This window comes from Vagococcus proximus (assembly GCF_029143285.1).
GTDB classification, from domain to species: Bacteria; Bacillota; Bacilli; order Lactobacillales; family Vagococcaceae; genus Vagococcus_D; species Vagococcus_D proximus.
The window spans coordinates 173015-230685 of record NZ_JAPDSH010000003.1 but is presented as its reverse complement, the minus strand read 5'-3'; the positions used below and the strand labels follow the sequence as shown (position 1 = coordinate 230685).

Sequence of the window (57671 nt, the reverse complement as noted above, 5' to 3'; positions counted from 1 at the left end):
GAAATGTTAGAAGTGCCTGCTTCAAAAATTAAATTTGATATCGCTGAAATCTTGAAACGTGAAGGTTTCATTCGCGACGTAGAAAAAATTGAAGATGATAAACAAGGCATCATTCGCGTATTCTTGAAATACGGTAAAAATGAAGAGCGTGTTATCACAAACTTAAAACGTATCTCTAAACCAGGTTTACGTGCTTATGTTAAAGCTGATGAAGTACCTAAAGTTTTAAATGGTTTAGGTATCGCTATCATCTCAACTTCTGAAGGTGTTATTACTGACAAAGAAGCAAGAGAACGTAATATTGGTGGAGAAGTTATCGCATACGTGTGGTAATTGAAACAAATTAGAAGGAGGTGTCTTGAGTGAGCCGTATTGGTAATAAAGTAGTCATTATTCCTGCAGGTGTTACAGTAACACAAAATGGAAATGACGTAACAGTTAAAGGGCCTAAAGGTGAATTAACTCGTACTTTTGTAAGTAACATTACTATGAACATCGAAGGTAACGAAGTGACATTTGCTCGTCCGAACGACAATAAAGAAAACCGTGCATTACACGGAACAATGCGTGCCAACTTCAACAACATGGTTGTTGGTGTAAGTGAAGGGTTTGAAAAAGCTTTAGAACTTATCGGGGTTGGTTACCGTGCACAATTACAAGGTTCAAAACTTGTACTTAACGTTGGATTTTCACATCCAGTTGAGTTTGTTGCTCCAGAAGGCGTAACAATTGAAGTTCCTGCAAACACTAAAGTTATTGTTAAAGGTGCTAACAAAGAACACGTTGGCGAATTAGCAGCTAACATTCGTGGAGTACGTCCTCCTGAGCCGTATAAAGGTAAAGGAATTCGCTACGAAGGTGAATTTGTAAGACGTAAAGAAGGTAAAACAGGTAAATAATAGATGATAGAGGTTAATCATACTTCGTTTAAAACAAGTAAGATTCCTCATCAACTTTATTTATACATTATATTAAGAGGTGACAATTGTGATTTCAAAACCAGATAAAAATAAAGTACGCTTAAAAAGACATGGTCGCGTACGTGCGAAAATCTCTGGTACTGCTGAGTGCCCACGCTTGAACGTTTTTCGTTCTAACAAAAACATCTACGCGCAATTAATTGATGACGTAGCGGGTGTGACGCTAGCAAGTGCCTCTACCTTAGATAAAGATATTTCAGGTGGAAACAAAACGGAATTAGCTTCAGCTGTTGGCGGTTCAATCGCTAAAAAAGCAACTGAAAAAGGAATTAAAGAAGTAGTTTTCGACCGTGGTGGATACTTATATCACGGACGTGTTGCAGCATTAGCAGAAGCAGCGCGTGAAAACGGACTTGAATTTTAGTAGAAGGAGGAACACCATTCATGGTTTATATTGATCCAAAAGGTTTGGAATTAGAAGACCGCGTTGTTGCGATCAACCGTGTAACAAAAGTTGTTAAAGGTGGACGTCGTCTACGTTTTGCTGCTTTAGTTGTGGTTGGTGACAGAAACGGTCACGTAGGATTTGGTACTGGTAAAGCTCAAGAAGTTCCAGAAGCAATCCGCAAAGCTATTGAAGATGCTAAGAAAAACTTAATTGAAGTACCAATGGTTGGTTCAACAATCCCTCATGAAGTAATCGGAAGTTATAGCGGTGGACGTATCATGATGAAACCTGCTGTTCCCGGTGCTGGGGTTGCCGCTGGTGGTCCAGTTCGTTCTGTATTAGAATTAGCTGGTGTAGCTGACGTAACTAGTAAATCATTAGGTTCTAACACACCTATCAATGTGATTCGTGCAACTGTAGAAGGTTTGGCTCGTTTAAAACGTGCTGAAGAAGTTGCTGAATTACGTGGTAAAACTGTAGAAGAAATTTTAGGATAAGGGGGACATAATAATGGCTGATTTAAAAATTACTTTAAAACGTAGCGTTATCGGACGTCCTCAAAACCAAAAAGATACAGTTAAAGCTTTAGGTTTGAAAAAAACTAACAGCTCAGTGGTTAAGCCTGATAATGTTGCAATTAAAGGTATGATCAATACTGTTTCACATTTAGTGGACGTTGAAGAAGTTTAATTTTTTTGAATTACTAAAAGAGGAGGTGCCAAATAAATGAAACTTCATGAGTTAAAACCTTCAGAAGGTTCAAGACACGTACGTAATCGCGTAGGTCGCGGAACTTCATCTGGTAATGGTAAAACAGCAGGACGTGGACAAAAAGGTCAAAAATCTCGTTCAGGTGGTGGCGTACGTTTAGGATTTGAGGGTGGTCAAACACCGTTATTCCAACGTTTACCAAAACGCGGCTTTACAAACATTAACCGTAAAGAATTTGCAATTGTCAACTTAGACACATTAAACAAATTCGAAGATGGAACAGAAGTAACACCAGCATTACTTGTTGAATCTGGAATTATCAAAGATGAAAAAGCAGGTATTAAAGTATTAGCTAAAGGTGAATTGACTAAGAAATTAACAGTGAAAGCTGCTAAATGCTCTAAGTCTGCACAAGCTGCTATTGAAGCTGCCGGTGGTTCAATCGAGGTGATCTAATGTTAGGACTATTGAAAGATGGTTTTAAGGTTAAAGATATTCGAAAGAAGATTTTTTTCACATTATTCATCTTACTTGCTTTTAGAGTAGGTGCCCATATCACCGTTCCAGGTGTAGATGCACGTGCTTTAGCAAAATTAAGTGAGAATCCGTTGTTCACGATGATGAATACGGTAAGTGGTAGTGCTATGGAAAATTTCTCGTTGTTCGCAATGGGTGTTTCTCCATATATTACAGCTTCTATTGTCATTCAGCTGTTACAAATGGACATTGTACCGAGATTTGTAGAGTGGTCTAAACAAGGTGAGGTCGGTCGTCGTAAATTGAATCAAGCTACACGTTATTTAACATTAGTTCTTGGATTTATCCAATCTATTGCTATAACTGCTGGTTTCAATCAGTTTAGTGCGTCAGGTTTTAATTTTGTTGAAAAGCCAAATGCTATGACTTTCATTACAATTGGTATTATTTTAACAGCAGGAACAATGTTTGTTACTTGGATGGGTGAACAAATAACTGATAAGGGTATTGGTAATGGAGTATCAATGATTATCTTTGCAGGTATCATTTCTAGATTACCATCTGGTATTAAAGGTATTTATGAAGATTATTTTGTAAATGTCGATAAATCAGATATTTGGAAATCTGTATTGTTTATTATTGCATTACTTGTATCAATTCTTTTGATAGTTACATTTGTTACTTATGTTCAACAAGCTGAACGTAAAATATCTATTCAATATACAAAGCGTGTTGCAGGTGCACCTCAAAGTAGCTATTTACCGTTAAAAGTAAATGCAGCTGGAGTTATTCCAGTAATCTTTGCTAGTTCACTTATCTCAACACCAAGTGCTATTATGCAATTATTTGCAAGCACTAAAGGAGATCAACAATGGTTTAAAGTGTTGTCTCAATTATTTAATTATTCAACCATTCCTGGTGGAATATTCTATACTGTACTAATCGTTGCATTTACTTTCTTTTATGCGTTTGTACAAGTTAACCCTGAAAAAGTGGCAGAAAACTTACAAAAACAAGGAAGTTACATTCCAAGTGTTAGACCTGGTAAAGGGACGGAAGAATATATTTCTTCTCTATTATTACGTCTTAGCACAGTAGGATCTATTTTCCTTGCTGCTGTAGCGATTCTTCCAATTGTTGCTCAAAATGTTTGGGATTTACCTAAATCAATAGGTTTAGGTGGGACTAGTCTTTTGATTGCAATAGGTGTTGCACTTGAAACAACTAAACAATTAGAAGGTTTACTAATGAAACGTCAGTATACTGGATTTATCGTCAAGTAAGAGATTTGTGTTGAGGTTTTTCCTCAGCACTGACTCGAACTTATAGGAGGAAATCATATGAATTTGATTATTATGGGGCTACCAGGTGCTGGTAAAGGAACTCAAGCTGAACGCATTATCGATGCTTATGGCATTCCACATATCTCTACTGGAGATATGTTTAGAGACGCGATGAAGAATGAGACAGCCTTGGGTCTAGAAGCTAAATCCTATATAGATAAAGGGGCATTAGTTCCGGACGAAGTAACAAATGGTATTGTAAGAGATCGTTTAGCGGAATCTGATACTAATTCAGGTTTCTTATTAGATGGTTTCCCACGTACTATCGAACAAACAAATGCTTTGGAAGAAATTCTGAAAAGTTTAGACAAAAAAATTGATGCTGTTATCAACATTCATGTTGAGCCGGAAGTTCTGATTGAACGTTTGGCAGGTCGCTTTATTTGCTGCGATTGTGGTGCTACTTATCATAAAGTGAATAATGCACCTAAAGTTGAAGGAACATGTGACCGTTGTGGTGGACATAACTTCTACCAACGCGAAGATGATAAGCCTGAAACAGTCAAAAATCGTTTATCTGTTAATATAACAGGTAGTCAACCAATTTTAGACTTCTATAATGACAGTAATCTATTGCACACAATCGATGGAAATCGCGAAATTAGTGCTGTCTTTGGAGATGTAAAATCAATCATTGATGGTATCTAATATTCTAAGCTTAGAGAGTATCTATTATTCTTGTGACATAATTGTTTGCTCTAGTCTTAAGATTAGATCTAAAATCTCTCAGCTAACTTTTAAACAGCTGAAACTTATGCTATAATAATTAGGTTGAGGTGTTTTAGGTGTGAATGATGAATTCCACCGATTCTATCGTGTGAAAATGCGAAACAAGTATAAGGAGGTACTATGTATGGCGAAAGAAGATGTGATTGAAATTGAAGGTACAGTCGTCGAAACTTTGCCGAATGCAATGTTTAAAGTAGAACTTGAGAATGGACATGAGATTTTAGCGCACGTTTCTGGGAAAATCAGAATGCACTATATCCGTATCCTTCCAGGAGATAAAGTGACTGTTGAATTATCACCGTATGATTTAACTCGCGGTCGCATTACTTATCGCTTTAAATAATTGTACTCCGTAAAATTCAAGGAGGTATAATCATGAAAGTAAGACCATCAGTAAAACCAATTTGCGAAAAATGTAAAGTAATTCGTCGTAAGGGACGCGTTATGGTTATTTGCGAAAATCCAAAACATAAACAACGTCAAGGATAATTAGGAGGTGTAGCATAAATGGCTCGTATTGCAGGAGTAGATATCCCTCGTGACAAACGCATCGTTATTTCATTAACATATATCTATGGTATTGGAAAAACAACTGCGCAAAAAGTCTTAGAGACTGCTGGAGTATCTGAAGATATTCGTGTTCGTGAATTAACGAATGATCAATTAGATAAAATCCGTGCAGAAGTGGATACATTAAAAGTTGAAGGTGACTTACGTCGCGAAACAAACTTGAATATCAAACGTTTGATGGAAATCGGTTCATACCGTGGTATCCGTCACCGTCGTGGTTTACCAACACGTGGACAAAACACGAAAAACAATGCAAGAACTCGTAAAGGCCCAGCTCGTTCTATCGCTGGTAAGAAAAAATAATTTAAAAGTGAAGGAGGTTAGATCTTCATGGTAGCAAAAAAAGTTAGCAGAAAACGCCGTGTGAAAAAGAATATTGAATCTGGAATTGCACATATCCATTCTACTTTCAATAATACAATTGTTATGATTACAGATGTGCATGGAAATGCTATTTCTTGGTCATCAGCTGGAGCCTTAGGTTTCAGAGGTAGTAAAAAATCAACTCCTTTTGCAGCTCAAATGGCAGCAGAAGCAGCAACTAAAGTTGCAATGGAACATGGTTTAAAAACTGTTGATGTAACAGTTAAAGGACCTGGTTCAGGACGTGAAGCAGCTATTCGTTCATTACAAGCAACAGGATTAGAAGTGACAGCAATTCGTGACGTCACTCCAGTTCCGCATAATGGATGCCGCCCTCCAAAACGCCGTCGTGTTTAATGAGAGTCTTTCATTTTGAGTGTGAACTTAAGAACGTCATTGAACAAGACACTTTTCGTTTTGAAAGGGGTATAGATAAGAATGATTGAATTTGAAAAACCAAGAATTACAAAAATTGATGAAAATCGTGATTATGGTAAATTTGTTATCGAACCGCTTGAACGTGGTTATGGTACAACTTTAGGTAACTCACTTCGTCGTATATTATTATCTTCTTTACCAGGTGCAGCAATTACTACCTTACAAATTGAAGGTGTATTACATGAATTCTCTACCATCGATGGTGTTAGAGAAGATGTAACTCAAATCATCTTAAATATTAAAGGTTTAGCATTAAAACTGTATGCTGAAGAAGAAAAATCACTTGAAATTGATATTACAGGTCCAGCAAATGTAACAGCAGGCGATATCTTAACGGATAGCGATGTTGAAATCTTGAATAAAGATTTACATATTTGTAGTGTTGCTGAAGGTGCCACTTTCCGTGCGCGTCTAACAGTTAAGCCAGGTCGTGGATATGTTCAAGCTGATGAAAATAAAAAGGAAGATATGCCTATTGGTGTACTCCCTGTTGATTCTATCTACACTCCAATCCGTCGTGTTAACTACCAAGTAGAAAACACTCGTGTAGGACGTAGAGACGATTTTGACAAATTAACATTAGACGTTTGGACAGATGGTTCTATTATGCCTCAAGAGGCTATTAGTCTAGCAGCTAAAATTCTAACTGAGCATTTGGATATTTTCGTTAACTTAACTGATGAAGCTAAACATGCTGAAATCATGGTAGAAAAAGAAGAAACTCAAAAAGAAAAAATGTTAGAAATGACTATCGAAGAGTTAGACTTGTCTGTACGTTCATACAACTGTTTGAAACGTGCCGGTATTAATACCGTTCAAGAATTAACTGATAAATCTGAACCAGAAATGATCAAAGTTCGTAATTTAGGTCGTAAATCACTTGAAGAAGTTAAAAATAAGCTTCATGATTTAGGATTGGGATTACGTTTGGACGATTAATACTTTCTTAAAAGGAGGGAAACTAACGTGAGTTATCGTAAATTAGGACGCACTAGCAGCCAACGTAAAGCTATGTTGCGTGATTTAACGACTGATTTAATCATCAACGAAAGAATCGTAACGACTGAAGCTCGTGCTAAAGAAGTTCGTTCTACTGCTGAAAAAATGATTACATTAGGTAAACGTGGCGATCTACATGCTCGTCGTCAAGCCGCTGCTTTCGTAAGAAACGAAGTTGCTGATGTTCGTGAAGAGAATGAAGGTATTGTAGTTGAAACTGCATTACAAAAATTATTTAGTGATATCGCACCTCGTTATGCAGAACGTAATGGTGGTTATACTCGTATTTTAAAAACAGAACCACGTCGCGGCGATGCAGCACAAATGGTTGTTTTAGAACTAGTTTAAATTCAATAGCTATACCATCACTTTATAGATGATTCACTTAGAGTGTTATGATGTTGGAAGTTTACTTCCGAGTCTAGCTCGTGGCATCTCCCTAGTTGTATTACTAGGGAGTATGCACTCATCATAAAGTGTTTTTTTCTACTTACGACTTGTCGTAAGTAGAAAAAAATACTTTATTTTAAATGAAATGAAGTTAAGGGAATCATTTGAATCTGTATATATAAATAAAATAAGGCTTGATTCCTTGAATCAAGGTACATTATTTGTTACTGTTATACGTGTTAAAGTATGGTGTGCAGTATATAAAAAGCTAACCATATATTGTTAGCTTTATTTTTTTATTTATTTTTTAGAAATCTGGTTAAGAGAGGTAACGAGATGAAACCAATCATAGAATTGAAAAATGTTTGTTTTAGCTATCAAGAAGAGGATGAGAGTCTTGCTTTAGATAATGTTTCTTTTGATATTTATGAAGGAGAATGGATAGCTATTATTGGTCATAATGGTTCTGGAAAATCAACTTTAGCAAAGACAATTAATGGTCTAATATTACCTAGTAGTGGTGAAGTCACTGTAGGAGAGGTCCCTTTATCGGAAGAAGCTGTTTGGGATATTAGAAAACGTGTTGGGATGGTTTTTCAAAATCCTGATAATCAATTTGTAGGTTCAACTGTTGAAGATGATGTTGCATTTGGTTTGGAAAATCAAGGAGTACCTCGTGAAGATATGTTGGTTAGAGTTTCTGATGCTTTAGATAGGGTGAGGATGACTGAATTTAAAACAAAAGAACCCGCACGATTATCTGGTGGGCAAAAGCAACGTGTAGCAATTGCAGGTGTTGTTGCTTTAAGACCAGATGTTATTATACTAGATGAAGCTACCAGTATGTTAGATCCTAAGGGCAGGTTAGAGGTTATTTCGACTATCAAACAATTAAAAGAAGAAAAGAATCTGACGGTTATTTCTATTACACATGATATTGATGAGGCTGCCCATGCTAATAGAGTATTAGTCATGAAAAAAGGTGAAATGATACAAGAAGGCACTCCAGAAGAAATATTTGCAGCGGGTGATAAATTAGTGAGCATGGGCTTAGATGTTCCATTTCCAGAAAAATTGAAGAAGGAACTTAAAGGATTTGGTTTAGAGGTTCCGAAGAACTATATGACTGACGAAAGGATGGTGGATTGGTTATGGACATCAAGTTTGAAAAAGTAGCTTATACCTATCAGCCGCATACCCCTTTTGAATATAAAGCATTATATGATATTAATTTAGATATTATAGAAGGCAGTTATACTGCTATTGTCGGTCATACAGGAAGTGGTAAGTCTACTTTATTACAGCATTTGAATGCTTTAGTTAAACCAACGGACGGGCAAGTTACTATTGGTGACAGAGTTATAACAAATGAAACTAATAATAAAAATCTAAAGCCAATTCGTAAAGAGGTAGGGATTGTTTTTCAGTTTCCTGAAGCACAGTTGTTTGAAGAAACAGTTGCTAAGGATATTTCATTTGGCCCTAAAAACTTTGGTGTAAGTGAAGAGGCATGTGAGAAGGTTGTAGACGAGGTTTTAGAGCTTGTGGGTCTGGATGAGACATATAAGGACAAGTCTCCCTTTGAATTGTCTGGTGGACAAATGAGGCGTGTAGCAATCGCAGGTGTTTTAGCGATGGAACCTTCTGTATTAGTCTTAGATGAACCTACTGCAGGATTAGATCCTCAAGGTAGGCTTGAGATGCTTGAAATGTTTGATCGTTTACATAAGGAAAAAGGAATTACCGTTGTATTAGTGACACATGTTATGGATGACGTTGTCAATTATGCTAATTATGTTGTTGTTTTGGAAAAAGGAACTGTTGTCAAAAAGGGTGAACCTAAGTCTGTCTTCTCTGATGTAGATTGGTTACGTGAAAAACAATTGGGCGTTCCAACCGCAACAGAATTTTCTTTAAAATTAAAAGAAAAAGGGTTTAAGTTTGAAACGTTACCTTTGACTACAAAGGAATTGGCTGTTGTGTTAACGAAACAGCTGTCAGAAAGTCAGAAAGTAGGTGACAGCTAATGCTTGAAAAATTAATATTTGGTCGTTATATTCCTGGTGAATCGATTATTCATCGTCTTGATCCAAGGGCAAAGCTATTAGCCAGTTTTTATTTCATAGGCATAATTTTTCTATGTAATAATTTTCAAAGCTATGCCTTTATGTTGGTTTTTACTTTAGGAATGATTTTATTGTCTAAAGTGAGTATAAAGTTTTTTATCAGAGGGGTTAAGCCTTTGATTTGGTTGATTTTATTTACTGTGATTCTCCAGGTTCTGTTTACAAAGGGTGGGACAGTTTACTTTGAATTTGGTATTATATCTCTGACGGAGTTAGGCTTAAGAAATGGAGCCTTTATTTTTAGTCGTTTTGTACTGATTATTTTTATGTCAACATTATTGACGTTAACAACAGCGCCGTTGGCCTTGTCTGATGCTATTGAATACTTATTGAGACCACTTAAAGTAGTTAAGTTCCCTGCACATGAAGTTTCCTTGATGCTGTCAATTGCCTTAAGATTTGTTCCAACATTAATGGATGAGACGGAGAAGATTATGAATGCACAAAGAGCTCGTGGTGTTGATTTTGGAGAAGGTAATTTAGCACAAAAAATGAAAGCTATTGTGCCGCTGTTGATTCCTTTATTTGTAAGTAGTTTTAATCGAGCGGAAGATCTAGCTATTGCAATGGAGGCGCGAGGATATCAAGGTGGAGAAGGTAGGAGTAAGTATAGACAGTTAAAGTGGTATATGAAAGATACGATGGTAGTTATTGTTTTTGCACTGGTTACCGTTGCACTAGTCTATTTACGCTACTAATTAGATTATCTTAGCAGCTCTCTTTTCAATAGAGAGCTGCTTTTTTAGAGGAGGAAATGATATGCCGAGATATAAAGCGGTGATTGCTTATGATGGGACAGATTATTGTGGATTTCAGACACAAGATAATGGCAAAACTGTTCAACAGGAGTTAGAAAAAACGTTAACTAAGTTTAATAATGGTGTTCATGTCCCGATACATGGGTCGGGACGGACTGATTCAGGTGTGCATGCTGAAGGACAAGTGATTCATTTTGACATGCCTCAGGAGCGAGATGAAGAGAAATTACGACATGCATTTGATACGCAGTCACCTGAAGATATTGCGGTTAAGTCGGTAGAATTAGTTGATGATGAGTTTCATGCAAGGTATCTTGCAAAAGGGAAAACTTATCATTTTTATGTTGATATAGGACGCCCTCGTAGTCCGTTTTCAAGGCGTTATGCAGCTTTTTTTCCGTACGATTTAGATATTGAAAAAATGCAAGAAGCGGCAGAATTATTATTAGGTAAACATGATTTTTCAGGTTTTTGTGCAACTGGAACAGAGATTGAAGATAAAGTTAGAACAGTTTACGAGGCGAAAGTAGAGCAAGTTAGCGAGACCCAACTACGTTTTGTGTTTTCTGGCAATGGCTTTTTATATAAAATGGTGCGTATTATGGTAGGCACTTTGCTTAAAATTGGTAATAATCGTATGCCAGTAGAGCAAATAACAACAATTATTGAAAATAGAGATCGCAACCTTGCAGGCCCAACTGCACATCCAGAGGGGTTATATTTGATGGAAGTAAGGTATAAATAACAGAAATATTTTCAGTTTATTTTCTTAACTTATTGACAATTAACTAATTAAGCTATATCATGATAGATGGTATTGTTTGCCCCACGATGAGCCCCGGAAACTTATTGTGTCAAACAAAAACAGAACTATAAATTGGAGGAAACAAACGTGCGTACAACATATATGGCCAAAGCTGGCGAAGTAGAACGTAAATGGTACGTAGTGGACGCTACTGATATCCCAATGGGACGCTTATCAGCAGTAGTAGCATCTATTCTACGTGGAAAAAACAAACCAACATTCACACCTCATGTGGATACTGGTGATTTCGTAATCGTAATCAATGCAGACAAAATTAAATTAACAGGGAACAAAGCTTCAGACAAAATGTATTACCGTCACAGCATGTACCCAGGTGGTTTAAAATCAGTTTCAGCTGGTGAATTACGTGACAAAAACTCACGTCGTTTAATCGAAACATCTGTTAAAGGAATGCTACCTAAAAATACTTTAGGTCGTAAACAATTATCTAAATTACATGTGTATGGTGGTTCAGAACATGAACATCAAGCACAACAACCAGAAGTTTTAGATATTACTAACTTAATTTAAGGAGGAAAATTCATTGGCTAAAGTACAATATATCGGCACAGGCCGTCGTAAAAACTCTGTAGCTCGCGTACGTCTAGTACCAGGTACAGGAAAAATCATTATGAATGATAAAGCAATCGAAGAATATATCCCACATGCTGACTTACGCGCTGTCATTAACCAACCTTTCGCTGCAACTGCAACTGAAGGCGCTTATGACGTATTCGTAAATGTTCACGGTGGTGGATATGCAGGACAATCAGGTGCTACTCGTCATGGTATCGCTCGTGCGTTATTAAACGTTGATCCAGATTTCCGTGCTCCATTGAAATCAGCTGGTCTTCTTACTCGTGACTCACGTATGGTTGAACGTAAAAAACCAGGTCTTAAGAAAGCCCGTAAAGCTTCTCAATTCTCAAAACGTTAAGAAACTTTATACAACAAACTTTCGGACGTTTCGCACTATGTTGCGAAGCGTCTTTTTTTATGGATATTGCCAAGTGAGAAAAGAGGAATAAATGATGAGTTCAAAAGAAAAGATGTTAGAAATAATAAAGAATAAGCAATCAGGTGGACGTTCTGAAAAAATGGAGACGCCTAAAAATGATCGTAAGAATATGCGTAAAGGCCCAAAAATTTATAATAAATAAAAAAAGTTATCCACTGTGGATAACTTTTTTTATTTTTAAAATTATTAACAAGAATTTAGGTGGCAATATAAAGTTGTAGTTTTTTCAAATCGATTCTTTATTGAAAGGATTGTGAGGCGCTGTAACAATTGTTTTAAAAACGATTGTTATTATTTATTAATAATGTTTATAAAGTGAGTTGTTAGTTTTTGAAAATGATTTTAAGTATAATTAATTTGAAAATAGGAGATGGGGACTTATTTGAAGTCATGATTTTTATTTGTCAAATAGAGAGGATTTGAGGTTTGAATGAAGGTTAAACATGAACTAATCACGTATGATACTATTGAAGTTCCGATTAAGTGGATACATCACAGTGCTAATCATAGTACTAGGTCGATAGTACCTCATTGGCACAGTTCTTTAGAGCTGTTTTATATGCGTTCAGGAACTAATCATGAAATTAAGATTGAAGGAATGACTTATGAGACATATCCTGGTATGGTACTAGTTGTTAACTCTGCTGAAGTTCATAGTATTGTACCTAAGTATGATAAGGAACTGGATGCAATGACGTTTGTTATTTCATATGAGCTTTTGACATCACTTATTCCTAATTTATACTTACAAACGTTTTATCACAGAACCCTCAGCTTTATTTAGTAAGGATTGCGAGAAAAGTGAGGTTTTATCTGATTGTTTGGAAAAGCTTTATTTTTCAGTGATGAGTGAAGAAAATGATTTTAAAAAGTTACAGGTTTTAAAATATACTTATAAATTAATTTTCTTACTTGTTAAGGATTGGATGCTAGAAGCAGACACACCGCATTTTGGCTATCAAATTCCTGGAAAAGGAGTAAGATTGCATGAGATAGTATCTTACATTGAAAGGCATTCTCATGAGGAACTGACAACATCAGGTTTAGCTGAGACGTTTAATGTTTCGATTAGTTTTTTACAAAAGCTATTTAAAGAAAATTTAGATATTAGTTTGATGGCATTTGTTAACTCTGTGCGTGTACAGAAAGCGCATCATCTTTTGATTCATACGGACATGCCAATTAGTTTGATTTCTTCTCGAACGGGTTTTCCAAGTGAGAAAGCTTTTAGAACAAGTTTTAAATATAGGTTTAATGAAACGCCTCAACGATACCGTTCAAAAAACACAAAATAAACACATGATTGTTAAAAGTTTAATAAAGTTGATAAAAAAGCCTTTTTTAATACACAAAAAGGCTTTTTTTGTGTTTTTAAAATGGTAATCTTAGATTATAAAGCTTATAAATAAGGATTCATTCATTGATTTATAAGATATTTGTTAGATAGCAATTATCTAACTATTGCTTTAACACGTTAAAGGGGAGGGAGTCTGGAAGCTGTAAAATTAATTTTTTTAGGAGGTGCGGTTAGTGAAGAAAATTTGGTCAATGTTAGTTGTTTTTATGGTGCTACTATCAAATATTACCCCTCTATTTAGTTTGAATGAGGTGTTTGCCGAGGAAATAAATTCGGAGTTGTTTGTAGTAAGCGAAATAGAAATAGCAGGATCAAAAAGTAAAATACTAGAAATCAAGACTACGGCTAAAGATGAGTTGAATTCAACAAAGATCACTCTTGATAAGGGGAAATTTAAAAATGTCTATCGTGATAGACAATTAAGTGTTCCAATTGTTGAGGGTGTAACTTTAAAAGATAGAGAAATAAATATTACCCCTGAAGGTAAAGATAAATGGGAAGTACTTTATGTTGAATTAGAACAATCTGAGAGTCAAGCGGCGACTGTGAAAATAGAAGGATCGCTGGAAAATGAGACAGTTGGAACAGTTAGTCATCAAATGTTACCAATTGTCAGCCAAGAAACAGAAACAAGTACTATAGAGGCTCAAAACAGTGGTGTTGAAACTTCTGTTGAAATGGAAGAGGAAACATCAGAGGCAAAGGTAACAGCTGAGTCTGATATGATTTCTGAAACTTCAGAAATTAAAGGAACCGAAGTAGTTACAGTTACATCGGAAGCTAAAGAAGAAAAGCTACCGGTGTTTGAAGAAATTATTGAACCAGTAGAAGCCACACAAACTTTTGCTACACCAGTTGGGGCAGCAGGAGGAAGAAATGATAATCTACAACGTGATATAGCGATTGATGAAGTCCACAGAACTGTGGAATCAGGAAAAAAAGCTTTGTATCGAATGATACTGAAAACAACAGGTGCGCAAATCAATTATAAAGATGCCGTCTTAAAGATTGATTTACCTCTATCAACATATGCAAGCTTCGATGCATCAGCATCAGCTTTAAAAGAATTAGAGATTGAAGGGGTTAAACCTGTTTTTAATTTGAAAGAAAAAACATTAACCTATAAATTTCCTCAGTTAAAATCAGGTCGTACTTATGAACGTATTATTGAAGTGGATACTCATAATGGTATCACCCCGAATGGAACTGATTTTAAAATGCTGGGATATTTGAGTTTAAAAGGTCTTCCTACACAATCGGATAATGCACTAGTAACAAGTAAGTCTGCAGTATCTGCTTCGATTAGTAAGGAATTTAGTAAAGCCACGTTGGCTGAAAAAAAAGTACCGCCAAGTCCAGGCAGTATAACAGAGTGGGTAATTAAAGTCTCAGTTCCTAAGAAAGCAATAGGACAAATGTATCTGAAGCCAGGTTCAGATATAGTTGTTGAAGACCAATTACCTGCAGGTCTAACATTTAAAAATATGGTTACTGGTAATAAACCAACAAGTACTCCTAATGGGAAAATAAGATGGGTATTTAAAGCGCCCACAATAGCAGCACAAGAAAAAATTGCAACGAGTGGTAGTCTGTTTAAAACAGAGTTAAAAGTAAATCTTCTAGTTCAGAATAATAAAAAATGGGTTAATACCATGATGAAAAATAATGCTAGTGTTGCTGCAACATTTGTAGATGGGAAACGTTTAGATCCTCTTGCCAAAGCTAACCATAGCATTAAAATTACGGAATCTGAACCGGATACGGGTAAAATAAATGGAGCTGTTCTTGTACCAGCACATTTGGGGCCTTCAGATGGGAATGGTGGGGTCTCACCAAAACAAAAAAAAGATATAAATCCTAGCGTTTACGATGACGCAACATTGATGTTTCATCATGGGGTTTTGGGTTCTTATTATGGTAAAGAACATAACCTTAGGGAATTTAAAGTTATGTATGATATTGATCCTAACTTAATATTAACAGGTGTTAGGACACCTGGGGATTGGACGAGGGCTTCGACAATAGGTGAGAGTAAAAATCCAGGTACGTTATCCCCTAAACCTAAATATGACATGATTATCACCTATAGAAATATGACAACTAAAAAGGATGCAAGTAAGATGGTGATTAGCCCAGTTCAAAACAAATGGTACTCACGTGAAGAATTAGGTTTAAAGGATAATATGCGGGTGAGTAGAGTTGCATTTGTATTTAAAGGGACTATACCGGCTAAGTTAAACTCAAATAACGGAGCAAGTTATAAGTTTGAAGTTAAGCAAGGATTTACAGGTAAGGTTGAAAATAAATTTAACATGACGGGTTCTTCAACATATAATCACCAGGGTAAAAAGCCTAAGGAGAAGTATACACCGGGGACATATCGTGATTTTAATTATAGTAATCAGTTCTCAGAACTTTATACAGGTGATAAGAATCTTTCAGGTCATCGTCATGCGACAGTGGTTCCTAGACCTAAAAGTTTAGCTCCAATTGTTGAAATTGGTGTATCTTTGAGCAAGAATGATGGAAATATTGTGTCTCCTGGTCAAAATAAAATGAATGTTATTTTTAAAACAGATAAAAGTTCAGCAGTTAAAGTTAACAAACCAATTGAAGCCTTAGTTTTATTACCGATTGGTGTAACTGTAAATAAAACTCCAAATGTAATTTATAAGGGTAATGATGGCGAAACGGTTAAGGGAACGTACACTGTAGTCAGTGCGAACTATAATAATAGTGGGCGTCAATTAGTGAAAGTAAGATGGCCAGAAAGCAGAATGAATATTGGTGGCAACTTCAGGTCAACATTAGATGTAACGATTGACAAAAATGCACCGAATTCATTATTGTTTGATGTCTATGGTTTTTCTGGGGATGCTTCACTGAGTGTTCCGAAAGTTAATGGTAGTGTATTAACGAACACTGTTCTTCAGAAAGATGGAGATGATTTAAATAAAGATGGCAAAAAAGGGACTCAACCACGAGTGAAGTCAGCAAATTTATATTCGATTGTTGGGAAATATGATATTCAAACAGAAAAATTTGTTAAAGGTCCAGGTGAAAACTGGTCTAAAATGGCTAAAACTGTACCAGGTGGTAACGTCGACTATAAATTACATATGACAAACACAACAGGTAAAGATTTATCGTCTATGACCTTAATTGATGTTTTACCATCAGTAGGTGACCTAGGTATCACAGATAATGTAGCTCGTGGCTCTAAATTTGGTTTGAAACTAAAGGGACCAGTTACATTACCTACAGCATGGAAAAATAAAGTATCTGTTTTTTATAGTGAATCCAAAAATCCCAAACGCGATGATTTGATTCGTCAAACGAAGTATCCAAAATATACGCCGAAGTTAACGAATCCAACTGGGGCTCAAAGTCCAAATTGGAAGAAACAAAGTGATATTAAAGATTGGAGCAAAATCAATTCCTTCAAGATTGAATTATTACCGAATAAAACTTGGATTAAAGGTGTTAACATGGATATTTTATTCTCTATGACAGCACCAAATCAAGGTGAAGTATCTAATAGAACCTTGTTAAATAGCAAAGTTGAACCTATGGAAAGAGCTGCTTATAACTCATTTGCTGTTGCGACAGATGAGGGTCAACCTGTTGAACCTCTGCGAGTAGGCGTTTATATGAATTATGCTATAAAAGAACCAGTTGTTTCAAAAACAGTGAATGGTAGTAAAAATCCATTAGAACTTAAAAATAGAGATGAAGAATTTACATGGGAAGTAGATTATGATTTTGGAAATTATTCAGGCGAATGGAATAAGGTTCAATTGTCAGATCAGCTTAACAAGGTATTGATGATTAAAGATGTGAAGGTTGTAAATAAAAAGAATCAAGATATGACGGCAAACGGTAAGTTGACAGTCGTTCACAAAACGAACTTGGTGCGATTTGATTTGAATAAGAAGAATGGCAATTTTTCTTACTTAGCAAATGACACATACCGTCTGATTATTAAATCAACTATTTCGAAAGATGCAACAGATGAACAATTACTGCCATTTATTAAAAAAGGTGGCGTACCTAATCAAGCTGAATTAATCCTTAATGATAAGCCAAAACCATCTAATGAAGTGAAGGTCATTCCACCATTAGTTAAAGGTAATTTAGTAATCACAAAAATATCAGATGAGCTAGGTGAAGAAGGGCAAACCATTCATTTAGCAGGAGCTGAATTTGAAGTGAAGACGAAGGATGGTAAATCAGTAGGGAAACTTGTTACCGATGCAAAAGGGGAGGCGAAATTAGCTGACTTGGCATTAGGTAGCTATCAATTGATTGAAACGAAAGCACCATCAGGTTATAAGATTTTAAGTAAACCTATTGCTTTTGAAATTACAGAAAAAGAAACAAACATTAAGTTAACAGTTAAAAATACTAAGAATAAAACTTATTTACCTAATACAGGTGGCATGGGGACGTTAGTATTTTATGCCGTTGGTGGTTTATTAATGGTAGGTAGTCTTTATATGGTAACAACTAAAAAGAAAAGAGGAGTGAAGTAAATGAAACTTAAAGGTAAATTAATGGGATTATTCCTTGCTATTAACTTTGTAGCAGCGATTATTTTCCCGACATTAGCTCAAGCGTATGAGGTAAAAGGCGATGTAACAAATCCTAAAGTAACGATTACGAAATATGAACAAGAAGGTAAAGACTCAGGTAAAGAGGGGAAAGATATCCCATTAGCAGGTGTTACGTATGACTTAACGATGACCCACAAATACAATGAAGAAAAAGATTCATGGGAAGTATTTGAAGGCGATAAGAAATTATCTGGTACAACAGATGAAAAAGGTCAAATTGTCTTAACTAAAGCAGAAGGTTTAGAATTAGGCCGTTATGAAGTGAAAGAAGTATCAGCACCAGATCACGTTATTCGTGATGAACGTATTTATACAATTGATGTTCCAATGACAAATGAAGCAGGAACAGAGCTTAACTATGATGTTAAATTATTTCCTAAAAATGAAATTATCCGTGGGGATGCAACGCTAACTAAAGTTGGGGAAGATGGGAAAGTGTTAGCAGGTGTTGAGTTTGATTTATATAATTCAAAAGATGAAAAAATTGAAACACTAACAACAAATGAAGAGGGTCAAATTAAAGTTACAGGGTTAGCTCAAGGTACGTATTATTTCGTTGAATCTAAAACATTAGAAGGTTTAGTTTTAAACAATGATAAAATTGTCTTTGAAGTAGAAAAAGGTAAACAAAATACAGTAAGCTGGAAACCTATTGAAGGGTTTGTAACTGAAGAAGGTCGAGTAACAAACTACAAAGTTCCGACAATCAAAAAAGATGTAGAAGATGTAAAAGAATATGAAGTTGATCGTAGTAAAGAATACGTTTATAACTTAACTATTGAGGTTCCTGGAAATATTAAAGAATATAAAACGTTAGGTGTAACAGATACACTAGACAATCGTTTAACTTATGCAGGTACTTGGGGTGTTAAAGGAACTGAGAAAGAGAATATTGACTTTAAACAAGAAGGTCAAACATTAGTATGGTCAGTTAAAGACTTTTCTAATTTAACACCAAACTCAGATATCGTTATTACATTTGCTTCAACAATTAAACCAGATGCAAAATTAGCTCCAGATGAAACAGGTATTCCAAATACAGCAAGTTTAACATTTGATAATAAAAAAGGTGGTTTCTCAGATCCAACAACACCACCAACAACACCGCCAGTAACAGTAACACCTAAAGAAGGTGGTATTAAAGTAGTTAAAGTGGATAAATCAGATAAGTCAGTTAAATTAGCAGGTGCAGAATTTAAATTAACAACAGATAAAGAAGGAAAAAATGTTGTTGATGCGAAAGGAACAATTATTAATGTTAATGATGCTGCGCATAATGGTGTATTAGCTAACTTAGTGACTAGTGATAAAGGTGAAATCAAAATTACTGGTCTAACACCAGGTGTTTATTACTTACATGAAACAAAAGCACCTACCTATAAAACTGAAGATGGTGAAGTTAAATCATACCGTCTATTAACAAAACCAGTTGAAGTAACAGTTGTGGATAAAGTAATGGATAAAGAAGTAACAGTTGAAAACTCAAAATCAGGTTGGCACTTACCAACAACAGGCGGAATGGGAACAATCCTATTTACAGCTTCAGGTTTAGGGTTAATGTTAGTGGCAATGGTAATGGTAACAAGACGTAAAAAAGAAACAAATTAATCAAGATAAAAGAATTCTAATCAGCTAGCTGATTAGAATTCTTTTAATTTATCTAAGGCAGGTAATAACGTGAAAAAGAAACTATTAATTATCGGAGTATTTGTATGTGGCTTTCTTATTTTTAGCTACCCTTTTTTAGCGAATTATGTGTCGACAACGACTCATATTAAAGAGGTAAAGACATATGATAAGAGCGTCGAGTTACTTACCTCTAAGAAGAAAAAAGACTTAACAGAGGAAGCCGAACGCTATAATCAGAAAGTAAAAGATGAAAGAATAGACTTTGTTGACCCATTTGAAAAAAAGCCTACAAAAACTAAAAATAAGAGTTACTATGATGCACTTAATATAGGTGAGGTTATGGCGACCTTAGAGATTCCTAAAATTGATATGACATTGCCTATTTATCATGGGACATCTGAAGAAGTACTAAGTAGAGGTGTTGGGCACATGGAAAATTCAGCCTTACCAATTGGTGGCAAGGGAACACATAGTGTTTTGACTGGTCATCGGGGCTTGCCATCAGCTAAATTATTCAGAGACTTAGATAAGTTGAAAAAAGGCGATAAATTTTTTATTCATGTGTTGGATAAAACCTATGCATATGAAATTACAACAGAGAAAATTGTCTTACCAGATGAGACAGATTGGTTGATTCAAGAGCCGAATAAAGAACAAGTGACTTTACTAACATGTGAACCGTATATGATTAATACCCATCGTCTTTTAGTGACAGGTGAGAGAGTCTCTTATGAAAAAGCAGCCCCTGAAGTAAAAGTAAGCAACTACAATACTAAGAAGCTAACTTATATAAAATGGTGTATTTTATCGGTCTTTTTAATAGGTATTATAAGTGTTTTCTATTTTGTCATAAAGTATTTAAAAAAGAAACGTCGAGGTAATTAAGCATGACTAAAAAAGTAATAATAGCGTTGATTTTTTTAGCAGGTTTGGTACTTTTATTATTTCCTCATGGAGTTAGAACCTATTATACTCATGAAAATAATAAAATGTTTAAAGAGTTTAAAGCTGAAACAAATGAGTTAGTTAAACCAGAGTCTAAATCTAAGCTAGAAGAAGTCAAACGTAAAATAGAGACGTATGATTTAGAATTAAAGAAAGCAGGAATGGAAATCACCGATCCATTTGAGGAAAATAAAGAGAATTTGAAGAGTTTGAAAGAAATTTTAAATCTTGATGAAGGTGAAGCATTTGGAATGGTCGAGATTCCTAAGCTAAATCTAGTTGTTCCTTTATATTTAAGTGTTTCAGATGAGGCACTGTATGAAGGTGTTGGACATGTTGGGGGTTCCTCGCTTCCGATAGGTGGAAAGAGTACGCATACGGTTATAGCAGGGCACAGAGGCTCTTGGACGCAAGAAATTTTTCAACATGTGGATAGGTTAGAGAATGGGGATCATTTTTATATCCATACACGTGCGAAAACATTAACCTATCAAGTAATAGGGAAAGTTATCATTCATCCCTCTAATACAGAGATGTTAGAAATACAAAAGGGAAAAGATTTAGCAACACTAATTACATGTCATCCATATGGTTCAAATGCACAGCGCTTACTAATACAGGGGGAGCGTATTTTCTATTAAAAGAAGTTATACACTGTTAATTGTGAGAAAAAATGTCGATTTAAAGAGTTATCCACCGAAAAACAGAGAGTTATCCACAAAAATGTGGATAACTCTCTGTTTTTCGGTGGATAAGTAAGTGGAAAGGTAAATGAATGGACTGTGGATAAGTATTTAGAGAATGATTAAATTTTAATCTATTACTAGTCAGCGTAAGCCATTGCGTGATAGAATATACAAGACATATGATACTGAAAGGAACTGTTATTGTGAATAAAACTAAAATTATGGCTGATTTGCCAAACATGAGATTATTATTTGATGAACCGTTATCTAATTACACGTTTACGAAAACGGGTGGGCCTGCAGATGTACTTGCTTTTCCTAAAAATACAATTGAAGTAAAAGAAATGGTTGATTATTGTAATCAAGAAGCTATTCCATTCATGGTACTTGGAAATGCTAGTAATTTGATTGTACGCGAAAAAGGAATTGCTGGTGTGGTCATGATGTTAGCTGATATGGCTGAGATGTCTGTTGAAGGAACGGAGCTTGTTGTTGAAGCGGGAGCTAAGTTAGTTGAAACAGCTAAATTTGCTTTCGATAATACTTTAACAGGTTTAGAATTTGCTTGTGGTATTCCTGGAAGCATAGGTGGCGCAATTTACATGAACGCAGGTGCTTACGATGGAGAAGTTGCTAATGTTGTGAAATCTGTAGATGTTGTTTGGGAAGATGGGACATTTGAAACTTTAGATAATGAGGCACTTCATTTTTCATACCGTCACAGTAAGTTACAAGAAAAATCTGGAGTTGTTATTTCAGTTCGCTTTGCTTTAGCAGAGGGAGATAAAGAGGTTATCGGTATGCGTATGGCTGAGTTAACTGAATTAAGAGAATCAAAACAACCGTTAGAATACCCATCATGTGGCAGTGTCTTTAAACGTCCAGAGGGTCACTTTACTGGGAAGTTAATTCAAGATGCTGAGTTACAAGGGTTGAAATGGGGCGGAGCTCAGATTTCAACAAAACATGCTGGTTTTATTGTTAACATTGATAATGCTACGGCGACAGATTATGTTGAGTTGATCAAACATATTCAAAAAGTCATTTTAGAAAAATTTGATGTTGTATTAGAAACAGAAGTTAGAATTATTGGAAGACAATAAAAAATGCTCGCCACTGGCGAGCATTTTTTATTTGTTACGATTTTCAGGCGATAAGCTTGTAGCTTGAAAAAGAGCTTTAACAATTAAAGGTGTAATAATAACAGCAGCTATTATTTCAGGTATTCCGTTTGTAAGAACTGCTAAACCTAGAACAGACATTAGTTGGCTGGGTGTCGTTGAGAAGTGTTCAGCAACAGGACCTGTATATAAGAATCCCATTAAACTTAAAACGAGAATTGTATTAGTAAGTGTTCCACCCACAGCTGCAATAATTGTTGGAAGGTAAAGGCTCTTCATTTTTTTGTAGAGAGCTGTAAAAAGTAGACCTGCAACAAGACCGACTAAGATACGGGGTAGAATGGATACAATTGGATTGATGAATACAATGGGGTCAATAGCAGAACTAGGCATCGTCCAGGCTCTAATGAAGGTTGTCAGGCCCCAGACAAATCCGATAAACATGCCATCTTTTGTTCCTAATGTAACCGCAGCAACAATGACGGTAATATGAACAATGGTTAAACTAATCATCCCCAGTGGAATGAAGCCTAAAAAGGGAACCATTCCTTGAATAAAGATTAAAGCAGTTAAAATCGCACGTATGGTTAAGCGATAAGTTTTATTTCGTCTATTTTTCATAAAATCTCCTTATCATAAAAAAATGAACTTAAAATCATTGTTTATATCATAAGGAGATGAGCCCTTAAAGTCAAGTAAGAAATTAGTTATTTAATAACACTAGATAGCGCCCAGTCATCTGTCCGGATAAAAGGTCATTAAATGCTTCTGGAAGCTCATTTAATGTTAGTTCAGATTTGATATACTGAGAAAGATTATCAGGCTTCATATCGGTTCCAAGACGGTTCCATATGTAAAGGCGTTTTTCTGATGACATATTAACAGAATCTATTCCTAATAAATTAACCCCTCTTAAAATATAAGGTAGAACGGTCGAATTAAAACTGATTCCGCCAGCATTTCCGCAAAGTGAGATACTACCACCGTACGAAATTTGAGGTAAGATGTGTTCCAGCTGACTGCCGCCAACAGTGTCAATGACATAATCAAAATTTTGAGCCATAAGTGGTTTAGCAGGTTGTTCATTAAATTCTTGGGCAGAAAGAACGGTTGTTACACCGAGTTGTTTAAAGTAATCATGTGCGGTATCGCTTTTTCGAGTAAGTGCTGTAATATTGGTATACCCCAGTTTGGCTAAGATCCCGATAGCTAGGCTGCCAACACCGCCACTAGCCCCTGTTACTAAAATACGTGAATGCGGTTTTTGACGTAGGCCTTGGCGTTCAATCGCGTTAACTGAAAGAGCAGCCGTTAGACCCGCTGTGCCGAGCGTCATACTTTCTTTTTCGGTTAAGCCATTAGGTAGGGCGGTCAACCAATCGCTAGGCACTCTAGCGTAGTCTGCATAGCCACCACTGTGAGCAACTCCTAAGCCGTAACCTGTAACAATGACAGTTTCTCCTGTTCGGTATTGTGAGTCGCCAGGTTCAACGATAGTCCCAACTAAATCAATTCCTGGAATAATGGGATAGTTGCGAATGACACCTGATTTTTTTTGTGTAGCTAGGGCATCCTTATAGTTTACACTTGAGTAGGCTACTTTAAGTAAAACATCCCCAGTTGAAAGTGAGTCAGTAGAGATGGATTTAACAGTTGTCGTAATACGTGAATCATCTTGTTCTTCTAAAATTAAAGCGTTGAATGTAGTCAAAATTAATTCCTCCTTCGGATAATAACTCATCTATCTATAAGTATAGGAAAGATTACGCTAAAAAGCGATTAAAAAGTGAGAAAATAAGCTTGAAGTTTGTTAATATCGCTTGTATACTTACTTATACTTTGTAAACTAGAAGTTTATTTATACCAAACTTTTGCCTTTTGAAGTTTAGAAATACTACACATTTGAAATGGGGGATACCATGGAGATAGGCAGTAAGATTAAAAATCTACGTATTCAAAAGAATTTAACTCAAGAAGAGCTTGGTGAACGAACGGATTTGACGAAAGGTTATATTAGTCAATTAGAACGAGACCTGAGTTCTCCATCGATGGATTCTTTTTTTAATTTATTAGAAGTTTTAGGAACAACGCCTCAAGAGTTTTTTAATGAGAAGTCTCATGAGCAAAAAGTGGTATACGATGAAACAGAGCGCACAATCTATTATGATGAGGATAAGAAGTATCAAGTGGAGTGGTTAGTACCAGAATCAAATGAGAATGAAATGGAGCCTATCTTTTTATCCTTAGAGGAAAAAGGTGAGTTTAAAGAATTTGGGCCATCACTATCTGACACCTTTGCCTATGTTTTGGAAGGTGAAGTCTGTGTGGAGTTAGGACTTCGTCGTTATTTTGCGAAAGAAGGCGAAGCGATTTATTATCAAGCAACAGAGACACATCAAATAAAAAATCAATTTAACGGTAAGAGCAAGTTATTGCTAGTTGCTACGGAATCGTATTTATAATAGTTAAGATATGAAAGGGTGGTAAGGAGATGGGAGAAAGCATTATTGTTTTTGATCAAGTAAAAAAAAGTTACAACGAGACAACTGTATTAAATAATGTGAGTTTTGAGATTGAGCAAGGGAAGTTTTACACGCTACTCGGACCATCTGGTTGTGGTAAGACTACAATTTTACGTTTAATTGCGGGGTTTATCGAGGCTAGTGAGGGCGAGATTTTATTAGAAGGGAAACGAGTGAATGATATTCCGGCCAATAAGCGAAAAGTAAATACTGTCTTTCAAGATTACGCGTTATTTCCTCACATGAATGTCTTTGATAATGTTGCATTTGGTTTAACAATTAAAAAAGTCCCGAAAGATAAAATTGAGAGTAAAGTGAAGGAAGTTCTGAAATTAGTTCAATTATCAGGGTTTGAAGACCGTGAAATTACAGAAATGTCAGGTGGTCAACGTCAACGTGTTGCTATTGCAAGAGCCTTGGCGAATGAACCAGAGGTACTTTTATTAGATGAGCCACTTTCTGCTTTAGATTTGAAATTACGAACAGATATGCAATATGAATTAAGAGAATTGCAAAAGCGTTTAGGGATTACCTTTATTTTTGTGACTCATGATCAAGAAGAAGCTTTAGCGATGAGTGATGAGATTTTTGTTTTAAATAAAGGGAAAATCGTTCAGAGTGGAACACCAGTTGATATTTATGATGAGCCAATTAACCGTTTTGTAGCAGATTTTATTGGTGAAAGTAACATTGTAAAAGGAAATATGCTAGAGGATAACTTGGTTCAATTCGTAGGTAAAACATTTGAATGTGTTGATGGTGGAATGCGTCCGAATGAAGCAATTGATGTGATGATTAGACCTGAAGATTTAACCTTAACAACCGTTGAAAACGGGAAGTTGATTATTAAAGTGGACAGCCAATTGTTCCGTGGCGTTCATTATGAAATTGTAGGCTTAGATGCTGAAGGAAATGAATGGGTGGTTCATTCGACTCGTAAAGCTAAAGAAGGTTCGCAAGTCGGATTATTCTTTGAACCAGAAGATATTCATGTCATGCGTTACAATGAATCGGAAGAGGAATTTGATGCACGTCTTGAAAGTTATGAGGAAGAATAGGAGGGACGTCAATGACTCAAACAAAACGAATTTATTCCATACCGTATGTGCTGTGGTTAGGGCTGTTTGTGATTGCGCCCGTACTACTTATTATTTATCAATCGTTTAAGGGGATTGATAACCAGTTTACATTAGCCAATTATAAAGAATATTTTTCATCGGGGACGTATCTCCGGATGACCTTAAACTCTGTTTGGTATGCATTTATTATCACGGTAGTGGTGTTATTAATTAGCTATCCCGCAGCGTATATTTTAAATAAAATGAAACATAAGCAGCTCTTATTGATGTTGATTATTTTACCAACATGGGTCAACTTATTGCTAAAAGCCTATGCATTTATCGGTATTTTTAGCACACATGGTACGATTAATCAATTTTTGATGTTTACTGGAATTGGCTCGAAACAGATTTTGTTTACAGATTTCAGTTTTATTTTTGTAGCAGCATATATTGAAATTCCATTTATGATTATGCCAATCTTTAATGCACTAGAAGAGATGAATCCTTCGTTAATCAGTGCCAGTCGTGACTTAGGTGCGAATAGTTGGGAGACCTTTCGTCGTGTGATTGTACCACTTTCGATGAATGGGGTTAAGAGCGGTGTTCAAGCCGTTTTTATTCCGTCATTAAGTTTATTCATGTTGACCCGTTTAATTGGTGGAAACCGAGTGATTACACTTGGAACAGCCATAGAAGAACATTTTATGGTGACTCAAAATTGGGGTATGGGTTCAACAATTGGCGTTGTGTTGATTGTTGCCATGCTAGCGATTATGCTTGTAACGGGTGAGCGTAAGAAGAAAGGGGGCCGTCATTAATGTTGAAGAAATTTGAGTGGTCAAAGCTTTATTTATTGGCGGTTTTTGCTTTGTTATATTTGCCAATTTTTTACTTGATTTTTTATTCTTTTAACGCTGGTGGCACGATGACTGATTTTACAGGGTTTACGTTAGATCACTATAAAGGAGTATTTTCAGATAAACGTTTAATAGGGATTGTATTGAATACGTTTATGTTGGCTTTTTTATCTGCTTTGATCGCTACGATCATTGGAACATTCGGAGCAATGATGATTTACTATACTAAGAAGCGTAAAAGTCGTAATGTGTTGGTGAGTTTAAATAATATTTTAATGGTGTCACCAGATGTTATTATCGGAGCGAGTTTCTTGATCTTCTTTACTTTTTTAGGTTTGAGTTTGGGATTTGCTTCAGTATTACTGTCACATATTGCCTTTAGTATTCCAATTGTTGTGCTGATGGTGTTACCGAAATTAAAAGAGATGAATGATTCGATGATTGATGCTGCACGTGATTTAGGGGCAGGGAATTGGACGGTTATTCGCAAAGTAATTTTACCATTTATCACACCGGGTGTAGTGGCAGGTTATTTTATGGCATTCACTTATTCCTTAGATGATTTTGCTGTGACATTTTTTGTAACTGGAAATGGATTTAGTACGTTATCTGTAGAAATTTATTCACGTGCACGACAAGGGGTTAGTTTGGAAATTAATGCGTTAAGTGCGTTACTGTTTGTTTTCTCAATGTTACTTGTGGCAGGTTATTATTTTATTAGCCAAGGCAATTTAACAAAGAAACAAAAAACACGTCGTAAAGCTCATCGAGAGGTGGTGGAGCATCTATGAAAAAATTAAGATCATTAGTTATCGGAATTGTTGGGATTATTGCTCTACTTTACCTAGGAAGTCATCAATTAGAGAAAGTGCAAGGCTTTTCCGGGGCGAATACACTCACAATTTATAATTGGGGTGATTATATTGACCCAAATTTGATTAAAAAATTTGAGAAAGAAACGTCTTATAAAGTCAGTTATGAAACGTTCGATTCTAATGAAGCGATGTTTACGAAGGTGCAACAAGGCGGAACGGCGTATGATATTACCATTCCGAGTGAATATATGATTCAGAAGATGATGAAAAATAATATGTTGAAGAAGCTAGATAGAACAAAGATAAAAGGTATGGATGCTATCGATCCAGCTTTTAAAAATTTAGCATTTGATCCTAATAATGATTATTCCATTCCTTATTTTTGGGGAACGTTAGGGATTATTTATAATGATAAGTTTGTTGATAAGGCAGATATGACAAGTTGGAATGACTTATGGCGACCAGAACTTCAAAATAATATCATGCTAATTGATGGTGCTAGAGAAGTGTTAGGACTAGCTTTAAATAGTGACAATCAGTCATTAAATAGTAAAGATATGGCTGAGTTAAAAGCTGCTAAGGAGAAATTAATGGGGATGGTGCCTAACGTTAAAGCGATAGTAGCCGATGAAATAAAAATGTACATGAGTAATGAAGAAAGTGCAGTAGCTGTCTCTTTTTCAGGTGAAGCAGCAGAAATGTTAGAGAACAATAATCATCTCCATTATGTCATACCAGAAGAAGGCAGTAACTTATGGTTTGATAACATCGTGATTCCTAAGACGGCTAAAAATATTGAGGGCGCATATGCTTTCATTAACTTCATGTTGGAGCCTGAAAATGCGGCAATTAACGCGGAATATATTGGGTATGCGACACCAAATAAAGAAGCTAAGAAATTATTACCAAAGGAAATTGTCGAGGATGAACAGTTTTATCCTAAAGAAGAGGTCATTAAAGAGTTACAAGTGTATGAAGATCTAGGTCCAGAGTACTTAGGTGTCTATAATGATTTATTTTTAGAATTTAAAATGCACCGTAAGTAAAAATGAAAATATAACGAGAGACATTGACCTTTTATTCCTATTTTTTTATGAATAAGGTATAATATTGAAGTTACAAATCTTAAAGAGGAGGGACTATCGTGGAAATTATTGAAAAAGCGCCAGCTAAAATCAATCTCGGTTTGGATATTTTACACAAAAGAGAAGATGGCTACCATGAAGTAAATATGGTTATGGCCAGTATTGATTTAGCAGACAAACTAATTTTCCGAGAGCTGCCTCAAAATGATATTATAATTGAAACGGATAGTAGCTTTTTACCCGTTGATCGTCGCAATCACGTGTATCAAGCGGCTAGTTTACTTAAAGAGCACTGCCGTATTGATAAAGGGGTTCATATAGAAGTAACCAAACGTATTCCTGTAGCAGCGGGTATGGCTGGAGGAAGTACGGATGCAGCAGCAACGCTAAGAGGGTTGAACAGATTATGGGAATTAAATTTGAGCTTAGATGAACTGGCTGAATTAGGTAAAAAAATTGGTTCAGATACGCCATATTGTGTACGAGGAAACACCTCTTTAGCAACAGGTAGAGGAGATGAGTTGTCACCATTACCAGCAATGCCAGCGTGTTGGGTAGTTGTTGTAAAACCTCGTGTTAGTGTGTCAACATGGACTATTTTTACAGATTTAGCAGTGGAGACGCTGCATCATCCCGATATAGAGGCTTTGGAAGAAGCGATTCGGTCAGGTGATTATCAGAAGATGGTTGCAAGTGTTGGCAATTCATTAGAGACGGCGACAACAGCGAAGCATCCAATTGTTGGTCAGATTAAAGAAAAAATGTTGAAATTCGGGGCAGATGCTGCACTCATGAGTGGGAGCGGTCCAACTGTTTATGCGTTATGTGATAAATATTCCCGAGCGCAACGTGTTTATAATGGTGTTAAAGGGTTCTGCGAAGAAGTATATATTGTAAGGACTTTAGAGGGCCAATTAGAAATTTAATGATATGAAACAAAAGTCATGAACACTCTATATTTAGATTGTTCATGACTTTTTTATAATAATCGAAGGCTTTCCTTGACGTTAGTCTAATAATAATGGTATTCTTTAAAACGTAATCTTTACGTTTTAAAGAATAGAAATAAAAATTGATGAAGAAATGAAGGTGTAACGATGACAAAACATTATATAGAAGTCAATAATGTCACGTTTTACTATGGTGAAGAGCCTGTATTGGAAGATATTTCTTATCATGTTGATCCAGGAGAATTTGTTATATTGACAGGAGAAAATGGGGCGGCTAAATCGACCCTTGTCCGTAATACGTTAGGCTTATTAACGCCAGCATCAGGAGATGTCACGATAGCTAAAACAAATGTGGAAGGAAAAAAATTAAGCATCGGTTACATTCCACAGCAAGTAGCGTCGTTCAATGCGGGTTTTCCTAGTACTGTATTGGAATTAGTTCAATCAGGGCGTTATCAACGTGGTCGTTGGTTTAAGCGATTTGATGAGACGGATCATCAACATGTCGAAAAAGCATTGAAATCTGTTGGCATGTGGGATATGAGAAACAAACGAGTAGGGGAATTATCGGGTGGTCAAAAGCAGCGTATTTGTTTGGCACGTATTTTTGCAACAGATCCAGATTTATTTATTTTAGATGAACCGACAACAGGGATGGATGAAACATCACGTGGCGATTTTTATGAATTACTACGTCACAATGCTCATGACCATAACAAAGCAATTTTGATGATTACACATGATCATGAGGATATTAAAGAGTATGCGGATAGACATATCCGTTTAGTGAGAAAGGAGGATTCCGAATGGCGATGCTTTCATATGAATTCATGAGACGAGCGATGTTAGCAGCAAGTTTCATGGCAATAATCGCACCACTTATTGGAGTATTTTTAGTTGTGAGAAGGCAGTCGTTATTAGCAGACACCTTATCTCATGTTTCCTTAGCGGGAATTGCATTAGGATTTTTTATTAATATAAATCCGACACTGACTACTTTATTCGTTGTCATCGTATCGGCTGTAGTATTAGAATATTTACGCATGGTTTATCAAACGTATTCTGAAGTGTCAACGGCGATCTTAATGTCTGGTGGACTTGCAACAGCTTTAGTGCTGATGAATGCTAATAAAGGTGACTCATCTATGAGGATTCAACAGTATTTATTTGGTTCGATTGTAACAATTAGCCAAGATCAAGTTATCATACTTGGTGTGCTCCTGATTTTATTAGTGATTATTTTTAGTTTATTTAAACGTCCAATGTATGTATTAACATTTGATGAAGATACAGCGCATGTTGATGGTTTACCGGTAAGATGGATGTCTTTACTATTTAATGTCTTAACAGGTATTGCTATTACGGTAATGATTCCAATTGCAGGTGCGTTATTAGTGTCAGCTATAATGGTACTTCCTGCGGCAATTTCTATGAGAATCGGACGTAGTTTTAACCAAGTCTTGTTAGTTAGTGTGGTTATTGGATTGATCGGCATGTTAGGCGGATTAGTAACGTCCTATCAAGTGGACACGCCACCAGGTGCGACGATTACTTTAATTTTTATTGGTATTTTCTTTTTAGTAATGGTCATAAAAAAAATAAAAACATATCTATACCAATCAAGAAAAAATAAGTCTATCTAATTAGATGGGCTTATTTTTTTTGATTTAAAAAGGATCAATAATTGATTATAAAAACGAACAATTTTTGTAATAATTGGCAAAAAGGCTAGGTTTATTGGGTAAAAAATCATATAATAGGGAGTGATTGTAAGAGAAGAGGTGACAGAATGAAAATCAGAAGAAGTGAACGATTAGTCGATATGACGCACTATTTGTTAGAGCATCCCCATACATTGATACCATTACCATTTTTTGCTGAACGTTATAGCTCAGCTAAATCGTCAATCAGTGAGGATTTGGGTATTATCAAAAAAACATTTCAAGAACGAAATAAAGGGATTTTAGAAACAGTGCCAGGTGCTGCTGGCGGGGTTAGATTTATTCCAGATATGACAGTTGAGCAAGCAGAAGAGGTGATAACGACACTATGTGATCGTTTATCAGAAAAAGACCGTCTGTTACCAGGGGGGTATGTCTATTTATCTGATTTATTAGGAGAGCCAGAGCTATTACGTCAGGTTGGTCAGATTATAGCTTCAAAATATAAAAATGAAAAAATCGACGCTGTGATGACAGTGGCAACAAAAGGGGTACCAATTGCGCAAGCTGTTTCGTACCATCTTAATGTCCCATTTGTTATCGTGAGACGTGATTCAAAAATTACTGAAGGATCAACGGTCAGTGTAAATTATGTATCAGGTTCATCTGAACGAATTGAAAAGATGGAACTATCTAAGCGTAGTCTGAAACGTGGCTCGAGAGTGCTAGTTGTGGATGACTTTATGAAGGGCGGAGGTACCGTAAATGGTATGAAAGCCTTAATTGAAGAATTTGAATCAGAGTTAGTTGGGATCACAGTATTTGCGGAATCAACTTTCAGTGGAAGACGTATGATTGAATCATATCAATCGTTATTATGTGTCAAAGATGTGGATGTTTCAACGAAAACAATTACGGTTGTACCGGGAACATATTTTAACTAAGAGAGTTAGTTTATAGGAGGATGTTATAAATGACAAAACGTTATGCCATTATATTAGCGGCGGGACAAGGGTCACGTATGAAATCAAAGAAATATAAAGTGTTACATGAAATTGCAGGGCAGGCAATGGTAGAGCACGTAGTAGGTAATGTGGAGAAATTATCACCAGAAAAAATAGTTACAGTAGTTGGTTTTGGCGCAGAGAGCGTTAAAGAAAAATTAGGTGAGCGTTCAGAATACGCGTTACAGTCAGAACAATTAGGGACAGGTCATGCTGTTTTAATGACAAAAGAGTTACTTGAAAAAGCAGAAGGGACAACACTAGTTGTTTGCGGAGACACGCCTTTAATTACAGCAGAAACATTAGATTCTTTGTTTACAGAGCATGAAAAATCAAAAGCTAAGGCGACAATTTTAACAGCCCATGCTGAAAGTCCATTTTCATATGGTCGAATCATCAGAGATGAAAATGGTCACGTAGAACGTATTGTGGAAGAAAAAGATGCGAATGAAGTCGAAAGACAAGTTCAAGAAATTAATACAGGAACATTCTGTTTTGATAATAAAGCAATGTTTGAAGCTCTCGCACAAGTTGGAAATAACAACGCTCAAGGAGAGTATTATTTACCAGACGTAATCGGTATTTTACAAGAAAAAGGTGAAATTGTTTCTGCCTATCAAATGAAAGAATTTAAAGATTCTATTGGGATTAATGACCGCATGGCATTAGCAGAAGCAACTAAGACAATGCGTCAACGTTTAAATCGTCAACATATGGTAAATGGTGTGACGTTTGTTAACCCAGAAGCAACCTATATTGATGCAACGGTTACAATCGGAAATGACACTGTCATCGAAGCAGGCGTAAGCTTGAAAGGTAACACTGTCATTGGTTCGGGTTGTCATATTGGAGCGAACAGTGAAATCATTGATAGCGTGATTGGCGATGATGTCAAAGTTATTTCATCACATATTGAAGGCGCAACAGTTGGAAACGGCAGTGATGTTGGTCCGTTTGGTCGTTTACGTCCAAATGCTGAGCTAGCTGAAAATGTTCATGTCGGTAACTTCGTGGAAATTAAAAATGCTCAGATTAAAAAAGATTCTAAAGTGGGGCATTTAACATATGTTGGCGATGCTGAAGTTGGCGAAAATGTTAATATCGGATGCGGTACAGTTTTTGTTAACTATGATGGGAAAAATAAACACCGTTCAATTATAGGCGACAATGTTTTCTTAGGTTGTCATACAAGTATTGTGTCTCCAGTGACGATTGGGAATGGGGCATTTACAGCAGCAGGTTCAACGATTACAAAAGATGTTCCTGAAAATTCTTTAGCGATTGCACGTGAAACTCAAGTTAATAAAGAGCAATATGCTAAAAAACTACCGTATTCACAATAAATTCTTAGAATAACTTGATTTTCTACGTGAAAATGACTAGTATTTAATATGAAAACAAAAATTTTTCTTAAAAAGAAAGCGGAGGTCCTCATGTCAAAACATTACTTTGATCCAAGACTGAAAATATTTGCCTTAAACTCTAACAAAAAGTTAGCGGAAAAAATTGCAAATGCAGTAGGAGTAGAGTTAGGTAAATCATCAGTAAACCAATTTAGCGACGGAGAAATTCAAATTAATATTGAAGAAAGTATCCGTGGTGATCATGTTTACTTGATTCAATCAACAAGCTCACCTGTCAATGATAACTTAATGGAGTTATTAATTATGATTGATGCGTTAAAACGTGCGAGTGCGAAAACAATTAACGTTGTTATGCCTTATTACGGCTACGCTCGTCAAGATAGAAAAGCTCGTTCTCGTGAGCCTATCACAGCTAAATTAGTAGCGAATATGTTAACAGCAGCAGGAGCAAACCGTGTTCTAACATTAGATTTACATGCGGTACAAATTCAAGGATTCTTTGATATTCCAGTTGACCATTTAATGGCAGCACCTCTTTTAGCTGAGTACTTCATTGATAATGGTTATGTTGGCGACGATACAGTTGTTGTCTCACCAGATCATGGTGGCGTGACACGTGCTCGTAAATTGGCAGAATTCTTAAAAGCACCAATCGCAATTATTGATAAACGTCGTCCAAAAGCTAACGTAGCTGAAGTGATGAATATTATTGGTAATGTCGATGGTAAAAAATGTATCTTAATCGATGACATGATCGACACAGCAGGTACAATTACATTAGCAGCAAAAGCATTGAAAGATGCTGGCGCAACAGAAGTTTTAGCGTGCTGTACACACCCAGTTTTATCAGGACCAGCGTTTGAAAGATTAGATAATTCACCAATCGAAAAAGTGATTGTAACGGATTCTATCTACTTACCAGATGAAAATAGAATTGATAAGATTGAAGAAGTGAGTGTTGGCGCTCTTATTGGAGATGCTATTAAACGCATTCACGAAAACAAACCAGTTAGTCCACTTTTTGAGAAAAAAAGATAAATAAAAAAACTCTCTAACACTTGTTAGAGAGTTTTTTGTTTGGCTTATTTTTTAGATAATAAATCGCGGATTTCCATTAATAATTGTTCAGTTGCTTCCATTTCATCTTCGACTTCTTCTTCTTTGTTAACACCTGACATATCGCGTGCTTTGTTAACTGTTTTAACGATTGCAAAAACAACAATAGCAGTGATGAAGAATGTGATAATCGCACTGATTACCATTCCGTAACCAAATTCTACACCATTAAATGTGTAAGACATTTTCTCCATATTTTTAACACCGAATAAACTAATAACAAGTCCAACTAATGGTGTGATAAGACCTTCAACGATTGCTTTAACGATTGCTGTAAAAGCACCACCGATTACAACCCCGATTGCTAAGTCTAATACATTTCCTTGCATGATAAACTCTTTAAATTCTTTAATCAAAACAATTTCCCCCTTTTTGTTTTATATTAAACTTATAGAAAACTAACAGGAAGACAAAAATAAGAGCCCTTTCTTTCGTTAGGACTGTTTTTATGGTCTTTTGCCAGTGACTATCAGTATAATAATGTCGAATTCTATGCTATCATAAATTGAGAAATAGGGCTAGTATAAAAAACTAAAAAGGTAGAAATAGCCCAACACTAACCTTTAATAGATGTTTAATGAACAACGGAGAGGTTTCGTATAGGTGAGAATAGTTAGTTTAGATGAGAGAGGAAGTTGTATTAGAGTGGATAAATTAAAAAATGGAATTAACTTTCATGTTATTCCTACAGAAAAATATAAAACGGTCCGTATGATGATGCGCTTTTCAGCACCGTTGTCAGTAGAGACTATTAGTAAACGGACACTATTAGCGAGTATGTTAGAGACGAGTTCCAAAAAATATAATACTCAATTAGCAGTTAGCGAAAAATTAGCTGATATGTATGGTGCAAGCTATGGTATTAATGTGGGGAAAAAAGGACAGACCCATTATTTAAGTGTTATTTTTAATAGTGTAAATGACAAGTATTTACCTAATGAAGAAGATGTTATTTCTGAAGGGATTTCCTTTGTGAAGGAAATGTTATTTAATCCTGCTATTGAAGCGGGAGAATTTGATAAGGATACCTTTTATAGAGAACAAAAAAATCTTCAAGAGTATATTGCATCAGTAAGTGATGATAAGCAAAGTTTAGCCTCGCTTAAACTTCAAGAAGTTTATTTTTCTGAAGATGATAATCAAAAATATCCAAGTTTTGGGACAATTGAAGAAGTAGGGAAAGAAACCCCAGCTAGCTTGGCAGCCTATTATACTCAAATGCTAGCAGAAGATACTGTAGATATTTTTGTTATTGGTGATGTATCCGCAGAGAAATTAAGGCATCAAATTGATGCTTTGCCTTTTGGGGAGCGTTCAGAAGTAACAGAGCAAGCTTTCTATAGTCAAGAAGTAAAAAAAGAGGTCATTATAAAAGAAGAAACATATAATATTTCTCAAGCCAAATTAAATCTAGCTTACAACACAAACTGTTATTACTATGATCAAGATTATTTTGCTATGCAAATTTTTAATGGACTTTTTGGTGGTTTTCCTCACTCCAAATTATTTATGAATGTTCGTGAAAAAGAAAGTATGGCTTATTATGCATCGAGTTCGTTAGATACTTTCAGAGGGTTATTAACCGTTCAAACAGGTATTGATGGTCAAAATCGTGAGAGGGTCGAATTGTTAATTCAAGAACAATTGATTAGTCTTGTTAGAGGAGAAATATCAGAAGATGAATTATCTCAAACGAAGGAGATGTTAAAAAATCACTACTTCTTATCATTAGATAATCCAGCTGCGGTTATTGAAGCTGCATTTTTACAGGAAAAATTACCGCAATCAAATATAACTGCGGATGAATGGGTAGAAAAATTAGAGGCTGTTACGATAGAAGACATTCAAAAAGTAGCGGATAAAGTGACACTACAAGCGACGTACTTTATGACAGGAGGAGCAGAATAATGGAAAAAATAGTTTATTCAGGAGTCAATGAAGTTATCTATAAAGAAAAAATGGCTAACGGTCTAACTGTTATTTTGCTTCCAAAAGAAGACTTTAATAAGACATATGGTTTATTTACAACAGACTATGGTTCAATTGATAATCATTTTATTCCGTTAGGTGAGACGGATCCGGTCCTTGTACCAGATGGTATTGCTCATTTTCTAGAGCATAAAATGTTTGAAAAAGAGACGGGTGACGTTTTTCAAAACTTTGGAGCGCAAGGGGCCTCAGCAAATGCCTATACGAGTTTTACTAAAACAAGCTATCTTTTTTCAACGACAAGTAAAGTATCAGAAAATATGACAACACTCTTAGATTTCGTTCAAGATCCTTATTTTACGGAAGAAACGGTTGAAAAAGAAAAGGGAATTATCGGCCAAGAAATCCAAATGTATCAAGATGACTCAAATTGGCGTTTATTCTTTGGGATTATTGGTAATATGTATCCGAATCATCCGCTACATATTGATATTGCAGGGACAATCGAGAGTATTGCTGAAATAACAGCAGAAGATTTACACTTATGTTATCGTACGTTCTATCATCCAAGTAATATGAATTTACTTGTAGTTGGTAAGATGGAACCAGAAGAAATGATGACTCTTATTCGAGAGAATCAAGATAAAAAAGAGTTTAAGCCGTCCGAGCCAATTAAACGTCTAAATCCAACAGGGAATCAAGATTATTTGATTAAAACAAGTAGTATCAAAATGCCAGTAAATAGAAGTAAAGTAATAGTTGGAGTTAGAGGAGATGACGTTTTACCAGAAGATGGAATGGGGTTACTTCGTTATCAAACGACAGCAGGTCTACTGTTCCAGTTGTTATTTGGTGACACTTCTACAACAAGAGAACGTTTATACAACGAAGGATTAATTGATGATAGTTTTGGTTATGATTTCACTTTGGATAGAGGATTTCATTTTGCTGATTTTGGTGGAGATAGTGCAAAGCCAGAAGAACTAGCTAATGAAATAAAATCAATCTTGTTAAATGCGGCAACAAGTCCAGATTTAACAGAGGAGAAGCTAACTCTATTAAAGAAAAAAATGCTCGGAAAACACCTTCAATCGCTTAATTCATTAGAATTTATTGCTCGTAAGTTTAGTCAAATGAGTTATGGGGAAGCAACCTTGTTCGATTTAGTTGAAGTAATAGATCATATTACTTTAGAAGACATTCATGAAGTTAGATCAAAATTTATTAAAAAAGAAAGCATTAGCGAGTTTTATATTTATCCCGAAGAGGAGAAATAGGATGCCATATGCATTAGTTTTAGGTGCGAGTGGTGATATTGGTGAAGCTTGTGTGATGCGTTTAGCGGCAGAAGGTTGGTCTATTTATTGTCACTTTAATAAAAATCAGAAAAAAAGTTCAGATTTAGTAAAAAAATTAACTGAAAAGTATCCTAAACAAGATTTTTTTATGATACAGTTAGATATGTCTGAAAAAAAAGTTTCGGCAACATTTTTTGAACAATTATTCCAGGTTGATGCCGTGATTTTTGCCAGTGGTGATACAGTGTACAAGCTACTGACAGATACAACAGTTGATGAGATGGATGCCCTGTGGAATTGTATGGTAAAATCCCCTATACAAATTTGCCAGAACCTTCAAAGTAAATTGGCTAAAACAAAAAAAGGACGTATTATTTTTATAGGTTCAGTTTATGGTTTGGTTGGCAGTGCTATGGAAGTGGTTTATAGCACGGTAAAAGGAGCACAACAAAGCTTTGTAAAAGCATATGCACAAGAAGTTGCATCACTTGGTATTACGGTCAATTTGGTAGCTCCAGGTGCAGTAGCGACGAAAATGAATGAGGCATGGACAACTGAAGAATTAGAAGACCTACGTATAGAGATTCCTGTGGGACGTTTAGCTGAGCCAGAAGAAGTAGCAGGAGCTGTTAATTATTTAGCGAGTGATTCTGCATCATACTTGACTGGAATAGTCCTACCAGTAACAGGTGGATGGAAAATGTAGGATGTAATTATATAGAAAAAGGGTGAGTTTGTGAGGACGATTGGAGATATTTTAAGGAAAGCCCGTATAGAAAAAGGCTTGACTATTGAAGAATTACAACAGGCAACTAAAATTCAAACGCGTTACTTAGAATTAATAGAAGCAAATAAATTTGATGAATTACCCGGTGATTATTATGCCCGTTCTTTTATTCGTCAATATGCTAATGAAGTTGGCGAAGATGGCGATTACTTAGCAGATCGTTTTGATGGTGTCGTAGTGGATGAGAATGTGGTAGTGGAAGTAACAAAGGTAGAAGAAGAGCGTTCGAATTTAAGCAGAGATCGTTACTCTGATAGGAAACCGAATGTTGTAAAATCAAATCTTCCAATGCTTCTTTTATTTGCTGTTGCAGCGTTTATTATTTTTGGAATAGGCTTTTTGACGCTTCGTTCAACAGAAGATGAACCTTTAATTAAAAAAGCAGATAAAGTAGTGGTTAAAAAGAAGGAACCTATAAAGAAAGAAGATGTTGAAGAAGCACCAGACGATCTAGATATTAACTTTGATAGTCAAGAAGGTTATAATGTTACTATGACTGTCTTGAATGCAGAAGGGCCTTTAGATTTAGAATTTTTAGGCAAAGATGCTAGATGTTGGGTAGGTGTTATGATTGACGGGGAATACGTGTATGATCAGACACTAGAAGCGGGTGAATCAGGGGAGACAACATTACCTGAAGGAACAACTCAAGCTAGAATTGTGCTGGGTAATGTTAGTAATGCAGAAGTTAAAATTAACGGTCAGGATCTTGAATTTAATCCAGAGGGTGACGAAGCAGTAAAACGTAATATCAAATTATTGATTGAATAGGTTTAGTTATGACGATAATGAGTTAAAGGAAGGTGCTTTAAAGTGAATTTACCAAATAAGTTAACGGTAATCAGAATATGTATGATTCCGGTATTTTTAATAGTAGTGGCCGATGTTATGGCATGGGGAAATATGTCGATTGCGGGAACAGCTATCCCAGTTAATCAATTTGTTGGGATGATAATATTTGCGGTTGCGAGTATCACAGACTGGCTAGATGGTAAAATTGCCCGTTCTCAAGGTCTAGTTACCAACTTCGGAAAATTTGCAGATCCTCTAGCAGATAAAATGTTAGTTATGACAGCCTTTATTGTGCTTGTCTCACAAGGGGAAGTACCAGCTTGGATTGCGGCAGTTATTGTTTGTCGTGAACTAGCAGTAACAGGTTTACGTTTGTTATTAGTAGAAGATGGTGAAGTTATGGCAGCAGCATGGCCTGGTAAAGTAAAAACAGCCACTCAAATGTTAGCGATTATTTTCTTGATGATTAATAATGCACCATTCGAAGCGTTAGGTTTACCGGTAGCAACGATTTTACTTTATGTTTGTTTAGCTTTTACTATTTATTCAGGCGTAGATTACTTTATTAAAAATAGTCACGTATTCAAGGGTTCTATGTAATAGAAAAACAACGAGTAAGCTCGTTGTTTTTTTTTTGTTTAAATTTGTGTGATATAATTTTGTAGAAAGTATCACTTTACGCGAATATTATAAAGAATGGGTGTGGCAGTCATGAAAGCAGAGATTATTGCAGTAGGAACAGAGCTTTTGTTAGGGCAAGTGGTGAATACGAATGCAACATACCTTTCAGAAGAATTAGCAGGATTAGGTTATGAAGTTTATTATCAGACGGTGGTAGGAGATAATCCTGGACGCTTAAAAACACTTTTAGAATTGGCGGATACCAGAAGTGAACTAGTTATTTTATGTGGTGGGTTAGGACCGACTGACGATGATATCACGCGTGATATTTTAGCTGAACATTTAAACGAGGCTCTGGTAATGGACCAAAAGGCTTTGGATTATGTCGTATCATATATATCGAAATCCGGCCGACCAATGACGCCGAATAATAAACGTCAAGCTTTGGCAATTTCCAATGGTCAAGTTTTAGAAAATCCAGTGGGTCTAGCGATTGGGACCTTTTATCAAGCAGAGAAGACGGCTTATATGGTATTACCTGGACCGCCAAGAGAATTAAAAGGCATGTTTGAAGAATCAGCTAAGCCTGTTTTGAAAGAGTTGCTACCTCAAAAGATGAAACTAACATCACGTGTCTTACGTTTTTATGGGATTGGAGAATCGCGCTTAGTGACAGAATTAGCAGAGTTGATTACCAATCAAACTAACCCAACAATAGCTCCGTATGCTAAAACGAATGAAGTAACATTACGTTTGACAGCGAAAACTGAGACAAATGAAAAGGCGCTTCTATTGCTAAATGAAATGGAAGAAAAAATTCAAGAAAAAGTTGGGTTATATTTTTATGGTTACGGTGAAACTAACTCGTTGCAAAATGAATTGGTCAATGTATTAAAGCAGATGGGTAAGACACTATCAAGCGTGGAGTGTTTAACATCAGGATTATTCCAAAGTACGATTTCAACGATACCGGGTTCGGATTTAATAAGTAAGGGAGGCGTTATTTTCCCCTCCCTCAATCAATTGGTTACTTCTTTACCAAATGTATCCAGTCAAAATGAATCAAATGATTATTTAGATGAACAGTTATTAACGCTTGTTGCTGGAAACTGTTGTCAGATGTTTGAAACAGATTACGCGATTGCGATTGCGGGTATAACAGATAGTTGTCAGAGTGAAAGCTATGATGTTGGTGAGGTTGCTATAGCGTTAACTGACCGAACAGGGAAGCAAGAAGTGATGCGCTATAATTTTGGGGGTAATAAGGCTTCTATTCAATATCAAGCAGTTCTAAAAGGAATGGACCTAATAAGGCGTCGACTATTATTCGAACAAATAGACACGAACAAACATTCGTAAAAAGCTTGATTTTTTAAGTGAGAAAAAGTATGATAGGTATAGAAATAAATTCGGGAACAAATAAGGAGGCATATTTAATTGGCAGATGATCGTAAAGTAGCACTGGATGCTGCGTTAAAAAAAATAGAAAAAAATTATGGCAAAGGGTCAATCATGAAACTTGGCGAGAAAGTGGATACACAAATTTCAACAATCCCTAGTGGCTCCCTAGCATTAGACGTGGCGTTAGGTGTAGGTGGTTATCCTCGTGGACGTATTGTAGAAGTATATGGTCCAGAGAGTTCAGGTAAGACAACAGTGGCCTTACACGCCATTGCAGAGGTACAAAAGCAAGGAGGAACAGCTGCATTTATCGATGCCGAGCATGCCTTAGATCCTAAATATGCACAAAATTTAGGTGTTAATATTGATGAGTTACTACTATCTCAACCAGATACTGGGGAACAAGGCCTTGAGATTGCTGATGCTTTAGTTTCAAGTGGCGCTATTGACATTGTAGTTGTCGATTCGGTTGCTGCTTTAGTACCGAGAGCTGAGATTGACGGTGAAATGGGAGACTCTCATGTTGGGTTACAAGCGCGTTTGATGTCTCAAGCCCTACGTAAATTATCAGGTTCTATCAATAAAACTAAAACAATTGCTTTATTCATTAACCAAATTCGTGAGAAAGTTGGTGTAATGTTTGGTAACCCAGAGATCACACCAGGTGGACGTGCACTTAAATTTTACGCGACAGTTCGCTTAGAAGTACGTCGTGCTGAGCAATTAAAAAACGGAACGGATATCATTGGTAACCGTACGAAAATTAAAGTTGTAAAAAACAAAGTTGCTCCGCCTTTTAAAGTAGCAGAGGTCGACTTAATGTACGGGTTAGGTATTTCAAAAGCTGGTGAACTCTTAGATATGGCTTCAGAAAGAGATATTGTAGACAAAAGTGGTGCATGGTATTCTTATAAAGAAGAACGTATTGGACAAGGTCGTGAAAATGCTAAAAATTATATGATGGCCCATCCAGAGATGTACGATGAAATTGAAAAACGTGTTCGTAATGAATATGGTATAGGTGATGACATCGAAGTTGAAGAAGATGAAGTGACATTAGATTTAGAATAGAATTAAAAGACAGGTGATTTTCACCTGTCTTTTTTTTATTTTAAAGACGTTAAATTAAAGGAATGAACAGTAATTATAAGTTGACACGCATAGGCACAACTATTAGAATGAAATATGTATATAAAGTTATTTTTATACAGTTATGCATGTAGGGCATATTGATAAGTAGTTTGATGTTTATCAACTAAAAACTACATATAGAAACACAGATAATACGGAGGTGTACAGATGGGTATTTTAACAGTAATCCTCGGTATCATCATATTAATTGTCGGTCTCATTGGTGGTTTTATTAGTGCAAATAGTCGCCATAAAAAAGCGATTGATGGTGCTAAAACATCGGCGGAAGGTATCTTAGCAGCAGCTGCTAAAGAAGCTGAAACGTTAAAAAAAGAATCGTTATTGGAGTCGAAAGAAGAGAACCAAAAGTATCGTCTAACTATTGAAAGTGAGTTGAAAGAACGCAGAGATGAAGTGAAGGTACAAGAAAGTCGCTTACTGCAACGTGAAACTAATCTTGATCGTAAAGATGAAACATTAGTAAAACGCGAACACTCGCTAGAAGAAAAAGAAGATAAACTGGATTCTAAACAACAGTTAATTGGTGAACGAGAAAAAGAAGTAACTGAATTAATTGAAGCGAAGCAAAAAGAATTAGAAAAAGTAGCCGCATTATCTCGTGAAGAAGCACGTGATATTATCATGACAACTACTGAAGAAGAGTTAACTCACGAAGTAGCCTTAATGGTTAAAGATAGTGAGCGTAAGGTTAAAGAAGAGGCAGACCGTAAAGCTAAAAATATTTTATCACTTGCTATGCAGCGTTGTGCTGGGGATCAAGTATCCGAAGCAACTGTATCTGTTGTTACATTACCGAATGATGAAATGAAGGGGCGTATTATTGGTCGTGAAGGTCGTAATATTAGAACTCTAGAAACATTAACAGGGATTGATTTGATTATTGATGATACGCCAGAAGCAGTAGTATTATCAGGATTTGATCCGATTCGTCGTGAAACAGCTCGTATTGCGCTTGAAAAATTAATTCAAGATGGTCGCATTCATCCAGCTCGTATTGAAGAAATGGTAGAGAAAGCACGTAAAGAAATGGATGAAACAATCCGTGAATACGGTGAGAATGCTGCCTTCGAAGTTGGTGCTCATACGTTACACCCAGACTTGATTAAAATTATGGGTCGCATGAGATTCCGTACAAGTTATGGTCAAAATGTGTTGAACCACTCAATTGAAGTTGCTAAATTAACAGGAGTTCTAGCGGCAGAGTTAGGTGAAGATGTTGAATTAGCAAAACGTGCAGGTTTCTTACATGATATTGGTAAGGCTCTTGACCGTGAAGTTGAAGGGTCTCATGTTGAGATTGGAACGGAATTAGCTAAGAAATACAAAGAACATCCAGTTGTTATTAATGCAATTGCATCACATCATGGCGATACAGAAGCGACATCTGTCATTTCTGTTTTAGTAGCAGCAGCTGATGCTTTGTCAGCAGCACGTCCAGGTGCGAGAAGCGAATCATTAGAAAACTATATTAAGCGTTTAGAGCGTCTTGAAGGGATTTCCAATGACTTCCCTGGTGTTGAGTCTAGTTTTGCTATTCAAGCGGGTCGTGAGGTTCGTATCATGGTTAAACCTGATGAAATATCTGATGATGAATCAGCAATCTTAGTTCGTAAGATTCGTAAGCGTATCGAAGATGAATTGGATTATCCAGGTCACATTAAAGTAACAGTTGTTCGTGAAACACGTTCAGTTGATTACGCTAAATAATAATTTTTAAAGAAGAGTAAGGCTATTAGCTTTATTCTTCTTTTTTTATGTTGTGAAGTAACTAGTATTCTTCCAATTAGGTGTTAAAATTGATAGAATAGGTACAGATATTAGAGAGAAGAGGAAGACAATTTATGCGTATTTTATTTGTAGGAGATGTTGTAGGGTCAATGGGAAGAGATATGATTACTGACTATCTACCAAAATTGAAAAAGAAATTTCGTCCGCAAGTGACGATTGTAAATGGTGAAAATGCGGCATCTGGTCGAGGTATCACTGAAAAAATATATAAAAAATTTCTACAAGATGGCGCTGACGTCGTAACATTAGGAAATCATACGTGGGATAATCGAGATATTTTTGAATTTATAGCAGATGCTAAAAAAATGGTGAGACCAGCAAACTTTCCAGAAGCGACAACGCCAGGTCAAGGCATTGTTTATGTGAAAGTTAATCAAGTAGAATTAGCGGTTATTAATCTACAAGGACGTACATTTATGGTTGATCTAGATGATCCGTTTAAAAAAATTGATGAGATGGTAACCGAGGCACGTAAACGTACACCACTTATTTTTGTTGATTTCCATGCTGAAACAACAAGTGAAAAACAAGCAATGGGCTGGTTTTTAGATGGACGTGTTTCAGCGGTTTTAGGAACGCACACTCATGTCCAAACAAATGATGCACGTATTTTACCAGAAGGAACAGCTTATCTAACAGATGTTGGGATGACAGGACCATATGATGGTATTTTAGGAATGAAACGTGATGCGGTAATTGGGAAATTTAGAACAGCATTACCTCACCGTTTTGAAGTGGTCGAAAGTGGACGTTCTAATTTATCATATGCGGTATTAGAAATAGATGACCAAACAGGTCGCGCTAAGAAAATTGAAATCGGTCAAATTAATGAGGACAGCCCTTTTAAAGATTAAAAGTGGAAGGTGGAGTAGTTAAGATGTCAGATAATGGCCCAAAAATTAGCGATGAAAAAGTGGAGCAAGCTTTAAACTCGCTTATTACGCTATTAAATCAAAGTGAAATTATTAGAGATTATAAAGCAATAGAAGCAAAAGTTGAAGGGCATGAAGGACTAGTTGCTCTTGTAGAAGAAATCAAAGCAGAGCAAAAAAATGCTGTTAAATTTGCGCATTATGGAAAACCAGAGGCGGAAAAAGTGGCGCTTAAAGAGGCGGACAGATTAACCGAAGAATTTGATAATCACCCCTTAGTTATTCGTTATCGTGAAAAACTCATCGATGCAAATGATTTGTTACAGCATTTGACAAAGCGTTTTGAGACACAGTTTAATCATCGTCTGGAAAAGGACATGTTGGATTTCATTAGAAATGAAACAATAGGAACAAAAGAATAAGGAAGTGACAAAAGGTGCCACAAAAAACAAAACATACACCAATGATGGAGCAATATTTTAAAATAAAAGAAAATTACCCAGATGCTTTTTTATTCTATCGTTTGGGTGATTTTTATGAAATGTTTTATGACGATGCAATCAAAGCCTCTCAAATTTTGGAGCTGACATTAACGAGTCGTAATCGTAATGCAGATGATCCAATTCCGATGTGCGGTATTCCGCATCATGCGGCGCAGGGGTATTTGGATACTCTAATAGAAAAAGGTTATAAAGTTGCTTTATGTGAGCAAGTTGAAGACCCTAAAACGGCTAAAGGTATGGTTAAGCGTGAAGTTGTTCAACTTGTAACGCCAGGAACGGTCATGGCGTCAAAAGGAATCGATGCGAAAGAAAATAACTACCTAACTGCAATCGTTTCGACGGAAGGCAGTAGTCCGTATGGCTTCGCTTATGCAGACCTGACAACTGGGGAGTTAAAAACAACCGTTTTGCCTGATCAGGAAAGTGTGCTAAACGAGGCATCTAGCTTACAAACACGTGAGGTTATTGTAGGGAACAGTTTACCCGAAGAGTTGAAACATAAGTTGACCCAACGTCTTAATGTGGTGTTCTCAGAACAATTTGAAACATTAGAAAATGCGGAACTAAGTTATTTAACCCAAGATTTAACCGATGTCTTAATGGCTGAAGTGGTTAATAAATTATTGGCTTATTTACTTGGTACTCAAAAACGTAGCTTGTCTCATTTACAACAAGCACGCATTTATGAACCAAAGCATTTCTTAAAAATGGACCATTATTCAAAATTTAATTTAGAGTTAGCTCAGTCGATTCGAACAGGTAAAAAGCAAGGAACATTATTGTGGCTACTTGATGAAACAAAAACAGCAATGGGTGGTCGTTTACTGAAACAATGGTTAGACCGTCCGCTTATTCAAGAACATCAGATTAAAGAGCGTCAAAACATGGTGGAGAGTTTGATTCAAGCCTTCTTTGAACGAGTTGATTTACAAGAAGCGTTAACTAATGTTTATGATTTAGAACGTTTAGCAGGTCGCATCGCCTTTGGCAGTGTTAATGGTCGTGATTTAATTCAATTGAAATCATCTTTAGAACAAGTGCCGCAAATTGAACAATTATTAACAGGGATTAACAGGGGCGAATGGCAAGAGTTATTAGGTGGATTAGACCCTGTTACAGATGTCGTTTCCTTGATTAATACTGCCATTCATGAAGACTCACCGCTTACGATTACGGAAGGTTCGGTCATTAAAACAGGCTACAATGAGCAACTAGATGTGTACCGTGAAGCGATGACTAATGGGAAACAGTGGATTGCGTCACTAGAAGCTAAAGAACGTGAAGAAACAGGAATTAAGACCCTGAAAATTGGGTTTAATCGTGTATTTGGCTATTATATTGAAGTGACAAAAGGACAATTAGCTAATGTGCCAGAAGGACGTTACGAAAGAAAGCAAACATTGGCAAATGCGGAACGTTATATTACTCCTGAATTAAAAGAAACGGAACGTTTGATTTTAGAAGCTGAAGAAAAATCAAAAGATTTAGAGTATCAGCTATTTATTGAAGTCAGAGAAACGATTAAAGCGGCAATTGGTCGTATCCAAAAATTGGCCCATGCAGTGGCGACAGTTGATGTCCTGCAAAGTTTTGCTACGGTCAGTGAAAAATACCAATATGTTCGTCCAAATATGGTAGCAGGTAGTCACAAATTGCTATTAAAAGAAGGACGTCATCCGGTTGTTGAAAAAGTAATGGGGCATCAAGAGTACATTCCGAATAGTGTGATGATGGATGAGGATACCTCTATCTTGCTTATTACTGGGCCGAATATGTCTGGTAAGAGTACTTATATGCGTCAACTTGCTCTCACCGTAATTATGGCTCAAATGGGCTGTTTTGTTCCGGCAGAATCAGCAGATATGCCGATTTTCGATCAAATATTTACACGTATTGGTGCGTCTGATGATTTGATTTCAGGACAGAGTACGTTCATGGTTGAAATGATGGAGGCGAATGAAGCATTACGTCATGCGACACCGAATAGCTTAATCTTGTTTGATGAGATTGGTCGTGGGACGGCTACATATGATGGAATGGCTTTAGCTGAAGCGATTATTCATTATATTCATGATAAGGTAAAAGCTAAAACACTCTTCTCAACTCATTATCATGAGCTGACGGACTTAGATAAAACGTTAGAAGGTTTAGTGAATTGTCACGTAGGGGCTGTTGAAAAAGATGGAGAAGTTGTCTTTCTGCACAAAATGCTAGAAGGACCTGCGGATAAGAGTTATGGTATTCATGTAGCTAAGTTAGCTGGTTTACCGGATGATTTATTAGACCATGCTTCTACTATTCTTGAGGTATTAGAATCAGGTAATCCTGTAGTTAAAGTAGTACCAAAAGAAATTGAAGTAGAACAAGCTCCAGTTGTTAATCAACCTAAAGTCGAAGAAGAAGTGAGTCAGTTGTCATTGTTTAATGATGTTTCTCCAGAGCTAGAGGCTCTAGTAGCCGAAGTTAAAGGGTTGAACATGTTAGAGATGACACCGATGGCCGCGCTCAATACATTATATGAGTTACAAAAGAAATTAAATTAATGACACGATAATTCAAGGAAAGGAGAGGCATCTATATGAGTAAAATTGTTGAACTATCAGAAATGTTAGCCAACCAAATCGCAGCAGGTGAAGTGGTTGAAAGACCAGCATCAGTTGTTAAAGAGTTGGTTGAAAACGCGATTGATGCGGGAAGCACCCAGATTGATATTTATTTAGAAGAAGCTGGACTCCGTAAAATCCAAATCATTGATAATGGTGAAGGGATTGAAGCGGAAGATGTGTTAAACGCCTTTAAACGTCATGCAACGAGTAAAATTCATACCCGTGATGACCTTTTCCGAATTCGAACATTAGGGTTTAGGGGAGAAGCGCTGCCGAGTATCGCATCTGTCTCGGAATTAACCTTGGAAACCTCAACAGGTGAAGCAGTAGGGAGTTATGTCAAACTATCAGGTGGTTCGGTTGTCGAACATAAACCTCACTCTCTCCGTAAAGGAACAAAAATCACTGTTGAGAATTTATTTTTTAATACACCGGCTCGTTTGAAATATGTCAAAACCTTACAGACAGAATTATCAAATGTGGGAGATATTGTTAACCGTTTGGCTTTAAGTCATCCGGATATTGCTTTTCGTTTAATTCATGATGGCAATAAAATGTTGAGTACAACTGGTAATGGTGAGATAAAGCAGGCTATAGCGGGGATTTATGGTGTTGAAACAGCTAAAAAAATGGTGGCATTAGAACAGGATGATTTAGATTTTAAAGTGTCTGGTTTTGTGTCATTACCTGAATTAACCCGTGCAGGTCGTCATTATTTATCGCTGATTATTAACGGTCGATATATTCGTAATTTTTCTCTTAATAAAGCGATTGTTGAAGGCTATGGTTCTAAGCTAATGGTTGGCCGTTATCCGATTGCAGTTATTCAAATTGACATGGATCCGTTGCTAGTTGATGTGAATGTACATCCTACTAAACAAGAAGTTCGTTTGAGTAAAGAGAAAGAATTAATGGCGCTAATTACAGCAAGTATTCAGGAAGCTTTGGGTGATAAGCAGTTAATCCCAAAAGTTGACCCAGCAGAGCTTAGTTTTAAAAAACAACTTCCAAAAGAAGTGAAAAGTGAACAGTTGGCTATGCCCTTTGGCGAGATAAAACAACCGTCAACCGAAACGATTGTTTCTGAAGCTAACTTAAAAAGTGAATCGTTAGCCTTTGACCGTAAAACAAACCAATTTTACGTGCCAAATGAATCTGTTACGCCAGTTGTTACGCCAAAAACCCGACCTACTACTGAAGAGACAGTAAGTAATGGGCCTATTGTTGAAGTAATCGAATATACGGTTGCAGAAGAGTCTGAAAAAATAGCAGATAAGTCTTTAGAAAATATTGACGATGCTCTTTTTGACGATCCTTTTGCCAGTGACTACAGAAATATAACAAGTGAGTTGACTGAAACCGAAGAAGTTGAGAGTGAACCATCCGAACAAGCGATTGAATTTCCACACTTGGAATACTTTGGTCAAATGCATGGAACGTATCTGTTTGCCCAAAGTGACCAAGGGTTATATATTATTGATCAACATGCTGCACAGGAGCGAATTAAGTACGAGTATTTTCGTGAAAAGATTGGCGAAGTGGGGGATGAGTTACAAGAATTGCTTGTTCCAATTGTTTTAGACTATCCGACCAGTGAGTGGCTAAAAATTCAGGAGAAATTATCTGATTTAACTGAGGTTGGTATTAATTTAGAACCATTTGGTCAGACGAGTTATATTTGTCGTGCTCATCCAACGTGGTATCCGCCAGGTAGCGAAGAAGACGTCATTAAAGAGATGGTAGATGTATTACTTAAAGATGGAAAAGTTAGTGTGGCGAAGTTTAGAGAAGACACAGCGATTATGATGAGCTGTAAACAGTCGATAAAAGCTAATCACCATTTAAATGAAGCGCAAGCTAGACAATTATTAAAAGATTTGGAAAAATGTGACAATCCCTATAATTGTCCGCACGGTCGACCAGTTCTTGTTCATTTTGATAATAAAGATATGGAAAAAATGTTCAAGCGAATTCAAGATCCGCATTAAATTACGTGATAGAAAGTGAGTGACTCCTAATGACAATTATATTGGCCTCGCAGTCTCCGAGAAGAAAAGAATTGTTAAGCATGGTTGTTTCTGAATTTGAAACGATGCCTGCTGATATAGATGAAACAGTAAAAGAGGGGATTGCTCCGCTGGATTATGTGTTAGAAATGGCCCAAGAAAAAGCGGCATGTATTGCAAAAAATCATCCAGATGATTTAGTGATTGGTAGTGATACGACAGTAGTGGTTGATGGCATGATTTTAGGGAAACCTGTAGATGAAGCTGATGCTAAAGCGATGCTTACACAGTTGAGTGGGACAACCCATCATGTTCATACGGCAGTTTGTATGATGAAAGGCTCCGATATTAAATCAGAAATCATCACAACCGAAGTGACATTCTTTGACCTAACAGAGCGTGAAATTGAAGAGTATGTCGCAAGTGGGGACCCAATGGACAAGGCAGGGGCTTATGGGATTCAAGGTCCAGGCACGTTGTTTGTTAAAGCGATTCAAGGTGATTTTTATGGCGTAGTTGGTTTTCCGATTGCTTATGTTAAACGCATGCTAGCTGAATTTTAAAATAAAAGACCAGTTCAACTGGTCTTTTTATTTTCTCTTGAGACAGTAGCTATTCACGTTTTAAGAAATATGCTACAATAAGGCGAACGCATGTACTTATTCAAGGAGGAAGAAAATGTACGAATATATTAAAGGACAAGTAACTTTTGTAAGTCCTTATTACATAGTAGTTGAAGCGAATGGCATCGGGTATCAAGTTGCAGTAGCTAATCCATTTATGTATCGTGTGGATGAGACGGTTGTAAATGTTTATTTACAACAAGTGGTGAGAGAAGATTCTCAGACCTTGTATGGTTTTAGTTCGATACAGGAAAAACAATTATTTATTAAACTAAATAGCGTTTCAGGGATTGGTCCTAAGAGTGCGTTAGCCATCATGGCAAGTGATGATCACGGTGGTTTAGTGAGCGCGGTTGAATCAGCGGATTCAACGTTCTTAACAAAATTTCCAGGAGTGGGTAAAAAGACTGCGCAGCAAATGATTTTAGATTTAAAAGGAAAATTAACAGATATTGGCATAGAAGCCGGTGGGCGTCAGACGAGCTTAGATATTGATTCCGCACCGGTATCAAGTAGTGATAATCTACTGTTAGATGAAGCGTCAGAAGCATTACAAGCATTAGGTTACAGCGCTAAAGAAGTGAAGCGTGTGTCTAAAGAATTAGCTAAAGTAGAGGCGACAACAACTGATGAGTATCTACGCCAAGGCTTAAAATTAATGATGAAAAAATAGAAAGTAGGAATGTGAATGACGGAAGAACGTATTGTTTCAGGTGATATATTGAATGATGAACAAACAACTGAAATGTCCCTACGTCCACAGTTTCTATCTCAGTATATTGGGCAACAAAAAGTAAAAGAAGAACTAGGGATATATATATTAGCGGCAAGAGAACGAGCTGAATCTTTGGATCACGTTTTATTATATGGACCTCCTGGATTGGGTAAGACAACAATGGCGATGGTTATTGCAAATGAAATGGGTGTTCAAATCAGGACAACGAGTGGACCTGCAATCGAAAAGCCGGGTGATTTAGTAGCATTGTTAAATGAGCTAGAGCCAGGTGATGTTTTATTTATTGATGAAATTCACCGATTGCCTCGTGTAGCAGAAGAGATGCTTTACTCAGCAATGGAAGATTTTTACGTAGATATTATGGTTGGCCAAGGCCCAACATCTCATCCTGTTCATTTTACTTTACCTCCTTTTACGTTGGTTGGTGCAACAACTAGAGCAGGGATGCTATCTGCTCCTTTAAGAGATCGGTTCGGCATTATTTCGCATATGGAATATTATGAGACTCAGGATTTAAAAGAAATCGTCCTCCGTTCAGCTGATATTTTTGAGACAGAGATTGTCGAAGAAGGTGCTTATGAAATTGCTCTTCGTTCTCGTGGGACACCACGTATCGCCAATCGTTTACTAAAGCGAGTTCGTGATTTTGCACAAGTTCAAAGTGATGGGATTGTTGACCGCTCGGTTGCAGATAAAGCGTTGAGTATGTTGCAAGTTGATCATGCGGGATTAGATTATGTGGACCAAAAGTTACTTCGTACGATGATTGAGCTCTATCAAGGAGGGCCAGTTGGGTTAAGTACGATTGCTGTGAATATTGGTGAGGAGACCGAAACGGTAGAAGATATGTACGAGCCTTATTTGATTCAAAAGGGGTTTATTAAACGGACTTCTAGGGGGAGACAAGTCACACCACTTGGATTTGAACATTTAGGATACGATCCCATTAGTGAAAGAGAATAGAGAAGTAATGGCGAGTGAGCTATTGCTTCTTTTTTATGAGGCGGATACGGTCGCATAAGTTTGAAAAAAATGATAAACTAACAAAGAGATTACTATATGAAGAGATAAGGGAAGAGTGACGATAGATGACATTTACGACAAATGATTTTGATTTTGATTTACCAGAAAACTTGATTGCTCAAACACCATTAGCAGACCGTCAAAGTTCGCGTTTATTGGTTGTGGATAGAGAAACAGGTGAGCTTCAAGATAAACATTTTTACGATATTTTAGATGAGTTAGATGAAGGTGATGCCTTAGTTATGAATAATACGCGTGTGTTACCTGCTCGTTTATACGGTGAAAAACCGGATACAGGTGGACATTTAGAAGTATTACTTTTAACAAATACAGAAGGAAATCAGTGGGAAACACTTATTAAACCTGCAAAACGTGCTAAAAAGGGGACTATGATTTCTTTTGGTGACGGTAGACTTAAAGCGGAGGTTATCGAAGAACTTGAGCATGGTGGTCGTATCATTGAATTTAAATATGAAGGTGTCTTTTTAGAGATTATTGAATCTCTAGGTGAAATGCCTTTGCCACCTTATATTAAAGAGCGCTTAGAGGATCCAAATCGTTATCAAACCGTTTATGCAGAAGAAAATGGCTCAGCGGCAGCGCCAACGGCTGGTCTTCATTTCACAGAAGAATTATTAGAAAAAATTAAAGCTAAAGGGGTTAAATTGGTTTACCTAACACTTCATGTCGGACTAGGAACTTTCCGACCCGTAAATGTTGAATCAATTGAAGACCACGAGATGCATAGTGAATTTTATAAATTAACGGAAGAATCAGCGGCAGCTCTTCGTGAGGTCAAAGTGAATGGTGGACGTATTGTGGCAGTAGGAACAACATCTATTCGCACACTTGAAACAATTGGGACAAAATTTAATGGTGACATTAAAGCAGATAGTGGTTGGACAGATATCTTTATAACACCAGGGTATAAATTCAAACTAGTTGATGCCTTTTCAACCAACTTCCATCTGCCTAAATCAACATTAGTGATGTTAGTGAGTGCTTTTGCAACACGTGACACAGTGATGTCAGCTTACCATCATGCGATTGAAGAAAAATATCGTTTCTTCAGTTTCGGTGATGCTATGTTTGTGAAGTAAATTAAAAAGGTAAAAAAGACCAAAAGTAGGTTTGGATTACCTTGCTAAATCATGTAATCAAGAGTATGATATTTAACGTATATAATTAGACAGTTACTTAATAGAAAGTAGGGTACGACATGACAGAACCAGCCATTCGTTATCGATTAATAAAAACAGAAAAACACACAGGAGCACGTTTAGGTGAAATCATCACGCCTCACGGAACATTCCCAACGCCAATGTTTATGCCAGTGGGAACACTAGCGACAGTTAAAACTATGGCACCTGAAGAATTAAAAGAGATGGGTGCCGGTATTATCTTAGCGAATACTTACCACCTATGGTTAAGGCCTGGGGAAGATTTAGTAGAAAAAGCAGGTGGCTTACATAAGTTTATGAATTGGGATCAAGGGATTTTAACAGATTCAGGTGGTTTCCAAGTATGGTCATTATCTGAGATGCGTAATATTACTGAAGAGGGTGTTAGTTTTAAGAACCACTTAAATGGATCTAAAATGTTCCTTTCTCCAGAAAAAGCAATTGGGATTCAAAATAAACTAGGCCCAGATATCATGATGAGTTTTGATGAATGCGCGCCGTTTTATGAGAGTCATGATTATGTGAAAAAATCTATTGAGCGTACAAGTCGTTGGGCAGAGCGTGGGTTGGAAGCGCATGCTAATCCTGATCGTCAAGGATTATTTGGAATTATCCAAGGTGCAGGATTTAAAGACTTACGTGAACAGAGTGCCAAAGATTTAATTAGTATGGATTTCCCAGGATATTCTATTGGTGGCTTATCAGTAGGGGAAACAAAAGAAGAGATGAACCGCGTATTGGACTATATGAATCCAATTATTCCTCAAGATAAACCACGTTATTTAATGGGTGTAGGTACTGCCGATTCACTTATTGATGGTGTTATTAACGGGGTTGATATGTTTGACTGTGTATTACCAACACGTATTGCACGTAATGGTACTTGTATGACTAGCCAAGGTCGCTTGGTTATTAAAAATGCAAAATATGCAGAAGACTTCCGTCCAATAGATGAAAAATGTGATTGTTATGCTTGTCGTAACTATACACGTGCGTATATTCGCCACTTGATTAAATGTAATGAAACATTTGGTATTCGATTAACGTCATATCACAATCTTTATTTCCTACAAACCGTGATGAAAGACATCAGACAAGCGATTATGGATGATAACTTGTTGGAATACCGTGAAGCATTCTTTGAAGAGTATGGATTTAATAAAGAGAATGCAAAAAACTTTTAAAATTTCCTTAAAATAGCTAGTATCTTTAATAGTTATTTGTTAGAGTGATAATTAGATATAATTAAATGAGGTGGAAAAAATATGGCAATGTTATTACCGTTAATCGTATTAGGTGGAATGATGTTCTTCATGACTCGTTCACAAAAGAAACAACAAAAACAGCGTCAAGACTTACTAAACAGTATGACTGTTGGGAGTTCAGTTGTTACAATCGGTGGTTTACACGGGATTATTGAAGAAATTGATACTGAAAAAAATACAGTGATTTTAAACTGTGAAGGTATTCTATTAGAATTTAATCGTGTTGCGATTTCTACAGTAACAGCTTCTACTGAAACTGTAAAACCTGTGTCAGTTGTTGAAACAACTGAAGAAGATAATAAGTAATTTTTTTTAAGGGAGAATCTTATAGATTTCTCCTTTTTATTTTCACTTAATTAGAGTTATAAAAAAGGTAGGTGAATCGAATGACCGTTCCAAACTATACGGGGTATAAAGGATTACTTTTAAATACGGCTGTAAAGAAAAAATATAATGAGTTTACTAAACACGGCTATAAAGAAATTAAACTAGAAGAGTTTTGGGACTATTTAGAAAATTATCGTTGGCAAAAGAAAGATGCCAAAAATGTTTGGGAAAAACGACGAGATATTCTATCAGTCACAGAGAATGAGTTTTTTGATTATCAGGTTATAAGAGCAAGTACAATTAGACCGCAAGATTTTGATTGGAATAAGATTGATGATTTATTATAGAAAAGAGCACTTATCCACAGGTGTTCTTTTTTTATTTTTACCTAATGTGAAAATAATCACAATTGAATGTTTACTTTTTAATTTGTGTGTAGTATGATGATTGTGAAAAGATTAACAAAAGAAAATTTCATGGAGGGATACATACATGGCAACTGAAAAAGTAACTGTAAATGTAGAAAAAATGATCGATGAATTAGTACTTAAAGGAAATAAGGCTCTGGATTTAATGGAAGATTTCAACCAAGAAAAAGTAGACCATATCGTTCACCAAATGGCGATGGCAGCACTTGATGCTCATATGCCACTTGCTAAAATGGCGATTGAAGAAACAGGTCGTGGAATATATGAAGATAAAGCAATTAAAAATATGTACGCATCTGAATCAATTTGGAATAGTATCAAAAATGATAAAACAGTGGGCGTGATTAACGAAGATAAACAAAAAGGGTTGGTAGAGATTGCCGCACCTATTGGAGTAGTATGCGGGGTAACACCGACAACTAATCCAACATCAACAACTATATTTAAAGCAATGATTTCAATTAAAACACGTAACCCAATCGTATTTGCTTTTCATCCAAGTGCTCAAAAATGTTCAGCAGAAGCTGCACGAATTGTTAGAGATGCAGCTGTAGCGGCAGGTGCTCCAGAAGATTGTATTCAATGGATTGAACATCCATCTTTAGAAGCAACAAGCGGATTGATGAATCATCCAGGTATTGCAATCGTTTTAGCCACAGGTGGTTCAGGTATGGTGAAGTCAGCGTATTCAACTGGAAAACCAGCTTTAGGTGTTGGTCCAGGTAACACGCCAGCCTATATTGAAAAGACAGCAAAAATTAAGCGTGCAGTTAACGATGTAATTGTATCAAAAACATTTGATAACGGAATGATTTGTGCATCGGAACAAGGAGTTATCGTAGATAAAGATATTTATGACGCAGTGAAAAAAGAATTTCAAGCGCATCAAGTTTACTTTGTTAAATCATCAGAGTTGTCTAAATTAGAAGCGACAGTGATGAACGAAGCGAAAACAGCAGTTAATCCAGCTATTGTGGGGAATTCAGCAGAAGCGATTGCTAAGTTGGCGGGAATCACTGTTCCAAAGGGAACAAAAATGTTAGTAGCGGAATTAGAAGGTGCAGGGATTGAGTACCCATTATCACTAGAAAAATTATCACCTGTTCTAGCTATGATAAAAGCAAGCGACCAAAAACATGCTTTTGAGTTATGTGCTAAAATGCAAGAATTTGGGTTGGGGCATACAGCAGTCATTCATTCAGAAGATGAAGAGTTGCAAACTAAATTCGGTATGAAGATGAAGGCATGTCGTATTTTAGTAAATAGCCCTGCTTCAGAAGGTGGTATCGGTGATATTTATAATGAAATGATTCCATCGTTAACATTGGGTTGTGGGTCTTACGGAAAAAATTCAGTTTCTAAAAATGTGTCATCTATTAACTTAATCAATATTAAAACTATCGCGAAACGGAGAAATAATATGCAATGGTTCAAACTTCCATCTAAAATTTA

Annotated in this window: 62 protein-coding genes (2 of these 62 running past the window's edge); 59 read left to right on the top strand and 3 right to left on the bottom strand. The window is 36.3% G+C overall.

From position 1 onward, the window contains the following. From rpsH to murB, 28 genes are all read left to right on the top strand, one after another. Nucleotides 1-333 carry the 3' portion of a 30S ribosomal protein S8 gene (gene rpsH, locus OL233_RS05725; RefSeq protein ID WP_126831828.1) on the top strand. It extends 66 nt beyond the left edge of the window, so the window shows 333 of its 399 coding nt (coding positions 67-399); its start codon lies beyond the left edge, outside the window; its stop codon occupies nucleotides 331-333. Between the two features lie 29 nt (nucleotides 334-362). Continuing rightward, a complete protein-coding gene (rplF, locus tag OL233_RS05720) occupies nucleotides 363-899 on the top strand; it encodes a 50S ribosomal protein L6 (RefSeq protein WP_275471390.1) in 537 nt (178 codons plus the stop codon). Nucleotides 900-987: 88 nt separating this feature from the next. After that, on the top strand, nucleotides 988-1344 hold the full coding sequence (gene rplR, locus OL233_RS05715) for a 50S ribosomal protein L18 (protein WP_126831826.1): 357 nt from the start codon (nucleotides 988-990) through the stop codon (nucleotides 1342-1344). Nucleotides 1345-1364: 20 nt separating this feature from the next. Beyond that, a complete protein-coding gene (gene rpsE / locus OL233_RS05710) occupies nucleotides 1365-1865 on the top strand; it encodes a 30S ribosomal protein S5 (protein ID WP_126831825.1) in 501 nt (166 codons plus the stop codon). A gap of 13 nt (nucleotides 1866-1878) precedes the next feature. Next, entirely contained in the window at nucleotides 1879-2058 is a 180-nt protein-coding gene (gene rpmD / locus OL233_RS05705; protein WP_126831824.1) for a 50S ribosomal protein L30, read from the top strand. A gap of 36 nt (nucleotides 2059-2094) precedes the next feature. After that, on the top strand, nucleotides 2095-2535 hold the full coding sequence (gene rplO / locus OL233_RS05700; protein ID WP_126831823.1) for a 50S ribosomal protein L15: 441 nt from the start codon (nucleotides 2095-2097) through the stop codon (nucleotides 2533-2535). Continuing rightward, complete coding sequence (gene secY / locus OL233_RS05695; protein WP_275471389.1) at nucleotides 2535-3839, top strand: preprotein translocase subunit SecY; 1305 nt, start codon at nucleotides 2535-2537, stop codon at nucleotides 3837-3839. The genes rplO and secY overlap by 1 nt, the downstream gene beginning before the upstream one ends. Before the next feature lie 57 nt (nucleotides 3840-3896). Beyond that, a complete protein-coding gene (locus OL233_RS05690; protein ID WP_275471388.1) occupies nucleotides 3897-4547 on the top strand; it encodes an adenylate kinase in 651 nt (216 codons plus the stop codon). Between the two features lie 205 nt (nucleotides 4548-4752). After that, complete coding sequence (infA, locus tag OL233_RS05685) at nucleotides 4753-4971, top strand: translation initiation factor IF-1 (protein ID WP_126779078.1); 219 nt, start codon at nucleotides 4753-4755, stop codon at nucleotides 4969-4971. Between the two features lie 32 nt (nucleotides 4972-5003). Beyond that, a complete protein-coding gene (rpmJ, locus tag OL233_RS05680) occupies nucleotides 5004-5117 on the top strand; it encodes a 50S ribosomal protein L36 (RefSeq protein ID WP_009488082.1) in 114 nt (37 codons plus the stop codon). 18 nt (nucleotides 5118-5135) lie between these two features. After that, the gene (gene rpsM / locus OL233_RS05675; protein WP_275471387.1) at nucleotides 5136-5501 is read left to right on the top strand and encodes a 30S ribosomal protein S13; all 366 of its coding nucleotides are present in this window, start codon (nucleotides 5136-5138) and stop codon (nucleotides 5499-5501) included. 27 nt (nucleotides 5502-5528) lie between these two features. Beyond that, nucleotides 5529-5918, top strand: coding sequence for a 30S ribosomal protein S11 (gene rpsK, locus OL233_RS05670; protein ID WP_126831819.1), 390 nt, complete (start codon nucleotides 5529-5531; stop codon nucleotides 5916-5918). Between the two features lie 81 nt (nucleotides 5919-5999). Further along, on the top strand, nucleotides 6000-6938 hold the full coding sequence (locus OL233_RS05665; RefSeq protein WP_275471386.1) for a DNA-directed RNA polymerase subunit alpha: 939 nt from the start codon (nucleotides 6000-6002) through the stop codon (nucleotides 6936-6938). A 27-nt stretch (nucleotides 6939-6965) separates the two neighbouring features. Continuing rightward, nucleotides 6966-7346, top strand: a complete 381-nt coding sequence (gene rplQ, locus OL233_RS05660) for a 50S ribosomal protein L17 (protein ID WP_126831817.1) — start codon at nucleotides 6966-6968, stop codon at nucleotides 7344-7346. Nucleotides 7347-7724: 378 nt separating this feature from the next. Beyond that, complete coding sequence (locus tag OL233_RS05655; RefSeq protein ID WP_275471385.1) at nucleotides 7725-8564, top strand: energy-coupling factor ABC transporter ATP-binding protein; 840 nt, start codon at nucleotides 7725-7727, stop codon at nucleotides 8562-8564. Continuing rightward, nucleotides 8540-9415, top strand: coding sequence for an energy-coupling factor ABC transporter ATP-binding protein (locus OL233_RS05650; protein ID WP_275471384.1), 876 nt, complete (start codon nucleotides 8540-8542; stop codon nucleotides 9413-9415). Before OL233_RS05655 ends, OL233_RS05650 begins: the two co-directional genes overlap by 25 nt. Further along, nucleotides 9415-10212 carry an energy-coupling factor transporter transmembrane component T family protein gene (locus OL233_RS05645; RefSeq protein ID WP_275471383.1) on the top strand — a complete coding sequence of 266 codons (798 nt, stop codon included), beginning with the start codon at nucleotides 9415-9417 and terminating at the stop codon, nucleotides 10210-10212. The genes OL233_RS05650 and OL233_RS05645 overlap by 1 nt, the downstream gene beginning before the upstream one ends. A gap of 61 nt (nucleotides 10213-10273) precedes the next feature. Next, entirely contained in the window at nucleotides 10274-11017 is a 744-nt protein-coding gene (gene truA / locus OL233_RS05640; RefSeq protein WP_275471382.1) for a tRNA pseudouridine(38-40) synthase TruA, read from the top strand. 162 nt (nucleotides 11018-11179) lie between these two features. Beyond that, on the top strand, nucleotides 11180-11608 hold the full coding sequence (gene rplM, locus OL233_RS05635; RefSeq protein WP_302470558.1) for a 50S ribosomal protein L13: 429 nt from the start codon (nucleotides 11180-11182) through the stop codon (nucleotides 11606-11608). Nucleotides 11609-11621: 13 nt separating this feature from the next. Further along, nucleotides 11622-12014: a 30S ribosomal protein S9 gene (gene rpsI, locus OL233_RS05630; protein WP_126831811.1), complete on the top strand. Its 393-nt coding sequence runs from the start codon at nucleotides 11622-11624 to the stop codon at nucleotides 12012-12014. A gap of 91 nt (nucleotides 12015-12105) precedes the next feature. Continuing rightward, entirely contained in the window at nucleotides 12106-12237 is a 132-nt protein-coding gene (locus OL233_RS05625) for a hypothetical protein (protein WP_275471458.1), read from the top strand. 288 nt (nucleotides 12238-12525) lie between these two features. After that, nucleotides 12526-12879: an AraC family ligand binding domain-containing protein gene (locus OL233_RS05620; RefSeq protein ID WP_275471381.1), complete on the top strand. Its 354-nt coding sequence runs from the start codon at nucleotides 12526-12528 to the stop codon at nucleotides 12877-12879. A 37-nt stretch (nucleotides 12880-12916) separates the two neighbouring features. Next, nucleotides 12917-13390 (top strand): helix-turn-helix domain-containing protein, encoded by a 474-nt coding sequence (locus OL233_RS05615; protein WP_275471380.1) that lies wholly within the window; start codon nucleotides 12917-12919, stop codon nucleotides 13388-13390. A gap of 235 nt (nucleotides 13391-13625) precedes the next feature. Further along, nucleotides 13626-17984, top strand: a complete 4359-nt coding sequence (locus OL233_RS11415; RefSeq protein ID WP_275471379.1) for a SpaA isopeptide-forming pilin-related protein — start codon at nucleotides 13626-13628, stop codon at nucleotides 17982-17984. Further along, a complete protein-coding gene (locus tag OL233_RS05605; protein ID WP_275471378.1) occupies nucleotides 17985-19673 on the top strand; it encodes a SpaH/EbpB family LPXTG-anchored major pilin in 1689 nt (562 codons plus the stop codon). A gap of 69 nt (nucleotides 19674-19742) precedes the next feature. Further along, nucleotides 19743-20579, top strand: a complete 837-nt coding sequence (locus tag OL233_RS05600) for a class C sortase (RefSeq protein WP_275471377.1) — start codon at nucleotides 19743-19745, stop codon at nucleotides 20577-20579. 2 nt (nucleotides 20580-20581) lie between these two features. Further along, nucleotides 20582-21280, top strand: coding sequence for a class C sortase (locus tag OL233_RS05595; RefSeq protein ID WP_275471376.1), 699 nt, complete (start codon nucleotides 20582-20584; stop codon nucleotides 21278-21280). Between the two features lie 248 nt (nucleotides 21281-21528). Further along, nucleotides 21529-22428 (top strand): UDP-N-acetylmuramate dehydrogenase, encoded by a 900-nt coding sequence (murB, locus tag OL233_RS05590; protein WP_275471375.1) that lies wholly within the window; start codon nucleotides 21529-21531, stop codon nucleotides 22426-22428. A gap of 27 nt (nucleotides 22429-22455) precedes the next feature. On the opposite strand, the gene OL233_RS05585 is transcribed toward murB, so the two are convergent. After that, entirely contained in the window at nucleotides 22456-23067 is a 612-nt protein-coding gene (locus tag OL233_RS05585) for an ECF transporter S component (RefSeq protein WP_275471374.1), read from the bottom strand. Between the two features lie 82 nt (nucleotides 23068-23149). After that, nucleotides 23150-24157 (bottom strand): acrylyl-CoA reductase family protein, encoded by a 1008-nt coding sequence (locus OL233_RS05580; RefSeq protein ID WP_275471373.1) that lies wholly within the window; start codon nucleotides 24155-24157, stop codon nucleotides 23150-23152. Nucleotides 24158-24365: 208 nt separating this feature from the next. On the opposite strand from OL233_RS05580, the gene OL233_RS05575 reads away from it, so the two are divergent. The 11 genes from OL233_RS05575 (at nucleotide 24366) to OL233_RS05525 (ending at nucleotide 34803) form a co-directional block, all read left to right on the top strand. After that, nucleotides 24366-24908 (top strand): helix-turn-helix domain-containing protein, encoded by a 543-nt coding sequence (locus OL233_RS05575; RefSeq protein WP_275471372.1) that lies wholly within the window; start codon nucleotides 24366-24368, stop codon nucleotides 24906-24908. 29 nt (nucleotides 24909-24937) lie between these two features. Then, a complete protein-coding gene (locus OL233_RS05570; protein ID WP_275471371.1) occupies nucleotides 24938-26026 on the top strand; it encodes an ABC transporter ATP-binding protein in 1089 nt (362 codons plus the stop codon). Between the two features lie 11 nt (nucleotides 26027-26037). Beyond that, nucleotides 26038-26847, top strand: a complete 810-nt coding sequence (locus tag OL233_RS05565; RefSeq protein WP_275471370.1) for an ABC transporter permease — start codon at nucleotides 26038-26040, stop codon at nucleotides 26845-26847. Between the two features lie 2 nt (nucleotides 26848-26849). Continuing rightward, nucleotides 26850-27677, top strand: a complete 828-nt coding sequence (locus tag OL233_RS05560) for an ABC transporter permease (RefSeq protein ID WP_275471456.1) — start codon at nucleotides 26850-26852, stop codon at nucleotides 27675-27677. Next, nucleotides 27674-28747 carry an ABC transporter substrate-binding protein gene (locus OL233_RS05555; protein ID WP_275471369.1) on the top strand — a complete coding sequence of 358 codons (1074 nt, stop codon included), beginning with the start codon at nucleotides 27674-27676 and terminating at the stop codon, nucleotides 28745-28747. Before OL233_RS05560 ends, OL233_RS05555 begins: the two co-directional genes overlap by 4 nt. A 98-nt stretch (nucleotides 28748-28845) precedes the next feature. Next, on the top strand, nucleotides 28846-29712 hold the full coding sequence (ispE, locus tag OL233_RS05550) for a 4-(cytidine 5'-diphospho)-2-C-methyl-D-erythritol kinase (RefSeq protein WP_275471368.1): 867 nt from the start codon (nucleotides 28846-28848) through the stop codon (nucleotides 29710-29712). 171 nt (nucleotides 29713-29883) lie between these two features. Next, nucleotides 29884-30570 carry a metal ABC transporter ATP-binding protein gene (locus OL233_RS05545; RefSeq protein ID WP_275471367.1) on the top strand — a complete coding sequence of 229 codons (687 nt, stop codon included), beginning with the start codon at nucleotides 29884-29886 and terminating at the stop codon, nucleotides 30568-30570. Beyond that, nucleotides 30543-31379 (top strand): metal ABC transporter permease, encoded by an 837-nt coding sequence (locus OL233_RS05540; RefSeq protein ID WP_275471366.1) that lies wholly within the window; start codon nucleotides 30543-30545, stop codon nucleotides 31377-31379. Before OL233_RS05545 ends, OL233_RS05540 begins: the two co-directional genes overlap by 28 nt. Before the next feature lie 146 nt (nucleotides 31380-31525). Then, the gene (purR, locus tag OL233_RS05535; RefSeq protein WP_275471365.1) at nucleotides 31526-32341 is read left to right on the top strand and encodes a pur operon repressor; all 816 of its coding nucleotides are present in this window, start codon (nucleotides 31526-31528) and stop codon (nucleotides 32339-32341) included. 29 nt (nucleotides 32342-32370) lie between these two features. Further along, nucleotides 32371-33744 carry a bifunctional UDP-N-acetylglucosamine diphosphorylase/glucosamine-1-phosphate N-acetyltransferase GlmU gene (gene glmU, locus OL233_RS05530; protein WP_275471364.1) on the top strand — a complete coding sequence of 458 codons (1374 nt, stop codon included), beginning with the start codon at nucleotides 32371-32373 and terminating at the stop codon, nucleotides 33742-33744. Nucleotides 33745-33834: 90 nt separating this feature from the next. After that, complete coding sequence (locus OL233_RS05525; protein WP_126831793.1) at nucleotides 33835-34803, top strand: ribose-phosphate diphosphokinase; 969 nt, start codon at nucleotides 33835-33837, stop codon at nucleotides 34801-34803. Nucleotides 34804-34847: 44 nt separating this feature from the next. On the opposite strand, the gene mscL is transcribed toward OL233_RS05525, so the two are convergent. After that, a complete protein-coding gene (gene mscL / locus OL233_RS05520; RefSeq protein WP_126831792.1) occupies nucleotides 34848-35237 on the bottom strand; it encodes a large conductance mechanosensitive channel protein MscL in 390 nt (129 codons plus the stop codon). 289 nt (nucleotides 35238-35526) lie between these two features. Between mscL and yfmF the strand changes: the two genes are divergently transcribed. From yfmF to adhE, 20 genes are all read left to right on the top strand, one after another. Then, nucleotides 35527-36789 (top strand): EF-P 5-aminopentanol modification-associated protein YfmF, encoded by a 1263-nt coding sequence (yfmF, locus tag OL233_RS05515; RefSeq protein ID WP_275471363.1) that lies wholly within the window; start codon nucleotides 35527-35529, stop codon nucleotides 36787-36789. Next, nucleotides 36789-38087 (top strand): EF-P 5-aminopentanol modification-associated protein YfmH, encoded by a 1299-nt coding sequence (yfmH, locus tag OL233_RS05510; RefSeq protein WP_275471362.1) that lies wholly within the window; start codon nucleotides 36789-36791, stop codon nucleotides 38085-38087. Before yfmF ends, yfmH begins: the two co-directional genes overlap by 1 nt. Before the next feature lies 1 nt (nucleotide 38088). Beyond that, complete coding sequence (gene ymfI, locus OL233_RS05505) at nucleotides 38089-38814, top strand: elongation factor P 5-aminopentanone reductase (RefSeq protein ID WP_275471361.1); 726 nt, start codon at nucleotides 38089-38091, stop codon at nucleotides 38812-38814. A 78-nt stretch (nucleotides 38815-38892) separates the two neighbouring features. Continuing rightward, entirely contained in the window at nucleotides 38893-39666 is a 774-nt protein-coding gene (locus OL233_RS11410) for a helix-turn-helix domain-containing protein (protein ID WP_437184406.1), read from the top strand. A gap of 42 nt (nucleotides 39667-39708) precedes the next feature. Beyond that, complete coding sequence (gene pgsA, locus OL233_RS05495) at nucleotides 39709-40287, top strand: CDP-diacylglycerol--glycerol-3-phosphate 3-phosphatidyltransferase (protein ID WP_275471359.1); 579 nt, start codon at nucleotides 39709-39711, stop codon at nucleotides 40285-40287. A 111-nt stretch (nucleotides 40288-40398) separates the two neighbouring features. Further along, the gene (locus OL233_RS05490; RefSeq protein WP_275471358.1) at nucleotides 40399-41667 is read left to right on the top strand and encodes a competence/damage-inducible protein A; all 1269 of its coding nucleotides are present in this window, start codon (nucleotides 40399-40401) and stop codon (nucleotides 41665-41667) included. Nucleotides 41668-41745: 78 nt separating this feature from the next. Next, nucleotides 41746-42780 (top strand): recombinase RecA, encoded by a 1035-nt coding sequence (gene recA / locus OL233_RS05485; RefSeq protein WP_275471357.1) that lies wholly within the window; start codon nucleotides 41746-41748, stop codon nucleotides 42778-42780. A gap of 228 nt (nucleotides 42781-43008) precedes the next feature. Then, nucleotides 43009-44568 (top strand): ribonuclease Y, encoded by a 1560-nt coding sequence (gene rny, locus OL233_RS05480; protein WP_275471356.1) that lies wholly within the window; start codon nucleotides 43009-43011, stop codon nucleotides 44566-44568. A gap of 134 nt (nucleotides 44569-44702) precedes the next feature. Then, nucleotides 44703-45503, top strand: a complete 801-nt coding sequence (locus OL233_RS05475) for a TIGR00282 family metallophosphoesterase (protein WP_126831784.1) — start codon at nucleotides 44703-44705, stop codon at nucleotides 45501-45503. 23 nt (nucleotides 45504-45526) lie between these two features. Further along, the gene (locus OL233_RS05470; RefSeq protein WP_275471355.1) at nucleotides 45527-45943 is read left to right on the top strand and encodes a YlbF family regulator; all 417 of its coding nucleotides are present in this window, start codon (nucleotides 45527-45529) and stop codon (nucleotides 45941-45943) included. A gap of 14 nt (nucleotides 45944-45957) precedes the next feature. After that, nucleotides 45958-48567 carry a DNA mismatch repair protein MutS gene (gene mutS, locus OL233_RS05465; protein WP_275471354.1) on the top strand — a complete coding sequence of 870 codons (2610 nt, stop codon included), beginning with the start codon at nucleotides 45958-45960 and terminating at the stop codon, nucleotides 48565-48567. A gap of 35 nt (nucleotides 48568-48602) precedes the next feature. Next, on the top strand, nucleotides 48603-50618 hold the full coding sequence (gene mutL, locus OL233_RS05460; protein WP_275471353.1) for a DNA mismatch repair endonuclease MutL: 2016 nt from the start codon (nucleotides 48603-48605) through the stop codon (nucleotides 50616-50618). 29 nt (nucleotides 50619-50647) lie between these two features. Then, nucleotides 50648-51199, top strand: coding sequence for a Maf family protein (locus OL233_RS05455; protein ID WP_275471352.1), 552 nt, complete (start codon nucleotides 50648-50650; stop codon nucleotides 51197-51199). Nucleotides 51200-51314: 115 nt separating this feature from the next. Continuing rightward, nucleotides 51315-51932 (top strand): Holliday junction branch migration protein RuvA, encoded by a 618-nt coding sequence (ruvA, locus tag OL233_RS05450; protein ID WP_275471351.1) that lies wholly within the window; start codon nucleotides 51315-51317, stop codon nucleotides 51930-51932. 15 nt (nucleotides 51933-51947) lie between these two features. Next, nucleotides 51948-52958: a Holliday junction branch migration DNA helicase RuvB gene (gene ruvB, locus OL233_RS05445; RefSeq protein ID WP_275471350.1), complete on the top strand. Its 1011-nt coding sequence runs from the start codon at nucleotides 51948-51950 to the stop codon at nucleotides 52956-52958. Nucleotides 52959-53083: 125 nt separating this feature from the next. Then, the gene (gene queA / locus OL233_RS05440) at nucleotides 53084-54118 is read left to right on the top strand and encodes a tRNA preQ1(34) S-adenosylmethionine ribosyltransferase-isomerase QueA (RefSeq protein ID WP_275471349.1); all 1035 of its coding nucleotides are present in this window, start codon (nucleotides 53084-53086) and stop codon (nucleotides 54116-54118) included. A gap of 119 nt (nucleotides 54119-54237) precedes the next feature. Next, nucleotides 54238-55383 (top strand): tRNA guanosine(34) transglycosylase Tgt, encoded by a 1146-nt coding sequence (tgt, locus tag OL233_RS05435; RefSeq protein ID WP_126831776.1) that lies wholly within the window; start codon nucleotides 54238-54240, stop codon nucleotides 55381-55383. An 81-nt stretch (nucleotides 55384-55464) separates the two neighbouring features. Further along, a complete protein-coding gene (yajC, locus tag OL233_RS05430; protein ID WP_437184405.1) occupies nucleotides 55465-55770 on the top strand; it encodes a preprotein translocase subunit YajC in 306 nt (101 codons plus the stop codon). Between the two features lie 80 nt (nucleotides 55771-55850). After that, nucleotides 55851-56138 carry a post-transcriptional regulator gene (locus tag OL233_RS05425; protein WP_275471348.1) on the top strand — a complete coding sequence of 96 codons (288 nt, stop codon included), beginning with the start codon at nucleotides 55851-55853 and terminating at the stop codon, nucleotides 56136-56138. Between the two features lie 145 nt (nucleotides 56139-56283). Beyond that, nucleotides 56284-57671, top strand: partial view of a bifunctional acetaldehyde-CoA/alcohol dehydrogenase gene (gene adhE / locus OL233_RS05420; protein ID WP_275471347.1) — the 5' portion only. 1195 nt of this gene lie beyond the right edge of the window; the window shows 1388 of its 2583 coding nt (coding positions 1-1388); it begins with the start codon at nucleotides 56284-56286; its stop codon lies off the right edge, out of view.

Excerpts from the sequence above, each read along its gene's own strand:
- rplM (WP_302470558.1), top strand. The coding sequence starts at position 11,180 with ATGGCCAAAGCTGGCGAAGTAGAACGTAAATGGTACGTAGTGGACGCT.
- OL233_RS05585 (WP_275471374.1), bottom strand. The coding sequence starts at position 23,067 with ATGAAAAATAGACGAAATAAAACTTATCGCTTAACCATACGTGCGATT.
- OL233_RS05690 (WP_275471388.1), top strand. The coding sequence starts at position 3,897 with ATGAATTTGATTATTATGGGGCTACCAGGTGCTGGTAAAGGAACTCAA.
- secY (WP_275471389.1), top strand. The coding sequence starts at position 2,535 with ATGTTAGGACTATTGAAAGATGGTTTTAAGGTTAAAGATATTCGAAAG.
- OL233_RS05595 (WP_275471376.1), top strand. The coding sequence starts at position 20,582 with ATGACTAAAAAAGTAATAATAGCGTTGATTTTTTTAGCAGGTTTGGTA.
- queA (WP_275471349.1), top strand. The coding sequence starts at position 53,084 with ATGACATTTACGACAAATGATTTTGATTTTGATTTACCAGAAAACTTG.
- purR (WP_275471365.1), top strand. The coding sequence starts at position 31,526 with ATGAAAATCAGAAGAAGTGAACGATTAGTCGATATGACGCACTATTTG.
- yajC (WP_437184405.1), top strand. The coding sequence starts at position 55,465 with ATGGCAATGTTATTACCGTTAATCGTATTAGGTGGAATGATGTTCTTC.
- OL233_RS05650 (WP_275471384.1), top strand. The coding sequence starts at position 8,540 with ATGGACATCAAGTTTGAAAAAGTAGCTTATACCTATCAGCCGCATACC.
- mutL (WP_275471353.1), top strand. The coding sequence starts at position 48,603 with ATGAGTAAAATTGTTGAACTATCAGAAATGTTAGCCAACCAAATCGCA.
- OL233_RS05625 (WP_275471458.1), top strand. The coding sequence starts at position 12,106 with ATGATGAGTTCAAAAGAAAAGATGTTAGAAATAATAAAGAATAAGCAA.
- OL233_RS05470 (WP_275471355.1), top strand. The coding sequence starts at position 45,527 with ATGTCAGATAATGGCCCAAAAATTAGCGATGAAAAAGTGGAGCAAGCT.
- ymfI (WP_275471361.1), top strand. The coding sequence starts at position 38,089 with ATGCCATATGCATTAGTTTTAGGTGCGAGTGGTGATATTGGTGAAGCT.
- tgt (WP_126831776.1), top strand. The coding sequence starts at position 54,238 with ATGACAGAACCAGCCATTCGTTATCGATTAATAAAAACAGAAAAACAC.
- OL233_RS05475 (WP_126831784.1), top strand. The coding sequence starts at position 44,703 with ATGCGTATTTTATTTGTAGGAGATGTTGTAGGGTCAATGGGAAGAGAT.
- OL233_RS05605 (WP_275471378.1), top strand. The coding sequence starts at position 17,985 with ATGAAACTTAAAGGTAAATTAATGGGATTATTCCTTGCTATTAACTTT.
- OL233_RS05545 (WP_275471367.1), top strand. The coding sequence starts at position 29,884 with ATGACAAAACATTATATAGAAGTCAATAATGTCACGTTTTACTATGGT.
- OL233_RS05455 (WP_275471352.1), top strand. The coding sequence starts at position 50,648 with ATGACAATTATATTGGCCTCGCAGTCTCCGAGAAGAAAAGAATTGTTA.
- rpmD (WP_126831824.1), top strand. The coding sequence starts at position 1,879 with ATGGCTGATTTAAAAATTACTTTAAAACGTAGCGTTATCGGACGTCCT.
- ruvA (WP_275471351.1), top strand. The coding sequence starts at position 51,315 with ATGTACGAATATATTAAAGGACAAGTAACTTTTGTAAGTCCTTATTAC.
- rny (WP_275471356.1), top strand. The coding sequence starts at position 43,009 with ATGGGTATTTTAACAGTAATCCTCGGTATCATCATATTAATTGTCGGT.
- OL233_RS05555 (WP_275471369.1), top strand. The coding sequence starts at position 27,674 with ATGAAAAAATTAAGATCATTAGTTATCGGAATTGTTGGGATTATTGCT.
- rpsK (WP_126831819.1), top strand. The coding sequence starts at position 5,529 with ATGGTAGCAAAAAAAGTTAGCAGAAAACGCCGTGTGAAAAAGAATATT.
- OL233_RS05425 (WP_275471348.1), top strand. The coding sequence starts at position 55,851 with ATGACCGTTCCAAACTATACGGGGTATAAAGGATTACTTTTAAATACG.
- rpsE (WP_126831825.1), top strand. The coding sequence starts at position 1,365 with ATGGTTTATATTGATCCAAAAGGTTTGGAATTAGAAGACCGCGTTGTT.
- OL233_RS05655 (WP_275471385.1), top strand. The coding sequence starts at position 7,725 with ATGAAACCAATCATAGAATTGAAAAATGTTTGTTTTAGCTATCAAGAA.
- rpsM (WP_275471387.1), top strand. The coding sequence starts at position 5,136 with ATGGCTCGTATTGCAGGAGTAGATATCCCTCGTGACAAACGCATCGTT.
- OL233_RS05665 (WP_275471386.1), top strand. The coding sequence starts at position 6,000 with ATGATTGAATTTGAAAAACCAAGAATTACAAAAATTGATGAAAATCGT.
- infA (WP_126779078.1), top strand. The coding sequence starts at position 4,753 with ATGGCGAAAGAAGATGTGATTGAAATTGAAGGTACAGTCGTCGAAACT.
- OL233_RS05620 (WP_275471381.1), top strand. The coding sequence starts at position 12,526 with ATGAAGGTTAAACATGAACTAATCACGTATGATACTATTGAAGTTCCG.
- OL233_RS05525 (WP_126831793.1), top strand. The coding sequence starts at position 33,835 with ATGTCAAAACATTACTTTGATCCAAGACTGAAAATATTTGCCTTAAAC.
- rplO (WP_126831823.1), top strand. The coding sequence starts at position 2,095 with ATGAAACTTCATGAGTTAAAACCTTCAGAAGGTTCAAGACACGTACGT.
- yfmH (WP_275471362.1), top strand. The coding sequence starts at position 36,789 with ATGGAAAAAATAGTTTATTCAGGAGTCAATGAAGTTATCTATAAAGAA.
- OL233_RS05565 (WP_275471370.1), top strand. The coding sequence starts at position 26,038 with ATGACTCAAACAAAACGAATTTATTCCATACCGTATGTGCTGTGGTTA.
- OL233_RS05540 (WP_275471366.1), top strand. The coding sequence starts at position 30,543 with ATGGCGATGCTTTCATATGAATTCATGAGACGAGCGATGTTAGCAGCA.
- OL233_RS05570 (WP_275471371.1), top strand. The coding sequence starts at position 24,938 with ATGGGAGAAAGCATTATTGTTTTTGATCAAGTAAAAAAAAGTTACAAC.
- rpmJ (WP_009488082.1), top strand. The coding sequence starts at position 5,004 with ATGAAAGTAAGACCATCAGTAAAACCAATTTGCGAAAAATGTAAAGTA.
- OL233_RS05645 (WP_275471383.1), top strand. The coding sequence starts at position 9,415 with ATGCTTGAAAAATTAATATTTGGTCGTTATATTCCTGGTGAATCGATT.
- OL233_RS05490 (WP_275471358.1), top strand. The coding sequence starts at position 40,399 with ATGAAAGCAGAGATTATTGCAGTAGGAACAGAGCTTTTGTTAGGGCAA.
- glmU (WP_275471364.1), top strand. The coding sequence starts at position 32,371 with ATGACAAAACGTTATGCCATTATATTAGCGGCGGGACAAGGGTCACGT.
- OL233_RS05575 (WP_275471372.1), top strand. The coding sequence starts at position 24,366 with ATGGAGATAGGCAGTAAGATTAAAAATCTACGTATTCAAAAGAATTTA.
- ruvB (WP_275471350.1), top strand. The coding sequence starts at position 51,948 with ATGACGGAAGAACGTATTGTTTCAGGTGATATATTGAATGATGAACAA.
- truA (WP_275471382.1), top strand. The coding sequence starts at position 10,274 with ATGCCGAGATATAAAGCGGTGATTGCTTATGATGGGACAGATTATTGT.